Genomic DNA, 55,611 nt, shown 5'->3' with positions numbered 1-55,611 from the left:
CTCGACCGCCCGTTCCGGAGATGACTGCCTTCATTGATGAGCATCGTGAGGTTTATGGGGTCGAGCCGATCTGCCGGGTTCTGCCGATCGCCCCATCCACCTACCACGAGCGTGTCGCTCAGCGACGAGACCCTGGAAGGCTATCAGATCGTGCCCGGCGCGATCGTGATCTGAAGCCCGAGGTGGTCCGTGTTTTTGCTGACAACTTCGGCGTTTACGGGGTGCGCAAGGTCTGGCGACAGATGAACCGCGAGGGCTTCGCCGTCGCGCGATGCACCATCGAGCGGCTGATGCGCGACCTGGGCTTGCAGGGTGTAATCCGGGGCAAGCCGGTGCGCACGACGATCAGCGACAAAGCCGCGCCTTGCCCGCTCGATCAGGTGAACCGGCGGTTCCATGCGCCGGCGCCCAATATGCTCTGGGTGTCAGACTTTACCTATGTCGCGACATGGGCCGGCTTCGTTTATGTGGCCTTCGTCATCGACGTTTATGCCCGCTATATCGTGGGTTGGCGGGTCAGCAGGACGGCGCATGCGAGCTTCGTCCTGGATGCCCTTGAGCAGGCCATCCACGATCGCCGACCGGCCCATCGTGGCGGGCTGATCCACCACAGCGATCGCGGCAGCCAATATGTGTCGATCAAATATACCGAGCGCCTCGCCGAGGCCGGGATCGAGCCGTCGGTCGGGAGTGTTGGCGACAGTTATGACAACGCCTTGGCCGAGACGATCAATGGCCTTTACAAGGCCGAGGTGATCCATCGGCGAGGTCCGTGGCGATCCTTTGAAGCTGTCGAATATGCCACGCTCGAATGGGTCGACTGGTTTAACAACAGGCGGCTGCTTGAGCCTATCGGTAACATCCCGCCCGCCGAAGCCGAAGAACGATACTATGCCATGCTGGACGACGTCTCCATGGCTGCGTAACTTAAACCAAATGGCCTCCGGCAGTTCCGGGGCGGTTCAAAATGGAATTCAGGTTGGATATCCCAAAGCTGGGAACCGCCAAGGTTTGCGATAACGGAAACTCTGAGGTCTGGCTCGATCCAAGCGTTTGCCCTTTTCTTAGTTGCTTTGATTAGATCCTGGCCCGGAACATTTGCTTTTTTGGCATTCAACGCAATAAAAAGCCGAAGGTCATGCGGGTGCCCCTCCCGGCTAAATGCCGGTGGATACTGTGACGTGATCCAGACGGCCGATCGCGCCACGAGGATTAGCTTCGCGGCGTCTTTATTCCGAGACCCGGCAAGGGGGCCAAACCAACGTTCATGGCGCTTTGGCCATCCCGTTCGCCCTGATACGATATTTGGTAGTAGCCGCGAAAACGATAGTAGTCGCAGACCCGCAAACGCAATTTGTTCGCCGCCCGTCACGCCTCCGGCTACCGTCGTGGTAAGGAATACCCGCATCTCGCTTCGAAGCTTGGCATTTTTTGGATCATGATCCTTCAATGTGTCAAACGGCGTTCAAACGGGACCCCCGATCGGCGTCGAAGAAGGACCCCCTTGCGGATATGATAGGGGTTTGTCGAGGTGAGCCTTGCGCTGCGTGCGGCGGAGGGCGGGCGTAGCCCGCCCGGAGGCGCACGCAGCGCAAGATAGATTTTTGAAGGCGGCGAAGGTGGCGGTCAGCTGCGGTTTTTGAAGCGCCAGCTATCGTTGCCCGTCTCGACGATATCGCAGTGGTGGGTGACGCGGTCGAGCAGCGCCGTGGTCATCTTGGGATCGCCGAAGACGGTGGGCCACTCGCCGAACGCGAGGTTCGTGGTGATGATGACGCTGGTGCGCTCATAAAGCTTGCTGATGAGGTGGAACAGCAACTGCCCTCCCGAGCGTGCGAACGGCAGATATCCAAGCTCGTCGAGCACGATCAGGTCGAGCCGCGACAGCTGCGCCGCCAGGGTCCCGCCCTTGCCGATCCGGGTCTCCTCTTCAAGGCGTGTCACCATTGAGCGGAGCCATTTTGATCCGGCGGATAAGCGGCGTGTCATGACAAGGGTCATGTGCGGTTGAATTGACAGTCTAGGGTGCTGGAAGGCTGTTCGATCTGGCCGCCAAAGGGGCGAGCCGGATAGCCGATCAGATCAGAAGCGGCATACCGTTCGCCGACACCGATCCGTCGATCGTTAAAATGCCGAGGCATATGGCCTGAGTGATCAGATGCGCCCGATTGCGAGCATTGAGTTTCAGTCGCAGATTCTCGATATGTCGTTCGACGGTTCTGGGAGCGATGCTGATTTCGATCGCGATCTCTTTTGCCGATTGTCCCATCGCGACAAGTTCTAATATTTGATGCTCACGAGTAGTAAGATGCGGCTCCGAAAAAAGTTGGTCCCGTTGCACAGCTATTCTCCCATAGCGCTCTTAGCGCGGACGAACAGCGACCCGTGGCATTTATCGACTTGGAATGTTCATACCATCGTATTTTTGCGATCATGTGACACCGCTGCCGCGACACAGTGGAACGCGGCGACCTTTTTGCACGATCAGAAAAAATATCCCTAGCACATTATGAATCGAAAATGCGGTAAAATTCAACTTATCTGTGCCCTCGGAAAACACCCACGTATTTTCCCTACGCTGATCGTGCACGCCAATTCCTACGCGTTTGACCGGATGGACTAAAGTCGGCCCAGCCAACACTATGCCCTCATAAGGGGTCGCCGCAGAAGTCCAATTTCTGATTGGGGAGAAGTGGCGTGCAAGAGTTACGGGCCGGTTTGCGCCCTGGAGCGCACGGTCAAGAAATCGAGCTTCGGTTCCGCAAAGGCGAAATCATCTTCTTTCAGGGCGATCGCAGCGACGGCTGGTTCGAAGTCGTGTCGGGCATCGTGCGAACTTGCCGTTTCCATATCGACGGGCATCGCCAGTTGACAGGATTCTACTACAAGGGTGATGCATTCGGGGTCGAATGCGGGCGGCGCGAAGCTGCAGCCGAGGCAGTGACCAATGCCATTTTGAGCCGCCATTTCGCAGCGGCGGGGGAACTGGAATCATCGTCGCAGAACCACGCTCTCGAACGGGCGTTGGAGAGCGCCAACCAGTGCATTTTCCTGCTCGGCCGCCGGAATGCGAACGAGCGGGTTGCCGCCTTCCTGCTGATAGCTGCGGAGCGGCTTGAATCACCCGAAAGCATCCCTCTGCCGATGCCGCGAAGCGATATCGCAGACCATCTCGGGCTAACCATCCACACTGTCAGCCGTACGATTTCAGGCTTCGTTCGTCGCGGACTGATCGAGTTGGACGGGCCGCAGATGTGCCGGATCATCGATGTCGAGGGCCTGATGGCTGTCGCGGGCGAGGAGGTCGAGGCTGCTATCGAGCGATTGCATACGGCTGGGCCGTCGAGCGTTGCCGTTCATCCCCGGGGAGAGAGACTATGACAAAGAGCTGGGCCACGCCGTTGTTGTTCCGCAGCTGCACGGTCGTCGTTGGCTTGTCCGCCATGGCTGTCACAGCTCGTGCAGAAGCGAGCACGTTACCAGCGCTGGAATGCCAATGCGCCAATCTGGCCTTTCTCGATGTCAGCGCGTCATGGGGTGGGGCTGCGTCGGTTCTGTCTGACGGCGCGGCGCAGGAAGCGCTTGCCGCAACGGTTTCCGAGACGGGCGAACAAAGGCGGATCATCGACGAGCAACGGCAATTGATCGACAGGCAAAGTGCGATGATTGACGAGCAGCGCGACCAGATTGAGAAGATGCAGCAACATCTTGCCCAGCAGCAGATCCAGGTCGACAGGCTGAGCTTGCTGGCGCTCGCGGACCGGCCGCTTGATTCGATGCGTGGCGCCGGACTGGCCCAGGGCATCGATCCGGCTCTTCCGGGGCCGGGGTCCAGCATGGTTTCCTTGCCCGACAGTCCGGTTGGCGAAGCGCCCCCCCCTGAACCCAGGACAGAGGAGCGCGTGGCGGCGGTGCCCGAAGGGCAGGGCGTCCTCACACCGGCCGGAAAGCTCGTCTTCGAGCCGTCCTTCGAATATACGCGGTCCTCGACCAACCGCTTGGTGTTCCGGGGGATTGAGCTGATCCCGGGAATACAGATTGGCTTGATCGAGGCAACCGACGCCGATCGCGACACCGTCGTCGGAACGGCCGCACTTCGCTACGGCCTCACGGATCGGCTGGAGGTTGAGCTCCGCGCGCCCTATCTTTTCCGTAACGACCGGATCGAGGTCGCCCAGCAGCGCGACGAGGGTATTGTGCGGCAAATTGCGCTGAGCGAACATGGGATTGGCGATGCGGAGTTCGCCGTGCGTTATCAGTTCAACCGGCCGGTGGGGCAAAAGCCGATCTTCATCGGATCGCTCAGGGTCAAGTCCAACACCGGCAAGGGGCCGTTCGATATCGGTTATGATGAATTTGGCGTCGCGACCGGCCTGGCCACCGGTTCGGGATTCTGGGCGGTTCAGCCCGGCGTCAACTTCCTGATGCCATCGGACCCGACGGTGATTTATGGGGGAATGGCCTATTTGTATCACATCCCGCGGGATGTGAATAAACTGGTCGGCGATGTTCTGGTCGGGCGCGTCGATCCGGGAGATGCGATTTCGGCCAATCTGGGCTTCGGCTTCGCGCTCAATCCGCGCTTTTCTTTCTCACTCGGCTATCGCCACAATTATATTTTCCCGACGAAATCCGAAATCGGCGAGACCCATCAAAAATCCAAATATCTTCATGTCGGGTCGCTGAACCTGGGCATGTCCTACCGCTTGTCGCTGCACGACGTGCTGAACTTTGGGTTCGAGTTCGGGGTGACCGAGGACGCACCTGACGTCAGCATCACGATACGGATGCCGTTCAACTGATAATCGGTCAAATCAGTTGCCGAGCGCTCCGAGAGAGCCGGCGCTCACTGCGTTTCCAACGGCGTCGCTGATCCGCGTCATCGCGAGGGCGTCACGAAAGCCGTCATAGCCCGAGATGTCGAGCGTCGCGTCCACTTGCTGGGCCAGGTTCACGCCGCTGGCAGTGTTGATCAGGACGTTCTGGATCGCGTCAGTCGAATGGATGAGTGCTGTCTGTCCGTCATTGGCGAGAAATACCGATTCATTGCCAATTCGCATCTGGATGCCGCCGCTGGTCAGTATCCCGGCCTGGACATGCGCTGCGTCGGCCGCAGTGAGCGAGGGCGATACGAAGCGATCGACCGTGGCACCATTCGCCGTCCAGCTGACGATCGTGCGCAAGGCGAGCTGGTCATTGACAAAGCTACGAATGTCGGCGCCAAACGAGATTTGCATGTCGTTCCATGAAAAGCCGCCGCGCTGGGTCGCCAGAACCTCGTCCGACACCGTCGCGGCATCGATGAGCGGATCTTCGGCGGCAGCCTCGCTCGCCGCCAGCAGGAGCGGGGCAAGGGCGAGGATATGGAGGTTCCTGGGCATGATAGTCCTCATTTCACCGTCCCGACGCGGACATCGAGTAGGATTTGCGGCGTCAGCTGATATTTCGGGGGCAGATTGGTGGTGAGATCGCCGGCCGACACATGCAACGCGCCATCTTCTTCAAGCGGTGCCTTGGACCACGGTCCCCAATCGCCGGCGAGGTTGAAGACGGGGCGTCGGTCGGCTCCGTCCACGATCGCCAGAAGGATGCCATTCCAGTGCTTTTCGAAATCGCCAAGCGCATATTCGCTGAGGCCGAGTACCGAGTCGCCGGTCAGCACGCGATCGCCTTTTAGCCCTTTGATGACGACGAAATGTTTGAAGCCGTTGAGATCGAGAAGGGCGATGGTGGGGCGTTTCACGTCACGCAGCTGCTCGATGTTGATGCGAAAGCCTTCCGCGCGATAGCCGCGCGACTTCAGGTAATGCTTCATGTCGAGCATCGAAAATCCGACCTTGCGGATCTCCTCGCGGTCGCCGACTTCCCACATCGCACGAAAAGGCGCCGTTTCCGATGTCGGCTGGCCATAGTGAAAGGTGAGGAGGGTCGCGATCGCCGCAGACCCGCAACTGAAGTCATAGCGTTGGCGAACGACGGAGCGGAACGGGATATCCCACCAGGTCATCACCTGGACGGCGTAGCTTCCGCCGGCCTCATTGTTGCCCAATCGGACTTCGGCCGCAGCGGGCGGCGCCATCTGGGTGCATAGGGCACCGGCGATCAAGGCGAATAACGGTCGCATGCGCCGATCAGTTGGCGAGGTTGATGGTCAGATTCATACCGCTTTGCACGCTGACCTGTGCGCCTGTATTAATCAGAAGATTGCCGACGCCATTGAAGTTGGACAGGGCGTTGTCGCTTAGCGTGACCGCGCCGGCGGCATAGTCGCCGTTCAGAATATTGCCGCTCGTAATCGCGTTCAGCGTCTGGTTGGTGATCACCAATGTTTCGCCACCGCGCAGCGAGTCCAGTTCGTCGTTGGTCAGCATGGGCGATTTGGGGTCGCTAGGGGCCTGGGTCGTCGATGTCGCCGCCGACATGCTAGCCGCATCGACCATCGCAGTGTCCGACGGGTTGTTGGGCGCGGTGGTTTGTCCAAGCGCCGGTGCGGAAAGGCTCGCCGCAGCCAGGGCGGCGGATAATATCAAATATTTCATGGCGAGACGCTCCTGTAAGGCTCGCAAACAGGATGACCGGCCGCCCGGATCGGGCGAACCGGCCATCTCCGGGGGGCTCAGTCTCCGCCGTCTCCGCCACCGTCAGCGGCTGCACAGCATTCGCCGAAGGACACGGTGCCCTGGGCTGCAATGTTGGTTGCCGCCTGGGTATTGGCATTGATACCGGTGTTCCAGGCTGCGTTCATGATACCCGCATAGGCGGCAAAGGCATTGCCGCGGATCGAGTTGTTGCCGCTGTTGTAGCCGACCGGAGTTTCGGACCCGTCTTCACCATCCAGATCGACGACTTCGTCCAGATATTTGTTGGTGTTGACTGCATTCAGGGACTGGCTGGCAATGACGAAATTGTTTCCGTTGCCGGATCCATTGCCGTCATTGTCCTGGTCATCATCCGAATAGGTGTCGGCGGCATTGTCCTGAACGAACAGGTCGATGAGGTCGTTCACGACGGTCGTGTCGCTACGGTTGCCCGACGCGCCGGTGGTGGTGTTGTCATTATCCTGATTCTGTTGCGCCAATGCCGGTACTCCGGCGACAGCGAGTGTCAGCGTCGACACCGCAAGCATGACTTTCCTGATCATGGTCTTTTCCTTCTTTCGCAAAAGGGGGTGTAGCGCGCCATGCCGGAAGACATGCCTGTTGCGGATCCTCCCCATTGTCCGCACCGATGCGAACAAGGCCATGATGGTCCGATGCAAGTCGCCCGGCTTTGCGAATTGGCAATGCCGATTACGGATAACTAACCAGACGGAATCGGTAGGCGATGCGCGCGCGCAATATTGTGACAGGCGCGCTCCGACGCGCCACGGGCCGAAAGGCCTGACTCTATGACGCGTCAATGGGCGAAGTGGCCGTTAGTGCGCGGTCAGCCGTGCCGCGCGGCGAGAAACTCCCGCTCCATCCATTCTGTAAAGCGCCGGCAAGCATCTTCGACGAGCTCGGTCGTCAAGGCGTAGCTGAAACGGATAAAACGGTGTCCATTTTCGGGATCGAAGTCGACACCCGGTGCGGTAGCCAAGCCTGTTTCGGCGAGCAGCTTTTTGCAAAATGCGATGCTGTCGTCGGTCAAATGGGCAATCGAAGCATAGATATAGAACGCGCCGTCCGAGGGGGCGACATCGGTAATGCCGAGTTTCTCCAAAGTCGCGATCAGCAGGACCCGATTGCGACGATAAACTTCGACGCGCGCGTCGAGTTCGGGTTCGCAGTCGAACGCCGCGAGCGCTGCATGCTGACTGAGGGCGGGGGGAGAGAGGAAAAGATTTCCGACGCGCGCGCGCGCCGCGCTGACATAGGGCTTCGGGCAGACGAGCCAGCCGAGGCGCCAGCCGGGCATGCCATAATATTTCGAGAAGCTGTTGATGACGAATGCGTCAGGATCATAGCTCAGCACCGAATGGGTTTCGATCCCATAGCTCAGGCGATGATAGATTTCGTCGGAGATGATCTGGACGTTGCGTTCCTTGCAAGCCGCAACAATGTCGGCAAGTTCGTGCGGCGGGATGATCGTACCGGTCGGATTGGCCGGGCTGGCGACGATCAGGCCGTCGGGAGCCTCCGCTGCCTCGCGAATGTGGCGGGCGTTGATCTGGAAACGATCCTCTGCGCCGCAGGCGACCTCGACCGGCGCCATTGAGAGCGCGCGCAGCGAATTGCGATAGGCGACATAGCCGGGCCTCGCTGTCATGACGCGACTGCCTGGCTTGAAGACGGTAAGAAGCGCGAGGACAAGCGCGGGCGACGCGCCGCAGGTCAGGATAATCTGTTCGGGGCCGACATCGACGCCATATTGTTCGCGGTAATGGCGGGCGATGCGTTCGCGCAGTGGCGCGCTTTCCCAATATCCCATCATGCTGGCGTCGTTGCCGAGCGCGTTGATCGTCGCGGCGACGGCGCCCTGCGGCGCGCCTTCGGATGGCTGGCCGAACTCCATATGGATGATCGATCCGCCGTCGCGGCGCATCTTCTGCGCCAGCTGACTGATCTCGATGGCGCGAAACGGGGCGATATCGTCGGTGATGCGGTTGTGCGTCATAGCGGCAATCAATTTCCAGATTGGGAAGAGGGGATGCCCCGCTCGTGCCGCTTCAGCCGGTTTAGTCAAGTCCGCGGCAATATTAAGATGCCGTTAGATCGCAGGAATGGCATGGCTGCGTCCGGCGATGATTGGGGAAGCGGCGGCCGGTCGCAGGGGGGGAGCCAAGCTCAGCTACGGGTCGTGACAGTATCTCTACTGCTTTAGTAGAGTGACAGCGGCCGCTTCCTTTGGTTAGACAGGTGGCGTTCAAAACATCGTAGCAAAGCCTCCATTCATCGCCATACGGCCCAGGGCAATCGACACCGCAAGATGACCAAAAAGGGACTCATTATCCGCCACGTGCCGCACGAAGGGATTTCGGGTTATCGCGAACCCGTTGAAGCGGCCGGATATCAACTCGACCGGGTCGATGTGGACGATCCCGCGTTCAGCGCGGTCGATCTTTGCGATCCTGATCTGTTGATCATGATGGGCGGACCGATGGGGGTCTATGAGCAACATCAATATCCCTGGATATCATGCCAGTTGCGTCGCCTTGCCCGGCGGCTCGAGGCCGGCCTGCCGACGCTCGGCGTATGCTTTGGCGCACAGATGATAGCGGCGGCACTTGGCGCGCCGGTTTACGAAGGGCCGGTCAAGGAAGTCGGCTTTCACGCGCTGAGCTTCGTCGATCCGGCGTCTCCACTTCGCCACCTCGACGGAGTTCCGCTTCTCCATTGGCATGGTGATACGTTCGATCTGCCCGACGGAGTGGAGTTGCTCGGTTCGACTCAGGCTTATGCTCATCAGGCTTTTCGGCGCGGGCCGAATATATTGGCGCTACAGTTTCATGCCGAAATGGGTTGCGATCCACGATTTGAAGAATGGGTGCGTCAATGGCCGGGGGCATTGATCGAGGCGGGGCGTAGCGATGCCGAGATGCGGGCCGATCACGCCGCATTTGGTCCCGTGGCCGTTGCTGCGGGCCAGAGGATGATTGGCCAGTGGCTCGCTGAGCTGGATAGCTGATGCTATCGCGTTTCCATCTACACCCTTGCCGACGCAGCGGCTTTTTTCACCGATGATCAAGGGTGAGAAAAAGCGTCGATAGTTGTTGTAATTGCGAATCGTTCTCGATAGTGCCCGCTGGTCCTTCCAGATCAGATTGTCCGCATGCACCAGATAACCTCCCCGCGACCCGCGACCAAGAAGAAGAGCAGCAAGAGCTTTTGGCTCAAGCAACTCCACACCTGGCATTGGATGAGCTCGGCGATCAGCCTGATCGGCCTGCTGCTGTTCGCGATCACCGGTTTCACGCTGAACCATGCCGCCGATATCGAAGGCACACCGATCATCTCCCAAAAGGCGGGGACCCTGCCAGCGCCGCTGCTGAAACAACTCGCCGCCGCCGTCCCGACTGACGCAAAGGCGCCGCTGCCAGCGCCGGTCGTACAGTGGGTCGAGGCGAATTTCCCCGTGCGCGCGGGGGCAGAGGCCGAATGGTCGGCCGAAGAAGTCTATCTGGCCGCACCGCGGCCCGGCGGCGACGCGTGGGTCGCGATCGACCTCGCAACCGGCGAGGCGAGCGCCGAAATTACCAGCCGCGGCTGGATTTCCTACCTCAACGATCTTCACAAGGGCCGCAATTCGGGCGGGGAGTGGAGCCTGTTCATCGACATTTTCGCGGGCGCCTGCCTGGTCTTCGCGATCACCGGCCTTTTCCTGCTGCAACTTCATTCGGCCAAGCGGAAAAGCACATGGCCGCTCGTGGGCGCGGGGGTTGTCATTCCGGCGGTCATCGCCGTCATCTTCATTCATTAGGAGAATTTCGATGCAGCTTTCCTACAGCGCCCTCCTGATCGGCGGCTCCGCCGGCCTCGCGACGGCCCTTGCTACGCCGGCCATCGCCGCCGCGCCCGGCGTCATGGATGTCACGATCAGCATCCCGCGGCTGAAGGTCGCCGAATATCACAAGCCGTACATTGCCTTCTGGGTCGAAAAGCCGGGCGCGAGCGCGAAGACGGTCGCGGTCTGGTACGACCATGACATGAAGGCGAATGAAGGCACGAAGTGGCTCCGCGATGTTCGCCAATGGTGGCGTGCATCGGGGCGGTCGCTGACCTTCCCCGCCAACGGTATCACCGGCGCGACCCGCGCGCCCGGAACGCACAAAATATCCTTCACGCGCGCCCAACTCGGTGCGTTGGCACCCGGTCAATATACGCTGCTGATCGAAGCCTCGCGCGAAGTTGGCGGCCGCGAAGTGTTGCGTATTCCCTTTACCTGGCCGGGTAAGGCCGGGGCCGGGGGACGCGCTGTGGGGACGACCGAGCTGGGGACCGTTTCGGTCTCCTTCCGCTAAGGCAGAAAAAAGGACAGGATGATGAACAGGAAGATTTTGGGTTTCGCCGCGACCGTCGCGCTGGCCGCGATCGCCGTCGTTCCCGCGAGCGCACACCGGCAGTGGATGTTGCCATCATCGACCGTGCTGTCGGGCGATGATGTCTGGGTGACCGTCGACGCCGCAGTATCGAACGACCTCTTCTACTTCGAGCATCAGCCGTTGCGCCTCGACGCGGTCAAGGCGTGGGCGCCCGACGGGACCGAGACCGCGATCGAGAATAAGGCGACAGGCCGCTATCGCAGCACCTTCGACGTTCATCTGACGCAAAAGGGAACCTGGCGGATCGCGTCGGTATCCGACGGCCTCATGGGCAGCTATGACCTGGGCGGCAAGACCGAGCGTCTGCCGCGTGGGACGACCACCGCCAATCTGGCCGAACGCCTTCCGGCCGGCGCAACCAATGTAAAGACCGCTGAATCGAACAATCGCAACGAGATTTTCGTGACCGTGGGCGAACCGACGACGACGCTGTTCAAGCCGACCGGCAAGGGCATCGAGCTCGCACCGGTCACACACCCGAATGATCTGATCGCCGGCGAAACCGCGAGCTTCCAGTTCCTGCTCGACGGCAAGCCCGCAGCGGGCCTGTCGGTCACGGTGATTCCGGGCGGCATTCGCTATCGAAACCAACTGGGCGAAATAAACCTCAAGACCGATAGCCAGGGCAAGGTCGAGGTGAACTGGACCGAAGCCGGCATGTACTGGCTTAACGTCACGACGCCGCAGACCGAGCGCGCCGAAGGCGCGACCGGCGAGCCGCCGCTGCAGCGGCGCGCAAGCTATGCCACGACCCTGGAAGTGCTCGCGCCCTGACCGATCGCATATTGATCCCCCGCGCGTTGACGCCCGCAGCCTTTTCGGGGCGCGACGCCGGGGCGGCGATCGAAAGTTTCGCCGGCGAGACAATGGGGACAAGCTGGTCGCTGCAGGCTGTCTCACCGCCTGTGGGTGCGGCTGCGGCTGTGCAGGCGCGGTTCGACCGCGTCGTCGAACAGATGAGCCAGTGGGAAGCGACGTCCGACCTCTCGCGCTTTAATCGGGCTCCGCCGAATATGTGGCAGACGATCCCGGCCGAATTTGCCGCTGTGATCTGCGCCGCGCTCGATATCGCGCGAATAAGCGATGGCGCCTTTGATCCGTGCCTTGGCCGCCATACTGAGCAATGGGGATTCGGTAGTGCAGGACCTATCGATGCGATACCGACTGCCGCTGCAGGGCCCGCCAATCATTCGATCGATTTTGACCCGCAAGAATGCCGTATTCGCCGGACCGAGGGCGCTGCGCTCGACCTGTCTGGCATCGCCAAGGGCTATGCCGTCGATCTGGCCGCCGAATGGCTGCTGGGGCAGGGCGTCCGCCACTTCCTGATCGAGGTCGGCGGCGAACTGCGCGGTGAGGGGATCAGGCCCGACGGCCAGCCCTGGTGGGTCGATACCGAAATCCCGCCTTCCTCATCACTCGCGCCGTATCGCGTCGCGCTTCACGACCTGTCGGTCGCCACTTCGGGAAATTATCGCCGGGGTTTCGAGGTCGATGGAGTACGTTATTCGCACAGTTTCGATCCACGAACCGGACGCCCGATCGTTCATAATATTTCTTCGGTCACGGTGCTGCACCGCAGCTGCATGATGGCCGATGGCTGGGCGACCGCGCTCACCGTGCTGGGGGCGCAGGGAGCGATTGCACGCGCCGACGCGCAAGGCCTCGCGGCCTGTGTGATCGCAGGAGAACGCGAATATCTGTCGCGCGGCTGGTGCGCGATGCTGGACTAGCTGTCGGCCCAGCGTCGCAGCAGATTGTGATAAACGCCGGTAAGTTCGATTACCGAGCGGTCCTTGCCGCCGAGCTCGCCGGTCAGGCGCTGCACCGAACGATCGAGGTCGAACAGCAGGCGCCGCGCCTCGGCATCTCGAACCATCGACTGGAGCCAGAAGAAGGAGGCGACGCGCCGTCCGCGGGTCACGGGTGTGACCTTGTGCAGGCTCGACGATGGATAGACGACCGCATGGCCGGCGGGCAGCTTGACCCGCTGCGCCCCGTAATGATCTTCGACGATCAGTTCGCCGCCATCATAATCCTCGGGTGCCTCAAGGAACAGCGTGACCGACAGGTCGCTGCGGATGCGGAATTCGCTGCCGCGCTTGATGCGGATGGCATTGTCGACATGAATGTCGAACTCCTGCCCCTCGCCATAGCGGTTGAACAGCGGCGGAAAAATCCTGAGCGGGAGCGACGATGCAAAGAATAGCGGCGACCGCCCCAGAGCGTCGAGGATCATCCGGCCCGCGCGTTGTGCGGCGTCGCTGTCCTCGGGCAATTGTTCGTTGTTCTTGGCCAGTGCGGACTGATGGCCCGAGGTTACATTGCCGTCGATCCAATCTGCGGCGTCGATGGTCTGGCGGATTTCGCCGAGCTCGTCGGCCGAGAGCAGGTCGGGGATGGCGATCAACATGGCGGAATGTCCCTTCGGCGATGCCGCTGTTCGCTGCCATAGGTCGGACGTACGATCAATGGCGGGAACATGAGCGCAACTCCTGCTCCCGCCCAATGATCAATAGGTATAGCTCAGCGAGAAGATAGCGGCGCGCGCGTCACCCGGGGCTGCCCAGCCATTGCTGCGGATCCGCGTGAAGTAGAGCTCGTCGGTGAAATTCTTCACATTGAGCTGGGCCTTCAGGCTGTCGGTCACGCTATAGGCGACATAGGCGCTGTGGATCAGATAATCCTTCGACCGATAGACCGTCGGCGCCGCGAGTGTCGGCAGATTCAGCGCGAAGCTGCCCTGATAGGTCATGCTGTAACCCAGGGTCAGGCCGAACGGAAACTCGTAGGTCGTGAACAGGCTGCCTGAATGTTTCGGCGTCTGCTGAAACGCTGCGCCGCGTGCCGGGTCGGGTACGGTCACGCTGTTCGCACAGCCGGTGGTACCGGGATTGGCAAGGCATAAATCGGACACCGACTGGCGCAAACTCCCGTCGAGATAGGTGTAGTTTGCGGTTATCGACCATTGCGGGGTGATCTTGCCGATGACGCTCAGCGCGATCCCGTCGACCCGCGATTTGCCGTCGAGTACCTGATCGGGGCTGTCGACGTCGTTCGATGCGACCTTATACTGGTTGCGCTCGTTGCGGAACAGCGATGCCGCCAGCAGCAGTTTTCCGCCCGCCACTTCTGCCTTCGCGCCAATCTCATAGTTGCGCGCGGTTTCGGGATCGACATTGCAGGTGACGGTCGTGCAGGCGCCGTTGACCGCACTGATCGACGGTGTCTTCGAATTGCCGAAGGCGGCGTAGAGAGTCACGGCCTCGACAGGCTTGAAGACGAGGCCGAGGCGGTATGAAAAGAGGTCGGCCGAATTGCTCAGGATCGGACCGGGAACGATCGCTCCTTGCGGTGTGGTAAGGGTCGCCGCGGCACCGGCGTCGGTGCGATAATTGCCGCTGTTATGCTCCCAACGAACACCACCGTTGATTTCGAACTTTCCGATCTTCATCGCGTCGAACAGATAGACGGCATAATTGTCGACTTCGCCCCGCTGGCGACCGCTTTCGAAGAAGTTGACCGGTCCTGTATAGACATTGCTGCCATAAACGCGGCCCGGGCCGGCGGGGCCGGGGACGATCTCGTTTGGATTACCGAAATTGATCAGCGGGAAGGCCGCATTGGCGACCGTTCCATTCGGGTTGCGATAGACGTTTCCGGTCGAGAGGGTATATTTTTCCCAGCTCGCCGAGGCGCCCGCGACCAACGTATGCTCGATCGCGCCCGTGTTGAACACCGCGCGCAGGTCGAGCTGATTATACATGATTTCATTCTGCGAATCGCGCAGGTTTCCGCGCGGTCCGCCGACGAGATAATAGCCGTTGGGGACGGTAACGTTGCCTATGCCGGTGACATTGACGGTGCAACTGCCACCCGTCGGTGTGACGCCCGTTGCAAGGCAATAGGTGCCCTGCGGCGGTCCTACGATGGTGAGTTGGCTGACCTGCTGCCAGCGCGACAGATTGCGGATCGACACCGCATCGCTGATCTCATGTTCGAAGGTCAGCGTCGCCTGATCGACAGTGATGTCCTGCGTGTCGATGTTGCGATAGCCGAAATAGTCGCTGCGATCGACGCCGGGGATCATCCCGCCCGCGACGGTATAATAGGGCACGCCATATTGCGGGATATTGTCGTCTTCCTGATGCAGATATTGCAGGGTCAGACTGGTCGGGCCGCCGACACCCAGCGTGACCGAGGGAGCGACACCCCAGCGCTCATATTTCTCGACGTCGCGACCAGGCACGTCATTCTTGTGCACCATCGCGTTCAGGCGAAAAGCGAGCATGTCGCTGGCGCGGACATTGGCGTCTATCGAACCGCGATAATAATTGTCGGTGCCGATGCCAGCCGAGCCGACGACGCGCGTTTCGGCGAGCGGGCGCTTGGTGACGATATTGATCGACCCACCGACCGAACCCGAGCCGCCATAGACTGAATTCGCACCGTTGACGATTTCGAGCTGTTCCATGTTGAAATTATCGGACCGGTTATAGGCGCCGCTGTCGCGCACGCCGTCTTGCGTGATGTCCGAACCAGCCGAATAGCCGCGTAGCGTGATCGAGTCAGCGGGCGGTGAGCCACCTTCAGCGGCGCCGAAGGTGATACCGGGGACAGTCGATAGCATGTCGCGCAGTGTGAGCAGATTTTGCTGCTCGATCGTTTCGCCGGTGATCACGGTGACGGTCTGCGGCGTGTCGCGCACCGAACGCGTCGATTTGGGCGATTCCTGCTGGGTCTGATAATGTTGCCCGTTGACGATGATGCTTTCGCGCTCCTCGCGGCGATCGCGCTCATTCTGTTCGGCACCCGCATCGGCACCGATATCGGCAGCCATAACGGGGGCGCTGATGATGCTCCCGACGCAGGACATGGCGAGGAACGTGGCGGACGTCGATTTTATCACGGCTATACCCCTTATTGCTTCGGGGCGCCGCTATTGCGAATAGATTGCAGAGTCAATCTCTATTGAGAATTATTCGCATCATTGTCACAAACTATCGCGGATGTGACCGAGGGTGAGTGCCGTCGGTGAGCGCTCGGCCGACGATTTGGGTTAGCGGCGCGGTTCGAGCCACCAACTTTGGCGCCAGCCATATTGGCTGGGGATCGGGTCGCCTGCGGCATTGGTGGCGGGTTTGAAGCGGAAGCGTTCTTCGATCAGGCGGCAGGTGGTGGTATCAAGCGAGGCCTCGCCGCTTGATCTGATGATCCGGCAGCCGCTGACACGCCCGCTTGGCTGGATAGTGAAGCGCGTTTCGACGATACCGCCGATCTTTGCCTGGCTCGCATCGCGCGGATAGTCGCGGTCGGTGATCGTGCCGCTGCGCCACGCCGCTTTCGATCCGCCACCGGTGCCGCTGCCCGCACCGCCTGCGCCCGTTCCATCACCGCGCCCGCCCGCGCCTGACCCGGGACCTGGATTGGGAGTTGCCCCCGCCGATGCGTTGTTGCCTGCACCCGGCTGCGGTGCGGCGGCGATCGGGGGCGGGGTGACGGGCTGCAGCTTCGGCTTAGAGGCAACGACCTGAGTCGCCTTGGCGTGCTTGTTCGCTGCGGAAGCCTTGCCGCTGACTTTCTTGGCCGCGACCTTTTGCGGCACCGGTTCTTCATGTGGAGGGACGGGGGCGGGGATGGTGATGGCGCTGATTGCCTCGCTCGCCTTGCGCACGGAATCGAGGTCGAGGCCGCTGGCAAGACCGGCGCCGACCGCGACCACCGCCAGCAGCGCGGCGCCGGCCGACAAGGCGCGCTGTCGCGGTGAAATCTGCCCCGTATAGGTCATGGCGTCGCCCGAACCTTCGCGCGCGAACTGCGTGCGACAAGACGCCTGTTTAGAGGAAATTGTCTAGCGTGGACATGAACCGGTCGAACTGGTCATGGTGAAGCCAGTGGCCGGCATTTTCAAACTCGATCACCTTTGCATTGTTGAAGTGCGCGAGGCGGCCATCTTTCTCGGGATTTGAAGCCCAGCTGTCGGCGCCATAGAGCAACAGCGTGGGGCAGGTGATCGCCGACCAGAGCGACGCCACATCTTCGTGCGGCACATCGAAGGCGGGCCAGACATTCAGATAATTGTCGAACTTCCAGCTCCAGCTGCCATCCTCGTTGCGGCTGATTCCATGGATCGTCAGGTGGCGCGCCTGTTCGGCAGTCAAATAGGCGTTCTCACCCATCATCCGCGCCAGCGCATCGTCGAGCGTCGCATAGCGACGCGGCGCGCGCCCCGCAGCCTGGCGCTTGTCGTCGATCCATTTGCGAAACCGTTCGGCAAAGGGCGTCGCGGCGCGCTCGGCCATCATCTTGGGTGAGGCGCCAAGCCCTTCGATCGCGACCAGCGTACTGACGTTTTCGGGATAAAGACCGGTGTAGCGCAGCGCGATATTGCCGCCCATCGAATGGGCGACGATCGCCACCGGTCCAAGGTCGAGTTGATGAATCAACTGGGCAAGATCATAGACGAAAGCGTCCATCGGATAGTTGCCGTCGGGCGACCAGGCGCTGTCGCCATGACCGCGCAGGTCTGGGGCGATGATATGGTAACGGTCACGCAGCTTTTCGGCGACCCAGTCCCAGTTGCGGCAATGGTCGCGACCACCGTGGACGAGCAGCAAGGGCGGCGCGCCGCGATTGCCCCAGTCGACATAGTGGAGCTTCAGGCGCTGCGAGATGAAGCTGTTGGAGGTGGGACCGGTACTTGCCATCGGATCGTCCTTGCTGTCTGTTCCAGTTTCAAAACGCGACTGGTTCCGATCCGTCAACCCGCATCTTTGCATGCCGGGCGGATTGCCGGTCGAAAGCATGAGGGAGAGAAGCGAGATGACAACATTCCGGGACAATTTGCTGACGGGCAAGACGGCTTTCGTCGCCGGCGGAACGAGCGGGATCAACCTGGGGATCGCCAAGCGATTCGCCGAACTGGGCGCGAAGGTTGCAGTCGCAGGGCGCGATCCCGACAAGGCGGCGCGCGCGGCGGCAGAAATTGGTGCGGGTGCGATCGGACTGTCGGCCGACGTGCGCGACTATGATGCGATTCGCGGGGTGATGGAAACGGTCGCCGACAAACTGGGGCCGATGGACATTGTTATTTCGGGGGCGGCGGGCAATTTCCTCGCGCCCGCGCTCGGCATGTCGGCCAACGCCTTTCGCACCGTTGTCGACATCGACCTCAACGGCACTTTCAACGTGTTTCGCGGCTGTCACGACCTGCTGAACCGTCCTGGAGCATCGTTGATCGCAATCACGGCGGGACAGGCGGTCAACGCGTCGGCGCTGCAGGCGCATGCCTGCGCCGCCAAGGCGGGGATCAACCAGCTGATTCGCGTCCTTGCGCTCGAATGGGGCCCCGAGGTGCGAGTGAACGGCATTTCGCCGGGGCCGATTGCCGATACCGAAGGGATGAAGCGTCTCGCACCCGATGCCGAAACACGGCAGGCACATTACGACCGCATCGCGATGAAGCGCTGGGGCAAGATCGAGGAGGTCGCCGAATCGGCGGTGTTCCTCTGCTCGCCGGCGGCGGGCTACATCACCGGCACGATTCTCGATTGTGATGGCGGATCGCAGATCGGCGATGCGTCGCGTGGTGACGTCGCACGCGGAATGGCCTGATCTGAAAGCAAAAACGCCGCCGAACCATCAGGTCGGCGGCGTTTTTAATGGTGGGCGTGGCAAGGATTGAACTTGCGACCCCTGCGATGTCAACACAGTGCTCTACCACTGAGCTACACGCCCATCCCTTGGGGTGACGCGGCCACTACTCACCTCGATGCAGCTTGGCAACCCCTTCGCGTGCCGAGATGATTTTATTGTTGGTGCGAGCGGTCGGTGCGGCCGAACATATTGTCGACTTCGCGCACCAAATCCTTGAGGTGGAAGGGCTTCGAAAGCAGCTTGGCCTGCGGCACATTTTCTTCGGCGCGCAGCGAAACTGCTGCAAAGCCGGTGATGAACATCACCTGCGTCTGCGGCGCGACCTTTGCGCTATATTGAGCAAGCTCGATTCCATCCATTTCGGGCATGACGATATCCGACAGCAAAAGGTCGAAGGTTCCCGAATCAATATAAGGCACGGCGGTGGTGCCGCGATCGACCGCAGTGACGTGATATCCGGCGCTGGTCAGCGCCCGCGCGAGATACTCGCGCATCACATCATCATCTTCGGCCAGCAAAATGCGAATCATGCTGAAATATGTCCCCTGGTCCCACGGCGAGGCCGCGTCTGGTGCATCCGCACCTTTGCAACGAAGCCGCTGTCTTAGCGCGAGAGATTTAACAAATAGCCATGAGGCTGGATTTGCGGCCGGTTTTTTGCCACCGGTGATCGATGCCGCGCAGCACCATCCCGCCCGCCGCCATATCTGTCAACCGGCCCTCAGTGAGCATTCCGGTCGTCGTGTCGGTCCCGCACGCGGGTCGCATTTATCCGCCGGAGATCCTCGCCGCAGCGCGCGTGCCGCAGCCGATGCTCGAACGGCTGGAGGATAGCTGGTGCGACCGGATCGCCGCCGATGCGCAGGATGCGGGAGCGGTCGTTGTCCAGGCGCTGTGGGCGCGCGCAGTCGCCGATTGCAATCGCGGCGAAGGGCAGATGGCGCCGGGCGAGGTCGATCCGTCGCTGCGCCAGGAATTTTCCGCACCGGGGCGCAAGGAGCGTGCGGGGCTGGGCGTCGTGCCGACGCGGCTCGCCGATTGCGGACCTTTGTGGAAACGCCCGATCGACGCGGCGGCGCTGAACTGGCGGCTCGAATCGCTACACCGGCCTTATCATGCCGCGCTCACCAGCGAACTCGCGGCGGTTCGTGAACGGCATGGTCATGCGATATTGATCGACCTGCACAGCATGCCGCAGATTCCCGCCGGACAGCCTGGACATGGCGCGCGTATCGTCGTCGGTGACCGGTTTGGTACCAGCTCGGCCGACTGGCTTGTTGATCTGGTGATGAACGCAGCGCAGCGGTTGAATGTCCCGGTGACGCGGAACCAGCCCTATGCTGGCGGGCATATTGTTCGCACCCATGGGCAGCCAGATCAGGCGGTGCACGCGGTGCAGATTGAAATCGACCGCAGTCTGTATCTAGCACCCGGCCGCACAGTCGATGCTGCGCGGATGGCCGGTTTAACACGATGGTTTGGTGAGTTGGTGGCTGACGCTGGACGGGCCGAACGGGGCCGCGACGCACTGCCGCAAGCCGCAGAATAGCTCGCCTGTAAAAAAACCACCTCGCGCACGGGGCACGAGGTGGCCAGGGTCCAGGGAGGACGCACCCGCGTCCGGAGACGGGGCACTCACCGCGATGGAAAGGGGGAAACCATGGCGGCGTAGCACCAATCTAGGATGGGATGCGTTACGATACAAGAGGCAGCGCAAATTCTCGCCTCTCCCAGTATTTATCCGTCGAGGCGCATCAGGATATTTTCGAACGGAAGATCATCATCATCCCTCGGACGCCGCGATATTTCGCAGAAGCCAAGCTGGCGATAGAAGGTGCAGGCTCGCACATTGTTGGCGTAGACTTCCAGCATAAGCAGGTCTTTCAACGCCAGGGCGTGGGCGATCAGCCCCTGACCGATCCCGTGGCCCTGTGCCGAAGGGTCGACAAACAGCCCGCCCACAAAGGTGTCGAGCAAACCGATGAAGCCGACGGGCCGGCCATCGAGGCAGGCAACCCAGGTTTCGGCTTTTTCCAGATAGATGTCTTCGATGAGTTTGCGCTGTTCTTGCAGACGCGCCTGGCCAAGGAAGTGATGCGCTTCCAGCGAAGCCCGATACCAGATTGACGACAATATTTCTTTGTCCGCAGCCGAATAGGCCCGGATCGTCACATTATTTTTGTCCATGAGTGTTCCACGAATATTATATGCACAGAAAGAACCCCGGCGTGTGAGCCGGACCGTTGCCCGCTTGAGCGGTGGCGATTCAGTTGCTGCGCATCAAACTCCGTGATCAGTCGCCATGCCTCGCGATGCGGGGCCCTGTTCGGGTGCGACGTGGAACAGGAAAGAAATTGGTCGGGGAGAGAGGATTCGAACCTCCGGCCCCTGCCTCCCGAAGACAGTGCTCTACCAGGCTGAGCTACTCCCCGACCGTTCTTTGCACCGGCGGGCCGGTGCGAAGGCAGGGCGGTCCTCTAGACGCGCCTTTCAGGAACTTCAAGCGCCAATCATCACCAACGCGACAATTGCCGTTTCTACATGAGTTGTGCCTGCCGAAAGCTGAAATGGCCGGTATCGACGAAGATCAGATGATCAGTCAGTTCGATGTCGAGAAGTCTCAGAAATTGTGCGGTTTCGTGCGTGCAGCGAATATCGGCGACGCTGGGCCATGCAGCGCCCGACGGATGATTATGCGCCATCAGGACGGTTGCCACACCACGCCCCAACAAGCCCTGCCAGCAGCGCGGCGGGATGCTGCAGCGGCCGATGCAGTCACCATCGGCACATTCCAGCGCCACGAGCCGGTCATAGATGTCGAATCCGGCAAGAAGCAGCGCCTCGCCCTCGGCGGGGAAGCAGGGGCGCAGCAGGTAGAGCGCGACGTCCCCCTCGACCTTGCGCGGAACGAATCCGGCGGCGGCATAGGGGGCGGGCATTTCGCCAGCGGATATGAACAGGATCATCGTGGCGCGTGCATGCGCGCCGGGGCCGGTGGCGGCAATTGCCGACTGCCCCGTATCGGATAGGAGTCGATATCCCCCCTTTGGCGCACTTGTCGTGCCGCTGCGCGGGGCCTAGCAAAGAGCGGCCAAACCGGGAGCGAATCTTGTCCGAATCCATCCACTATGAACTGCAATATCTCGACCTGATGCGCCGCATATGGGTGGAGGGCGACGAACGCGTCGACCGCACCGGGGTCGGCACACGGTCGCTGTTCGGCGAAACGATGCGATTCTCGTTGAAGGATGACGCGATCCCGCTGCTGACGACAAAGCGCGTCTATTGGAAGACGGGGCTGCGCGAAATGCTGTGGTTCCTGACCGGGAATACCAATATCCGTCCGCTCGTTGCGCAGGGGGTGCGAATCTGGACCGACTGGCCGCTCGATCGTTATCGGCGCGAGACGGGCGCGGAAATTGATGCCGCTGAATTCGAAGCGCGAATCCTGGCCGATGACGCTTTCGCTGCGACATGGGGCGACCTGGGCCCTGTTTATGGCCATCAATGGGTCAATTGGCCGCGTTACGAAGCGGCGGGCGAGGGGCTGTTTCGCCGCGCGCCCGAGGGACACAACCAGATTTCCGCCCTGATCACATCGCTGCGCAACAATCCGGGGTCGCGGCGCCACATCTTCACCGGCTGGAATGTCGCCGATCTCGATCGCATGGCGTTGCCGCCATGCCACATGACCTATCAATTCCACGTCCGCAGCGACGGCGGGCTGTCGTGCATGCTGTTCCAGCGCTCGTGCGATTTGGGGCTCGGTTTTGCATTCAATGTTTTCGAGGCAGCGTTGCTGACGCGTATGATCGCGCAGCAGTGCGATTTGCACGCGCACGAACTGGTGTGGACCGGCGGCGACGTGCACCTATATTTGAACCATGCCGAACTGGTCGAACAGCAATTGTCGCGGGTGCCTGAAGGCGCGCCAAAGCTGCGCATCCTCAATCGGCCGGCAAGCATTTTCGACTATAAATTTGATGATTTCAGCGTCGAATCCTATTCGCCGCAGGCGCATATCGCGGCGCCGGTCGCGGTCTGACGCGGGCATTGCAATGATCTAGCGGCGGTAATAATATGTCGCCGCATTGAAATATAACTAGACGGTGCGATGATTCGCACCGGGAGGGATTTAGGCATGCCCGATACCCATCGACGCCCGGCGAGCAACCTGCCGCCGCTGTCGCTTCACATTCCCGAACCGCGCTATCGGCCCGGTGATACGCCCGATTTCGGTGATATCGTCGTCCCTGCGGTCGAGGCGACGCCGCGCCCCGGCGAAGACACCAAGCCCGATGCGATGCGTGACCTGTGCTATGGTCTTGTCCGCGTGCTCGATTTTGACGGGCAGGCGAAGGGGCAATGGGATCCGAAGCTGTCACCCGAGCGGCTGCGCCTCATGCTGCGCTACATGATGCTGGTGCGCGCGTTCGACGACCGCATGTTCCGCGCCCAGCGGCAGGGCAAGACCAGCTTTTACATGAAGTGCACCGGCGAAGAGGCCACCTCGGTCGCATCGACGCTGGCGCTCGACCGCGGCGACATGTGCTTCCCCAGCTATCGCCAGCAGGGCATTTTGATCGCGCGCGACTATCCGCTGATCCAGATGATGAACCAGATTTATTCGAATCGCGGCGATCACCTGATGGGGCGGCAGTTGCCAATCATGTATTCGGCGCCCGAACATGGCTTCTTCAGCGTGTCGGGCAATCTCGCGACCCAATATCCGCAGGCGGTGGGCTGGGCGATGGCGTCGGCGTCAAAGGGCGACAGCCGCATCGCGACCGTTTGGTGCGGCGAGGGATCGTCGGCCGAGGGCGATTTCCACTCGGCGCTGACCTTTGCGACGGTTTATAACGCGCCGGTCATCTTCAACGTCGTCAACAATCAGTGGGCGATCTCGAGCTTTTCGGGCTTTGCCGGCGGCGAACGGACAACCTTTGCGGCGCGCGCGGTGGGTTATGGCATCGCCGGGCTGCGTATCGACGGAAATGATCCGCTCGCGGTCTATGCCGCGACGCAATGGGCGGCGGACCGCGCACGAACCAACAATGGCCCGACCTTGATCGAGCATTTCACCTATCGCAGCGAAGGGCATAGCACGTCGGACGATCCGACAGCCTATCGCCCCGCCGAAGAGCCGACGATCTGGCCGTTCGGCGACCCGATCGCGCGGTTGCGCCAGCATCTCGAAACGCTCGGCGAATGGGATGGCGAGCGGCACGAGGCGCTGCGCGGCGAGCTTGAGGATCTGGTCAAGACGACCCAGAAGCAGTCGGAAAAGCTCGGCATTTTGGGTCATGGCATGCACCAGCCCTTTGAAACCATGTTCCAGGACGTGTTCGAGGAGATGCCCTGGCATCTTGTGGAACAGAGCAAGCAGATGCTGGCGGAGCAAGAGGCCAAGTTCGGCCCCGGTTGGAAGCCCGAATGATGAGCAGCGAAACCAAGACGATGAACATGATCGAGGCAATCAACAGCGCGATGGACGTCATGCTGGCGCGCGACGACAAGGTCGTGGTGATGGGCGAGGACGTCGGCTTTTTCGGCGGCGTCTTCCGCGCCACGGCTGGCTTGCAGAAAAAGCACGGCAAGACGCGGGTGTTCGACACCCCGATCAACGAATGTGGCATCATCGGCGTTGCGGTCGGCATGGGGGCTTATGGCCTGCGCCCGGTCCCCGAAATCCAGTTTGCCGACTATATCTATCCGGGGCTCGACCAGCTGGTCAGCGAGGCGGCGCGTTTGCGCTATCGTTCGGCGAATGACTTCATCTGCCCGATGACGGTGCGCACGCCATTTGGCGGCGGCATTTTCGGCGGCCAGACGCACAGCCAGTCGCCGGAAAGCATCATGACGCATATCTGTGGCGTGAAGACGGTGATCCCGTCGAACCCCTATGATGCCAAGGGCCTGTTGATTGCGGCGATCGAGGATAATGACCCGGTCGTTTTCCTTGAACCCAAGCGCATCTATAACGGCCCGTTCAGCGGCTATTACGACCGCCCGGTCGAGCCTTGGTCGAAGCATGCTGCGAGCGTGGTGCCGGAAGATTATTACCGCATCGAGCTCGGCAAGGCGGCGACGATCCGCGAAGGCGAGGCGGTCACCGTGCTGGTCTATGGCACGATGGTCCATGTAGCGAAGACGATCATCGATGAACTGGCGATCGACGCCGAGATCATCGACCTGCGGACGCTGGTGCCGCTCGATATCGAGGCAATCGAAACGTCGGTGAAGAAAACCGGTCGCTGCCTGATCATCCACGAAGCGACGCGCACGTCGGGCTTTGGCGCCGAACTCGCGGCGCTGGTACAGGAACGCTGCTTCTATCATCTCGAGGCGCCGGTCGAACGCGTGACCGGGTTTGATACGCCTTATCCGCACAGCCTTGAATGGGCCTATTTCCCCGGGCCGGTCCGCATCGCGACCGCGCTGAACAAGATTTTGAAGGACTGACGTCATGGCCCGCTATTCATTCCGTCTGCCCGACATTGGCGAAGGCATCGCCGAGGCCGAAATCGTCGCCTGGCACGTCAAGATCGGCGAGCGCGTCGAGGAAGACGCGCAACTCGCCGATATGATGACCGACAAGGCGACCGTCGAAATGGAATCTCCTGTATCGGGGATCGTCGTCGAACTGGCGGGTGAGGTCGGCGATTTGATCCCGATCGGTTCGACACTCGCCGTGATCGAGACCGATGACGAGGGTGCGGTCGATGCGCCGCCGACCGATACGCCGGTTGAGCAGGAAATTGTCGCCGAGACGCCGGGCGCCGAAGAAATTTCTGACGTTGAGGTCGCTACGCCAACCCCTCAACCCGCTCGGGCTGGGCTTGTCGAAGCCCCGTCCTTGCCTTCCGAAAACAAGAGCGGCCCTTCGACAAGCTCAGGGCAAACGGACCATGGGGCGAAGGTTCTGGCTTCCCCTGCCGTTCGCGCCCGCGCGGCCGATCTGGGTGTCGACCTTGGTCAGGTCCATGCTGAGGGCGACCGCATCCGCCACGCGGACCTCGACGCCTTCCTTCGCTACAGCGGCGGGCAAGGCTATCATGCGCCGGGAGCATCGCGCGCCCGCGCCGACGAGCCGATCAAGGTTATCGGCATGCGCCGCAAGATTGCCGAGAATATGGCGGCGTCGAAGCGCGCGATCCCGCACTTCACCTATGTCGATGAAATGGATGTCACCGCGCTTGAAGAGATGCGCGCTGACCTCAACGCCAATCGCGGGGGCCGCCCGAAACTGACGATGCTGCCCTTCCTGATCGTCGCGATCTGCCGCACCATTCCGCAATTTCCGATGATCAACGCGCGCTATGATGATGAGGCGGGCATCGTGACCCGTTACGGCGCGGTGCATCTGGGTATGGCGACGCAGACCGATGCGGGGCTGATGGTCCCGGTGATCCGCGACGCGCAGGACATGAATGTCTGGCAGCTCGCGAGCGAGATCACTCGCCTCGCCGAAGCCGCGCGCACTGGCAAAGCGAAGGTCGACGAGCTGTCGGGTTCGACGCTGACGATCACCTCGCTCGGTCCGCTTGGCGGGATTGCGACAACGCCGGTGATCAATCGTCCTGAAGTGGCGATCATCGGTCCGAACAAGATCGTCGAACGCCCGGTGTTTGCTAAAAATCCTCAAGGGGGCGACGAGATTCGCCGCGCCAAGTTGATGAACCTGTCGATCAGCTGTGACCACCGCGTCGTCGATGGCTGGGATGCCGCGAGCTATGTCCAGGCGCTCAAGAAGCTCGTCGAGACGCCCGTGTTGCTGTTCGCGGACTGACGCTCTTCTTCCATCCTTTCGTCATGCCGGACTTGATCCGGTATCCCGCTTTTCGGCGTTGCTGAGCGGGACCCCGGATCAAGTCCGGGGTGACGAGTTAGGGCAACGGCTTACAGCCCCAGCCCCGCAAAGCTTGTCTGGTCGAACTTCAGTTTGAAGGTCACATAGGCACCCGAACGCGAATAGCGCGCTTCCTCGAAATCGCGGTCGTGGAAGCCTGCGAAATTATAGCCGAAGCTGATGTTCGCATTTTTCATCGGCGCCAGCGTCAGTGTCGGGCCGCCCGCCCAGCTGACGGTATCGGTGTCGGTGCCAACGCGCACAGTGCCCGACGCGCCGATATCGACATGCGCGCCAAGGTTGAAACGGACATCGGCGCCGATCAGGTTCGACCAACCCTTCACATCGTCCGTACCGAAACGGTCGAAATTATAGCGGATGCCCCAGAAGACGCCGATTTCGGCGCGCTCGTACCACAGGCCGTCCTCATCGCGATCGCCCAGCGGGGTCCAATTCACCGACAGGCTGTTGAGCAGGCGGCGGCTCGCCGCGTCACCGTCGATCGTCAGCGCGCCGCCGCCGATGGGCCCGGCCTGGCCCGCAACAGCGTCGCGAACCTTGTCCGAACGAAACTCGCTCTTGTTGAGCCATGAAACGCGCGACGAGGCGGGGCGGTGCGCCCAGCTCATTTCGAACTGAATAACTTCGGTCGTCGGCGTGGTGCCGCTGCCGCTTGCCTTGGCGTAGGTGAAGAGCGCGCCGAGCGCGCGGCCTTCGCCGAGTTGACGCAGCCCGCCGAGGGTCAGGCCGGTGCGGTTGGCGAGTTCGCCATCGCGATATTCGGCGCGGCCCGTGAGGGTCCAGCGATCGGCGCGATAAGTGGCGCCAGTACTGATCGCGAGGAAGTCCTCGGTCAGCGTGCCGCCCGCGCCGAGAAAGCCGCCCGAGGCGACCGGATGATCGGGGTTGAGCATATCCTTTGCGCGGACCCCGCCGAGGGTGCGATTGCCATCGATCGAAATATCGACCGACCAACGTGTCCCAAGCCGCAGCGATTGCGACAGGCCATAGGCGGCGAAGCTGCGTGGGCCATATTCGCCAATATCCTGCTGGTTCGCGGTCGCGAGCAGCCGCGCACCCGCCCATGGGGACAGGTCGAAGCCGAGACGCGCGGTGCGCGCCTTGATCGTGTCGCCGTCGGCAATCTCGTAGCTGCCGACCAGATTGACGTCGCGGGTGATCGCGTAGCGCGCGCCAAGGCGGTGGCGGGTCGGGAAGTCGACGCTCGCATCCTTGCCACCCAAGGCGAATTCGGTCTGTGCCTCGAGTTCGAGGCGCTTGTTCATCAGCCGCTGGGTCGCGCCGAGCTGGACGATGTTCGATGTGTTGCGCGTGCCGTCGGTCAGGCGATCATGGGCATGGGTCAGCCCCGCGCGCGCGACACTGGTGCCATTGTCATATTCGACGAGAGCACGCGCGGCGCGGCGGCGGGCGTTGGTATCGAGATAATCCTCCTGCCAGGCGCTGCGGGTCAGCGACAACTTGCGCGTCGCGCGCAGCCGCGCATCGAAACCGAATTTGCGCGTGCCATCTTCACCACGATTTAGCTGTCCGGCGCCGAACCCCGCCTCGCGCTCGCGGACATAGGCGAGGAAGTCGGCGTTGCTGCTGTGATGCTCAGCCTCGATCAGCCAGGCTTTCGCGGTGCCAGCGGGAGCCGTGCTCCCATTGACCGCCTTCGCGTCGCTAACCGCCAGTTCGGCGCGAACCTCGGTGTCGATACTCGGGCGGTAGCGCGCGTCAACGCCGCCAAGGTTGGTCTTGGCATTGCCATCCTCGTCGTGGATGAAGGTCGCGCCGACGCGCAGCGTTTCGTCGGTCGATTGATAGCTGACGCGCCCGCCCGCGTTGAGCACGCGCTGGCCGATCCCATCGACCTCATATTCGGCGACGATGAACTGCGGATCGAGGTCCGACGAGCGGCTCAGGACAGGCTCACGGAAACGCAGCGTCCCCGAAAGATAGTCGATGTCATAATCGACGTGGCGTGACAGGCTGACGCTTTCGACGATGCGCTCGCTGTGCAGCCGGTCGCGCGTTTCGATGACGATCCGCTCGCTGTTTGGCAGGATGTCCTTGGCGCCGAGCTGGTATGGGCCGGTCAGGCCGTTGCCCTGGATTTCGTCGCGGCGGAAACGATAGGGGGTGTCGGCGACGAACGCGGTCGCGGCGAGATTGGGCCCGCGATATTCAGCCTTGCCGCCGTTCAGCGCGCGCTGATAGCGGGCGAGCTGCGGTTCCGAAATCCCGGTCTCGATATCGCCGAACATCGCGTAAAATTGCGGGCGTTCGAGGCGCAGATAGAGTTTGCGCACCGATGCGGCATCGTAGCGCGTCTCGTTGCGGTCGGCGTAGATGGTGTAATAGGCGCGTGGGTCGATCACGCCGCCGAACCGCGTGTCATCCTTATCCTTGTCGCTGTCATAGGCCAGCGTCATCAGCCATTTTCCCTGCACGCGGCCCTTGGCATAGAGCGCAAGGCGGGCGTCGGCATTGAGACCGTCCAGCGTCTCTGCCACTGGCTCCATCCGGTCGTCGAGAGTGTTGTAGCCGAGCGTACCCGCAGCGAAGCCAACGACAGTCCATGGGCGATCGCCCGGATCGAGCCAGGTTTCGATCGTCTGCTTGCGCTCGATCTTGTCGTCGCGGAAGGTGAAGTCCATCGCCAGCGTCCCCGACGCGGTGGTCGGCTCCAGTTCGATCAAGGCGATGCCGTCGTCGCCGTCGATCTTCCAGATCGGGCGCGCGCGTTCGAGCCCGGCAAGCTGGCGTGCCTGTTGCGCATCGACCTCGACGGCGGGGGCGTAAGGTGCGGGGACGCTGAAATCGCCGGTGAGGCCATGGCGCACCGGCTTGCCGTCGCGGTCGGTCAGGCGCACCGCGATCACCGGGCGTGTCACGCCATCGGCGATCAGCACCGATTTTTCACGGATCAGCGTCGCACGCATCGGGGTGATCGAATAATGAATCGGCCGTTCGAGCGTTTCGACCGTCATGCCGTTCGCATCCCTGACGGTAGCGACAAGGCGGTTCTCGCCTTCGCGGATTTCGATGCCGCGCCACAGGCTGGCCGCAGCGGCGCCGTCGGCCGATTTGCGCGTGCCTTCGAAGCTCAGATCGTCGACCGGCTTGCCGTTGATCGTCAGCGTCACCGACTGACCGGGCAGATGCCTGATCGCGGCGCGCACCGATTTGGCGCGCGGATTATGGTCTGGGGTGGGAAAGAGCCAGCCGATCCCGGGCGCTTCGCCCGCCAGCCAGTCGCGGCCAGCACCCGCAGCGTCTGGATCGCTCAGCACCGGCGCTGCGGCGATCGCGGTGGTTTTGGGTGCGGCGCGCGGGACGCTGGCGGTGGCGCGGAAGTCTGCGCGCTTGAGGGCGCCGCCGCGGCCTTCCACGAAGCGCGAGATTGCGCTGCCAGCGCTTTGTGTGGCGTTCGCGCAGTCGATGGCTTCGCGGTCGAGGGGGAGCGTCGAGGGATCGATCTGCACGACGTGCAGGCCGGGGCGGACGCCCTCGAAATGATAGCGACCATCAACGTCAGTTACGGCGTAGCTGCCGTCCTGCAGCATCACGCGCACCCCGCCGATGCCGTCGGCTTTTCCCGGGTCGACCCTGCATCCGCCGTCGGTAATGCGGCCGATGATCGTCATCCTGTCGCCCAGCTGGTCGCGTTTGATCGCGATGCTCGCCTCGGCGACATTGCTCGTCGATCCGCGATTGTCGGTCGCGGTGGCACGGTTAAGCGCGTTGCCGGGCCGCGCGGACACGATGACTTCGGCGAGATAGGTGAGCAGGATCGATCGCGCCGGGGCGACGGCAGGCAGGGTGATTGCGAATTCACGGCCGTTGGCGGCGATGTCGGCGCTGACCCGCACGCCGTTGGCGCGTACCGTATCGGCGCGCAGCCGCATTCCCGCAGGCAATATGTCGCGTATGATGACCGCGCCAGTGGTGCGGCGGGCGTCGCGATTGGCGACTTCGATGCGATACTGAATCACATCGCCGGGCACCGCGACCTGGGTTGAAGTCGTTTTGCTGAGGACCAGCGGCAGACCGGGCCGATCGACGGGAATATCGACGCGGACGGGAGCGGGGCTGTCGAGTGTGAAGATATGGCCATAGCTTGCGCCGGTGATCGTGAAGGGCAGGCCATCGTCGGGACGGCGCAGGTACGAAAGATCAGCCGGGCTCGATTTCGACGGCGCGGTGAAGGGCGGCGGCGGCTCGACGACGAGGCGGTAAGTGCCGGGCGCGACGAAGGGGAAGCGATAATCACCTGCCGGGAAGTCATAGACGGTGCCGCCCGAATCGGTGACGCTTTGCCCGGTGATCATGCTCGCGGGATAGGATGAGGTGCCGTCGTCGCCGAAGACCTGCGCGGGCTGGCCCGTCGCGGCGTCGACGATCGTGACGCGGCTTCCCGCGACCGGAGCGCCGTCGCCGCTGTCGAAGACGATGCCGAACGGATCGACGAGGAAGTCGATTGTCGCGAGCGCGACAAGGCTGGCGTTGGTCTGGTCGGAAACACGGAGCGTCAGCGGCACGACGGGATTGACCGATAGTCGGCAGTCGCCCGCGACGACGGGAGGCGGAACGCCGATTGTATTGATGATGCCGACGAATTCGCCGCTGTTCGGCGCGGTTTCGGAGAGGGTGATATGTTCGCGGTCGCCGTTTGCAAGCTCGAGGACCACCGGGAGCAGGTCGCGCTGATCTGCGTTGCTGTTGGCCGAGGCGAGGGTGACGCCAACGACCAGCACTTCGCCGGCACGGAAATTCTTGCTGTTTTGTAGCGACGCGGGATTGGTGGGCAGGCTAGCATAGGCGCCGCCAAGCTGGATCAGCTCGCCACCACGCCCCGTACTGTCGGCAATGCCGCATGGCGTAGGCACGAGCGGGACCCTTTTGTCGCCGCCCCGGTCGATGATCCGGTATGTCGTGATCGTCGGCGCTTCGGACGGCCGATCGTTCACCGTCACGTCGACGCGATTTGACAGCGTCTCTCCGCCGCCGTCGCCCTGAATCCAGCGCGCCGACGCGGTGTTGGAGATCAGCTGCGCGTGCGCCGGGGCTGCCGCAGGCAGCATCGCTGCCGCAACCAGCGTGGTCGCAAGGGCCAGGAGTTTTCGGGTGCTGCGCATGGCAAGCCCCGAAGGGAGTAGCGGTGGTGGCCTGTTCAGCCCGCGCCCGCTGCCCCCTTCGGAAACCCGATCAGTTGACGAGGGCCTGGAAGATCAGCGTGCGCGCAGCGCCCGCAGCGATCGTCGCAATCGTCCCCGACACGACTGGCGCGGCATAGCTGCCCCCCGTCGTACCGTCGGCGTTGCAGGTGCCGCCGGTGACGGTCCCGTTCAGCCGGATCGATCCCGCGACGAAGGCGAGTTGCCCCGGCACGCTATCGTTGATTGCGACCGATGTCGCGTCGGCGCCCCCGGCGGCGTTCGCCACCGCGATGCAATATTCGACCGTCGCACCCGGGATGAGTTTCGGGTTGGTCGTGCCGTTGAACGGGTCAGAAACGACGCGGCTCGATTTGGTGACGGTCAGCGTCGCCGTCTTGACCGTATAATCGTCGGCATCGCTGTGTGAGGCGTCGCGGTTGGCATCATTGACGCCGACGCCGTCGGCGAAGACGGTGTCCTTGGCGGCGGTGTTGGCGCCTGCGGTCTGGGTGACGGCGGCGCCCTGCGTGCCGGCCGTGCCACCTTCGAGCGCAGTGGCGCGAAGCTGGATGCCCGCGACCGCTCCAGTGGGAAGGCCCGCCGGAATGTCGGCGACGACGAACAGCCGGATCGGCGTGTCCGTGGCGAGTTCGTCGATATAGGTGACGAGTACGTCAGCGACATCATAACTGCCGGGCGTGCCGGTCGCCGCGTCGCGATAGATGCGGATATTGGACGCATTGAACGTATCGGTGCCACCGTGCGTGGCGACGCCGCCGGTAATCTGCGAGGCGGTGAGCAGGAAATCGAGGATTTCGTTCGAGCTGTTGGTCAACTGGAAGGTCGTGACCGCGCTCGTTTGACCCGGTGCGACCTCGGTGGTTGCATTGCCTACTTCTTCGACGAGCAGATTGACCCTGCGATCGACGACGAAGCTGTTGGAGGCGCTTTGCTGGCCTTGGGCGACGCCGCCGACCTGATAATCGACGGTTGCGGTATTGGTGATCGATGTGCCTGCGGTCGTCCCATTGGCATATGCCGGGGTTGCGGCGATGCTTGCGCATGCCACCATACCGAGGCCCATATAGTTCAGCATACTGGTCATAGCTGAGCTCCTGGACTGGAATTGGCTGCCTGATCCCCACCGCCGGCAGCCGTTAAGCGGCTTGGTTTAAAGAGCTATTTGACGACCCCCCGGAACATGAGCTTGCCGGTACCTCCGACGGGAATCGGCTTTTGAAATGCCCAACGGACGTGCGTGACGTCGGCGGGCTGCGCCGCGCGGCGGGTGCCGTCGGCCATCGCGACGGTCAGCTCGGAAAGCAGTCCCCACTGCTTGCCGCCGTCGACCGAGACGAGTGATTGCGTGTCGCCCGCGTCGGCGAAGCGAACCGCCGAGGGCATCGGATTGGTGATCACGAATTTGTCGGCGGGCTGGGCGCCGGCGTTGCGATAGTTGAGCACGAAGACGAGGCGGTCGCCCGGAACGACGACTTTCGGTTCTTCGAGCAGGACGCGCTGCTTGCCGCTCGCGTCGGTCGAAACGCGTTCGACGAACACGCTGTTGTTCAGCGCGACCTGGTTGGCAGCAAGGGCTTGGCCGGGCAGCAGCGCGGCCAAAGATAAGACAAGGGCGGTACGCATGGACATCTCCATCATTGAATTATGGTTCGGAAGGTGACGGTCCGGGTCTGTCCGCCGGCGACGGTGCCGAGCGCGACGTTGATCCGGGTGCCGTTATAGTCGCCCGCGTCGGCATCGGCGGCGTCGGACAGTGCCGTGCCGCCAAGGGTGATCGAGGCGGGGGTGTAGATCGTGTTTGCGGGAATATTGTCGGTGATCGCGAGCCCGCTGACCGATCCGCTGCCCACGACGGTCGCGACGATCGTATAGGTGATCGTCGCGCCGGGAATGGGATCGGTCGTGCCGAGGGCATTGGTCACCGCCGCCGATTTGACGAGGGTCACCGCCGCTGCCGATACGATGAAGGCACCGTCGTCGTCGGCATCGGCGCCGGTCGATCCGACGACCGCGTCGCCGCCGCCTTCGCCCTGACCGGCAAAGCTGCTACCCGGCGTGCCGATACCGGTCTTTGCTGCAGCAACAAGGCTGACAATGCCGCGATTGCCGTCGACGACCGCCCCGGGCGTCGTCGCGACGACGAAAACCGTGATAGCGGTCTCGGGCTGGAGCAGCGGATCGCCGGTGCCGGGCGTATAGAGCGTATCGACATTCGGATCGAACGCGTTGTCGCCGTTGGCGTCGATGTAGATTTGCGTGACGGCGGGATCATAATTGTCGCCGCCGGCATTGGCGATCGTGCTCAGCACGAAATTCTCGGGTCCGTTGCCGCTGTTGGTCACCCGAAAGCTCAGGACCTGGCCGGTCGCGCCTGGCGTCGTCGGAACATCGGTCGGATTGTTGGACGCAACCGTGACATCGAGCAATTCGTCGACGAGCAGCTCGACGCGGTTCGAATCGACCGTTTGCGGGCCGCCTCCGGCGTCGAAGGTCGCGGTTGCGGTGTTACTGATCGTCGTGCCCGCACGGGTGGCGGGCGGCGGCGACACTTGAGCCTGTGCTGGCAGCGCGAGCGAGGCGAGCAGGCCGATAAACGAACAAGAGGGTAGAAGCCGATGATGCTTCGCGCCCCCCACAGGCGCTTTCATCATGATGTGATACTCCGATAGCTGGTCCTTGCAGTCCGCAATCGGAGAAAAAGGGTAATTTCAGGTTAAGGATGTGAACGAAATTGCCGATACTGCCCCAAAGAGGGACAGTCGACGGTAGCCGATCGGTCGAAATCGACCTGCTGGTGCGGCAGGTAAAGCTCGCGTAGGATGCATAAAATAGCGCAGGAGAAGCACGGGGTGGCCGAGGACAGGGCGGGGAAGGAAGCACGCACGCCGCGCATCAATCCCCTGCAGCAGATCGAGATTGATGATTTTCGCCGCGACCGCCTTCTCGCGGCGCTTGCCCTGATCATGGGTGCGGCGCTTTGCCTCGGCCTACCCTTTGCCTTGCAGGCGGGAGCCGAGTTTTTCCTGCCGCTGACCGCGGCCATCGTCATTGCTATCGCGCTGGTGCCCCTCCTTGAGTGGCTCGAGCGGCGCGGCGTGCCTTCGGGGCTCGCGTCCTTCCTCTCGCTGACCACCTTCCTGATGCTGGTCAATGCCGCGCTGGCGATCATCGTCGTCCCGGCGACTGGCTGGTTCGCGCGGCTTCCCGAATCGATTCCGCGTATTCAAAGCAATCTTGCACCGCTGATCGATTTTTATTCGACGTTGCAGCGATTCGTCGATCGATCGCTGACGTCGGTGGCGAGCGGGACCGAAGCGACGGCGCAGGCGGTGGCCGCGACGGCGCCGACATCGGTCTTCGACTATTTCATCTCGGCCGCGCCGGCAGCGGCGATCCAGCTGTTCTTTGCGGTGCTGGTGATCTTTTTCTTCCTCGCCGGCTGGACCCGGCTGCGCAAAGGCACGATTCGCCGTCGGGGCAGCTTTGATGGCGCGATGCAGACGGCGCGCGTAATCCAGAATGTCGTCGATGCGACCGCCGACTATCTGGCGACGATCACGATGATCAACGCGATCCTGGGGCTGGCCGTCGCGCTGATGCTGTGGGCGCTGGGCATGCCGTCGCCCTTCATGTGGGGCGGCATCGTGTCCCTGTGCAATTTCGTGCCCTATCTGGGGCCGATCGTCGCCGCTGTGCTGCTGGGGCTGGGCGGGCTGATGACATTCGACGCCGTCGGCATCGCGCTATTGCCTGCGATCATCTTCATTGGCGTCCACACGGTCGAGGCAAATCTGATCACCCCTTTGGTGCTCGGAAAGCGTCTGACGATCAATCCGTTGCTGATTCTCGTGTCGCTCAGCTTCTGGGGTTGGGTGTGGGGTGCGCCGGGGGCTTTGCTGGCGGTCCCGCTGCTCTTGATTTTGCAGACCGTTTTGCAGTCGACCGGGACGCCGGATTTGGGAGGCTTCCTGTTCGAACGAGGTACGCTGACCGCGGTTGACGAGATGCGCGATCGTTTAAATCGCGCGAAGTCTGAAAGCGACGGTTGACAGGTCGGGGCAGGGGCCATATTGGCGCGGCTCCCAAGCGCAAGCGGGTGTAGCTCAGTTGGTTAGAGCGCCGGCCTGTCACGCCGGAGGTCGCGGGTTCGAGTCCCGTCACTCGCGCCATTCCCTGCCGATTTAGGCCGGAATGGCGCAGCCTCTCATCTAAATATTCGATATCGCAAGCACTTGGGTGCGCTCTTCGGCGCGCGCGCATATTAGCAAATGTGCGATCCGCATCATGGCTTCGGTTGACAGGTCGGGGCAGGGGTCATATTGGCGCGGCTCCCAAGCGCAAGCGGGTGTAGCTCAGTTGGTTAGAGCGCCGGCCTGTCACGCCGGAGGTCGCGGGTTCGAGTCCCGTCACTCGCGCCATTCCCCGCCGATTTAGGCCGGAATGACGCAGCCTCTCTTCTTATATATTTGATATCGCACGCACTTGGGTGCGCCATTCGGCGCGCTGGGCGATTCCGATCCCTAGTCGCGCCAGGTCCCCAATTCCATCCAGCGGAGCAGGGGCTTCAGCGGCATGATCCAGATCACCCCCGTCACCAGATAAAAGATGCCCTGCAACAGCACGTGCCAGGTGCCGACCCACGGTGACAGGCTGGCGATGATGACCGCCCACACCGCGATCAGCAGCAGGATCAGCAGCATGCCCGCGGGCTTGCGCCAGGTCGGCTGGGGATTGGCGGGTTCGTTGCTCACAGACGGTCTCCAGTGATGATGAGTTCTTGTTCGGTCAGCACCGCGTCGAGCGCGATGTCGGTTGATTCGGATGGTACGGTGTCCACTTCCTGGACCGACCAAGCGATGCCGATCCGCAGGGCAGCGGGGTGCGCGGCGAAATAGCGATCATAATGGCCGCCGCCTTGACCGATCCGTCCACCATGGCGGTCGAATCCGACCAGCGGGCAGAGAATCAGGCCCGGGCTGGTTGATTCGTTGGTATCGGTGGGCTGGGACGTGCTCCATGGCCCTTTCACCAGCGCGTCACCGCTTTGCCAGTGACGGAAGGTCATTGTGTCGATGCGGTCGGCATGATGGGGCAGGGCGATTCGGCCTTCGTCGGTCCATAATGCAAGCATCGGCAGTATATCGGGTTCGCCACCGCATGCGGCATAAGCGCCGATGCTGTTATGTGCGTTCAATATGCCGGCGAGCGGTGCCGGTGGCGCGCGGAATGCGATCCGCCGCGTCATTTCATCAAGATTCGCGGCGAAATGACGGCGACGAAAGCGCAATTTCTCGCGCAATTTCTGCTTTTGCTGGGCGAGGTCGGCGGACAGGTCGGGCATCGCCTTTTCCGGGCCTCCTCAGGACTGCTTAGAATCGGTTGGCGGGACCGCCGAGGTCGTTTGCTGGAAGATCCTCTGACGCCAGTAACGTCAGGTGGGAACCATGTGCATCGGACCAGGGTCCGGGCAGGGACAGCTCCCTAGGAAGATGTATCGCCTCAGGGATTTTCGCAAAAGCTCGTGCCGGGCAGAACCCGCCGTCCCCTATGTAGGGCCGCGGGGGCTCGCGCTCAAGGGGTTTGCTGGAGCGCGCCGCGCGCGCTCAGGGCAATTGTTCGAATTTCGTGGCCAACGCTTCGATCCGGTCGGCGATTTGCAGCAATGCGCGTTCATGTGCAGGGCGGACCTGCGCGGGTGCGGCCGACGCCGATTGCCTTACGGCTTCGAGTTCCCTCAGCGCGGCCTGTTCGCGCTCGATCGCCGCGTGCAGTTCGTCGCGTGCTGTGGCTTCTCGGCTTTCGGCGAGCGCGACCGCCGCGCGGAGCGAGTCGGACTGCGGCTCGGCCTTTGCGATCTTGCCCTTTGTTTCCTGCGCTTCGTCGGCGAGCATCAGCGCCGCGAACAGCAGCTGCCGTACTTCGGTTCCGCCCTGGATGCCGCGCGCCTTTTCATCGACGACCGACGCGAGCTGGACCAGTTGGGCTTCCTGTCCGTCGGCGCAATGGACGTCATAAGGGCGTCCGGCGATGGTCAGTTTGACATCAGCCACGGTCGGCCTCCGCAATCAATCGATCGAGTTCGCCGATGACGGCGACGACTTCGGCTTTCAGCGCCGACTGGTCGTCCGCTGGAGCGACAACGGAGGGGGCGGGGCGGGTCGCCCGCTCGGTCAAAGCCCTTTCGATGCGGCTGAGCGCACGTTCGATGCGGCCGATGGCCAGGCTGGATTCGTCGAGATCGAGTTCCATGTGCATGGGGTAGCAGCGCAGCCGAAGGGGTGCAATTGCCCTCTCGGTCCAAAATACGACGATTTTCTGCCGCCAGCGGTTGACTCCTGACCCCCACGCCGCAAAGGGCTGTGCGCATCCGATCCGGACGCCCAGAGTCTATTTGGGCCCGGGCGCTTACCCAGCCATTCCGGGGGAATAATGACACAGCCCGAACGTCAGCTCGCCAATGCTATCCGCGCACTTGCGATGGACGCCGTCCAGGCCGCAAACAGCGGTCATCCGGGGATGCCCATGGGCATGGCCGATGTCGCGACGGTCCTTTATTCGGACTATCTGAAATTTGATCCGACCGACCCGCGTTGGGCCGACCGCGACCGATTCGTCCTGTCGGCGGGCCATGGTTCGATGCTCGCCTATGCGACGCTTCACCTCGCGGGCTATGCGCGGCCGACGATCGACGACATTCGCAATTTCCGCCAGCTCCACAGCCCCTGCGCCGGACATCCCGAGAATTTCGAGCTCGCAGGCGTCGAAACGACGACCGGCCCGTTGGGCCAGGGCCTGGCGACCTCGGTCGGCATGGCGATTGCCGAGCGTCACCTCAATGCGCTGTATGGCGACGATCTGGTCGATCACCGCACCTGGGTGATCGCTGGCGACGGCTGCCTGATGGAAGGCATCAACCACGAAGCCATCGGCCTCGCCGGGCACCTCGGCCTCGGCCGCCTGACCGTGCTGTGGGACGACAACAAGATCACAATCGACGGATCGATCGACCTGTCGAGCAGCGAAGATATAGCGGCGCGCTATGTCGCGACCGGCTGGCACGTCGAAAGCTGCGACGGCCATGATCCCGCCGACATTCGCCGCGCGATCGACGCCGCACTCGCCGATCCGCGCCCGTCGCTGATCGCGTGCCGCACGATCATCGGTTTCGGCGCGCCGAACAAGCAGGGCACGTCGGCCACCCACGGTTCGCCGCTGGGCGCCGACGAGATCGCCGCTGCGCGCACGGAACTCGGCTGGACGTCCGAACCCTTCGTCATCCCGGCCGATATCGCCGCGACCTGGGCCGGTTTCGGCGCACGCGGTAAGGCGCTTCATTCCGAATGGAGCGACCGACTCGCAAGTAACGAAAAGAGAACGGAATTTTCTGACCGGATCGCCGGCAAGGTCGTTCCGGGTGATGCCTTCAAAGCCTATCTCGACGGTCTCGTCGCCGAGCCGCCGAAGGTCGCGACTCGCAAGGCGTCGGAGAATACGCTGGGCGCGCTGACGACCGATATCGCGGCGATGATCGGCGGTAGCGCCGATTTGACCGGTTCAAACAACACCAAAACTTCGTCGACCAAGCCGCTGACCAAAGACGATTATTCGGGTCGCTATATCTATTATGGCATCCGCGAATTCGGCATGGCCGCGGCGATGAACGGCATGGCGCTGCACGGCGGCGTCGTTCCTTATGGCGGCACTTTCCTTGTCTTTGCCGACTATTGCCGCGGCGCGATCCGCCTGTCGGCGCTGCAGCAGCAGCGTGTTGTCTATGTGATGACCCACGACAGCATCGGTCTTGGCGAAGACGGCCCGACGCACCAGCCGATCGAACATCTGCAGTCGCTCCGCGCGATGCCGAACCTGCTCGTGATGCGCCCCGCCGATGCGGTCGAGACCGCCGAATGTTGGGCGCTCGCGCTGGCACAGGCCGACCGGCCCTCGCTGCTCGCGCTGACGCGTCAGAATCTTCCGGCGCTGCGTCATGACGTCAGCGAAAATCTTTGCGCGAAAGGCGGTTACCGCCTGCGCGGCGCATCGTCGGCCCGCAAGGTTGTGCTCGTCGCGACGGGTTCGGAAGTGTCGCTGGCGATGGACATCGCCGACAAGCTCGAGGCCGCAGGCCATGGCGCCGACGTCGTCTCGATGGTGTCGACCGAATTGTTCGACGAACAGACCTCCACCTATCAGGCCGATATTCTGCCGGCGGGCGTGCTGACCGTTTCGATCGAGGCGGGCACGACCTTTGGCTGGGAACGCTACACCGGCCGCGATGGTCTGCGTTTCGGCATCGACAGCTTCGGCGCCTCGGCACCGATCGACGATCTTTACGATCATTTCGGCCTGACGGTCGAGAAGATCACCCCCCAGATCCTGGCACGGCTCGGCGCATAATCCGACCGATACTCTCTTCAAAAAGGATTTTTCGATATGGCAGTGAAAGTCGCAATCAACGGTTTCGGGCGCATCGGCCGCAACGTGGCGCGCGCCATTCTGGAGCGTACCGACCACGATCTCGAACTGGTGTCGATCAACGATCTGGGCGATGCCAAGGCGAATGCCCGTCTGCTTCGCAATGACTCGGTGCATGGCGCTTTCAACGGGACCGTCGAAGTCGACGGCAACGACATGATCATCAATGGCAAGCGCATCCAGGTGACCGCTGAGCGCGATCCCGCCGCTCTGCCGCATGCCGCGAACGGCATCGACATTGTGATGGAATGCACCGGCTTCTTCACCAACAAGGCTGGCGGCCAGAAGCATCTCGATGCCGGCGCGAAGCGGGTGCTGATTTCGGCTCCCGCCAAGGAAGTCGACCTGACCGTTGTCTATGGCGTCAACGACGACAAGATCTCCGCCGATCATCTGATCATCTCGAACGCGTCGTGCACCACCAACTGCCTCGCGCCCTTTGCCAAGGTGCTGCATGAGGCGATCGGTATCGAGCGTGGCCTGATGACCACGATCCACGCCTATACCAACGACCAGAAGATCCTCGACCAGATCCACGACGACCCGCGTCGTGCCCGCGCCGCCGCGATGTCGATGATCCCGACCTCGACCGGTGCGGCGGTTGCCGTCGGTCTGGTACTGCCTGAACTCAAGGGCAAGCTCGACGGTTCGTCGATCCGCGTTCCGACCCCGAATGTGTCGGTGGTCGACCTTACCTTCACGCCGTCGCGCGACACCACGAAGGAAGAAGTCAACGCGGTGCTCAAGGCCGCAGCCGAAGGTCCGCTGAAGGGCGTGCTGGCCTTTACCGATGAGCCGCTGGTTTCGATCGACTTCAACCATGATGCGGCCAGCTCGACGATCGATAGCCTCGAAACCGCCGTGATCGACGGCAAGCTGGTGCGCGTGCTCAGCTGGTATGACAATGAGTGGGGCTTCTCGAACCGCATGATCGACACCGCGGGTGTGATCTCGAAGTTCCTCTGAGCCACGGAGTATAAGTCGATGACCGCGTTCAAGACCCTCGATGATATCGGCGACGTCACCGGCAAGCGCGTGCTTGTCCGTGTCGACCTGAATGTTCCGATGTTCGAAGGCGCGGTCAGCGATGCGACGCGGATCCAGGCCGCCGTGCCGACGATCCGCGAGCTGTCCGAGAAGGGCGCGATCGTCCTGCTGCTCGCCCATTTCGGGCGGCCGAAGGGCGCGAAGAGCCCGACACAATCCCTGAGCCTCGTCATGGGGGGGCTCGAGGATGTGCTCGGCCATTCGGTGATGTTCATCCCCGATTGCATCGGCGAAGGCGCCAAGGCGGGCCTCACCGTGCTCGCCGCCGGCGACGTTGCGGTGCTCGAAAACACGCGCTTCCATGCGGGTGAAGAGACGAACGATCCGGCATTTGCCGATGCGCTCGCCGAAATCGGCGATCTCTACGTCAACGACGCCTTCTCCGCCGCGCACCGCGCGCATGGCTCGACCGAGGGCATCGCCCGCCGTCTGCCCGCCTATGCCGGCCGCGCAATGGAGGCCGAACTCAAGGCGCTCGACGCCGCGCTCGGCAATCCGGCGCATCCGGTTGCCGCCGTGGTCGGCGGCGCGAAAGTGTCGTCGAAGATTGACGTGCTGCGCAACCTCGTCGGCAAGGTCGATCATCTGATCATCGGTGGCGGCATGGCGAACACCTTCCTCGCCGCGCGCGGGGTCAATGTCGGCAAGTCGCTTTGCGAACATGATCTGGTCGACACCGCCAACGCGATCTTCGACGCGGCGGACAAGGCTGGATGCACGATCCATCTGCCCTATGACGTCGTGGTGGCAAAGGAGTTCGCGCCGAACCCGCCGACGCGCACCGTCAATGTGCATGAAGTCGCCGCCGACGAAATGATCCTCGATGTCGGCCCCGCCGCCGTCGAGGCGCTCGCCGATGTCCTCAAAAACTGCCGCACCCTCGTGTGGAACGGCCCGCTCGGTGCATTCGAGACCCCGCCGTTCGACACCGCCACCGTCGCGCTCGCCAAGACCGCTGCGGCGCTGACCCGTGAGGGCAGCCTGGTGTCGGTCGCGGGTGGCGGTGATACCGTCGCGGCGCTCAACCACGCTGGGGCTGGGCAAGATTTTACCTTTGTTTCAACGGCTGGAGGTGCTTTCCTAGAATGGATGGAAGGCAAGCCGCTGCCCGGGGTCGACGCCCTCAAAGCCTGAATTTTGCGCGCATTTGCATCCCGCTGACGGGATGGCTATGCGAACCGCCACATACGTATGCAAACCATCGGAGATGTTATGACCACCGCCAACGCCGCCATGCTCGAACAGATTAAATCGGGGCAGGGCTTTATTGCCGCACTCGACCAGAGCGGGGGATCCACACCCAAGGCGTTGAAGGGCTATGGCATCGAAGAGGATGCTTTCTCGAACGACGAGGAAATGTTCGGCCTGATCCACGCGATGCGCAGCCGCATCGTCACCGCGCCGTGCTTCAACGGCGACAAGGTGATCGGCGCGATCCTGTTCGAACGCACGATGGACGGCGAAGCGGGCGGCAAGCCTGTTCCGGCGCTGCTCTGGGAACGCGGCGTCGTTCCGTTCCTGAAGGTCGACAAGGGCCTTGAAGACGAAGCTAACGGCGTTCAGTTGATGAAGGCGAACCCCGAACTCGACGCATTGTGCGAACGTGCGGTCGCCAAGGGCGTGTTCGGCACCAAGATGCGCAGCGTCGTCAATCTTGCCAATGCAGCGGGCATCAAGGCGATTGTCGAACAGCAGTTCGCCGAAGCGAAGCGCATCGCGGCGCACGGCCTGATGCCGATGATCGAGCCCGAAGTGAACATCAAGAGCGCTGAACGCGACGGCGCCGACCGCCTGCTGCTGACGGAAATTCTGACCGCCCTCGAAAGCTGGGACGGCGCGCCCGTGATGCTGAAGCTTTCGCTGCCGACCGAAGCTGGCCTGTTCCAGCCGCTGGTCGATCATCCCAAGGTTTTGCGCGTTGTTGCGCTGTCGGGCGGCTTCGCTCGCCCCGAAGCCTGCGTCGAACTGGCCAAGAACCCCGGCATCATCGCCAGCTTCAGCCGCGCGCTGCTCGCAGACCTGCGGCACCAGATGAGCGACGACGAGTTTGACGCGTCGCTCGGTGGTGCGATCGACGAGATTCACGCCGCATCGGTCGCCTGATGGCAGACGGCTGGCGCGCCGTTGACGATTATATCGCCGGAAAATTGCTCGGCGACGACGACGCGCTGGCCGCCGCACTGGCCCATAATGCGGAGCAAGGCCTGCCGCCGATCGACGTATCGGCGGCGCAGGGCAAGATGCTCTTCCTGCTCGCGCAAATTGGCGGGGCGCGACACATTCTCGAGATCGGGACGCTCGGCGGCTATTCGACGATCTGGCTGGCGCGGGCGCTGCCCGAGGGCGGCCAAGTCGTGACGCTGGAACTCGAACCGCACCACGCAAAGGTTGCGCGCGAAAATCTGGAAAGGGCCGGGGAGTCGGCCAAGGTCGACATCCGCGTCGGCCCCGCAAGCGACAGCCTTGCCGCGATGACGGGCGAGGCTGCCTTCGACTTCATCTTCATCGATGCCGACAAGCAGAGCAACGCTCATTATGTCGCCGAAGCGATCCGGTTGGGCCGACCCGGCACGACGATCATCGTCGACAATGTCGTGCGCGAAGGCGGAGTGCTGGAGACCGACAGCGATGACGAGCGTATCGTCGGGACACGGGCTTTGTTCGATATGTTGGCTGCCGACCCGCGACTCGATGCGACCGCCGTGCAGACGGTCGGGGCGAAGAAATGGGACGGTTTCGTTCTGGCGCGGGTGCGTTAAGGCCAAGCTCTCTTTCAACGTCATTGCGAGAAGCGAAGCGACGAAGCCATGACGAGGAGGGGGCGAGCTAGCTCAATATCCGCCGTCGAAGCGGAAATCGAAGCGATAGTCGGCGGGCTTGATGACCTTGGCGGCGCTCCTCCGCTCCGGGGTGACGCGTTCGAGCAGGATCGACCCGTCGGCGAGCTGGGTGCGCTGGCCCAGTGTCACTTCAAATTCCTGCTGGCGACCGCCCGAGCGAATCCACAGCATTTTGACCCGAACCCGTCCGGCCCATGCGCACATGACGTCTGCTGGGCAGCGGCTGTCCTCCAGCACTTCGACTGGCTGGACGATCGGGCCGTCGGCATAGGCCTGCTGGCCGAGGGCCAGATTTTTGGCCTCAGGAAGCGGCGTTTGCGACGTCGTGGTGGCGCAGGCCGAAAGGGCCAGTGCGGCGGTGGCCACAGAAAGGGCAAGGCGGGGAGCGTTCTGCATTTGCTCGTATCTGACGGCGTCGCTATGAACCCGCCATGACCATACCCGATTGCCAGCTTTACCTGATCTCGCCGCTCGATGTCGGCGGCGATTTTTCAGCCCGACTGGAAGAGGCGCTTAGCGCCGCACCGGTCGCCGCCTTTCAATTTCGCGTCAAGGACATGGACCAGCACGACGCCGCGCGGCTTGCCGAGCCGTTGCAGGCGATTTGCGCGGCGCATGATGTCGCGTTCATCGTCAACGACGATATGGCGCTGGCCAAGCGACTCGGCGCCGATGGCCTGCATCTGGGCCAAGGGGATGGCGACCTGAAGGAAGCGCGCCAACTGCTTGGACCCGAAGCGCAAATCGGCGTCACCTGTCACAACAGCCGCCATTTCGCGATGGAAGCGGGCGAAGCCGGTGCAGACTATGTCGCGTTCGGCGCCTTTTTCCCGACGACGACCAAGACGGTCGAGCATCAGGCCGACCCAGAAATCCTCGAATGGTGGCAGGGCATGTTTGAACTGCCGTGCGTTGCGATCGGCGGAATCACGCCCGAGAATGCACCGGTTTTGATCGAAGCGGGCGCCGATTTCCTCGCCGTGTCGGCGGCCGTCTGGACGCATCCGGAAGGTCCGGGAGCCGCCGTGCGCGCATTTGACGCGCTGCTATCGCCTCAATCGGCCAGATAATTGGGCTTTGCAGCTTTCCCGGTCGCTTCATCGCTGTTGGCGCCGGGCGGGATAGCGTCCTTGCGCCAGCCGAACAGGCCGGCGCAGGGGATCGGACGGCGGGGCGCGGCATTCGCCTTGTGGCGGGGCAGGGGCGTCAATTCAGGAAGATCGATGCTCATCATGGGGCCTCTGATGCCAGTGATGCAGGCCACCATATTGGATCGATGCGTCAAATCGGCTTCGCTTCGTCGCCTTTTGATTTGTGAAAAAAGCGGCGTGTTGCAGCATCGCCGACGGGGAAATATTTATGACTGACACCAGCACAACGGGCGCCAAGGTGCGCGAACTGACGCTGCGCGCGATCCTGCTCGGCGGTGTTTTGACGCTGATGTTCACCGCGGCGAACGTCTATCTGGGGCTGAAGGTCGGGCTGACCTTTGCGACCTCGATCCCTGCGGCGGTGATCTCGATGGCGCTGCTGCGCTTGATGTCGGGCGGCACGATCCTCGAAAATAATATCGTCCAGACGATCGCCAGCGCGGCGGGAACGCTCGCGGCGATCATCTTCGTGCTGCCCGGGCTCGTGATGGTCGGCTATTGGCAGGGCTTCCCGATGGTTACGACCACCGCGATCACCATGCTCGGCGGCATATTGGGCGTTCTCTTCTCGGTCCCGCTCCGCCGCGCGCTCGTCGTCGATTCGGATTTGCCCTATCCCGAGGGCCGCGCCGCCGCTGAAGTGCTACAGGTCGGCGCAGGGAGCGCCGAGGGGGCCGGCGAGAATCGCGCTGGACTGTCGGCGCTGCTCTGGAATTCAATTGTCGCTGCGGGCTTTACCCTCCTCACCCAGATGAAGCTCGCGGGCGCCGAAGTCGCGCGCTGGTTCGCGGTTGGCAGCGGTGCGACCGGGGTCGCGGGCGGGCTTGCCTTTGCCCTGTTCGGTGTTGGTCATCTGGTCGGCCTGTCGGTCGGCATGGCGCAGCTCGTCGGTCTCATCACCGGCTGGTGGGTGTTGCTGCCGATCCTGACGCAGGGCGGTGTGGGTGACCCCGAGACGTTGGCGAACACCGTGTTCCGCGCCGACGTGCGCTTCTTTGGCGCGGGTGTCATTGCGATCGCGGCGATCTGGACCTTGATGAAGATCGCGGGGCCAGTGCTCGGCGGTATCCGTTCGGCAATGGCCGCATCGCGCGCACGGCAGGGCGGTCACGCGTTGGCGATCGAGGAACAGGATATGCCGATCGCCTGGGTGTTCGGCGGATCTCTGGCGCTGATGCTGCCGATTGGCTGGTTGCTGTGGTCGGTGCTGGCGGGCGGACCGCTTGCCGGTTCGTCGATGACGCTGATCGCGGGTGCGATCCTGTTCATCATCGTCGTGGGTCTGATGATTGCCTCGGTTACCGGCTATATGGCCGGCCTGATCGGCGCGTCCAATTCGCCGGTATCTGGCATCGGTATCCTCGCGATCATCGCTTCGTCACTCCTGCTTCTCGGGCTGCTCGGGCGTGCTGGGGGCGAGGAAGAGATTAACGCGATGGTCGCCTATGCGCTGATCGTCACCGGGCTGGTGTTCGGGATTGCGACGATTTCCAACGACAATCTCCAGGATTTGAAGACCGGTCAGCTCGTCGGTGCGACGCCGTGGAAGCAGCAGGTCGCGCTGATCGTCGGCGTGATCTTCGGTTCGCTCGTCGTTCCGCCGGTACTCAACGTGCTCAACGATACGCTGGGTTTCGTCGGCACGCCGGGAGCGGGGCCGAATGCGCTCGCCGCGCCGCAGGCGGGGCTGATTTCATCGCTCGCGCAGGGCGTGCTCGGCGGCGATCTCAACTGGACGATGCTGGGCTATGGTGCGCTCGCTGGCGTGGGTTTCATCATCGTCGACGAATTGCTCGGCCGCGCGGGCAAGCTGCGGCTTCCGCCGCTGGCCATCGGTATCGGTATCTATCTGCCGATGTCAGTGATCCTGCCGGTGATCATCGGCGCGGTCGGCGGCTGGTTTTATGATCGCTGGGCGTCGAAGCGGCCGAACGCGGGCTTTGCGCACCGCATGGGCGTGCTGACCGCGACGGGGATGATCGTCGGCGAAAGCCTGTTCGGGGTTCTCTATGCCGGGATCGTCGCCGGGAGCGGTAGCGATGCCCCGCTCGCGGTGGTCGGGGACGGCTATGCGCCCTATGCACCGTGGGTCGGATTGCTGCTGTTCGTCGGTCTCGTCGGGCATAGTTATCACCGCACGCGGCATATGGTCGTCGAGACGCCTTGATGCTGCATCTTGCCCTTCGACGTCTGCGCGGCTAAAGGCGCGCACCTGATAGCTGTGCCCGAAGGGGCGCTGCTTTGCTCTTTCCATCCTTGAACTGTGAGTGTGCGCGATGAAAATCACCGGCGTTGAAATCCGTCCCGGCAATATTATCGAATATGAAAAGGGGATCTGGAAGGTCACCAAGATCCAGCACACCCAGCCGGGCAAGGGCGGCGCCTATATGCAGGTGGAAGCCAAAAACCTCATCGACGGGCGCAAGCTCAACAACCGTTTCCGCAGTGCCGACACGGTCGAAAAGGTCCGCCTCGACACCAAGGATTTCCAGTTTCTTTACGCCGAAGGCGACGACCTGGTGTTCATGGACAAGGACACGTTCGAGCAGATCAACATCTCGAAGGATGTCGTCGGCGAAGCGCATGAATTCCTTCAGGACGGCATGGATGTCGTGCTCGAGCTTTGGGAAGAGCGTCCGATCTCGGTCGAACTGCCCGAAACGATCGAAGCGACGATCGTCGAGGCCGACGCCGTGGTGAAGGGGCAGACCGCCTCGTCGTCGTACAAGCCCGCGATTCTCGACAATGGCGTGCGCGTGATGGTGCCGCCGCACATCACCGCCGGCACCCGCATCGTGGTGCATGTCTATGACCGCGAATATGTCCGTCGCGCCGAGTAAGCCGTGACCGATATACCGGACATACGAAAGGCGGCGCTGAGCGACCTTGAAAGCGTCGCGCCGCTTTTCGACCTGTACCGGCAATTTTACGGACGTGCTGCCGATCCGATCGGGAGCGCGGGCTTCATCAAGGCCCGGCTGACCCAGGGCGATTCGGTCATCTTGCTCGCTGAGCGCGAAGGCCGGGCGGCGGGGTTCACCCAGTTGTTCCCGAGCTTCACCTCGGTCGCTATGGCCCCGATCTATGTCCTGAATGACCTCTATGTTGCCGCCGAAGCGCGCGGCAGCAAGGTCGGGAAGGCATTGATCGACGCTGCGGCCGGTTTTGCACGGGAGAAGGGCGCCGTCAGGCTGAGCCTGTCGACCCAAAAGACCAACGAACGCGCGCAGCATGTCTATGAAGCTGGCGGCTGGCAGCGCGAAGCCGATTTCTATACCTATAACCTCAAACTAGTGGATTGATCATGGCCATATCCGGCATCATCACCGTCATGGAACGCGCCGCACGCAAGGCCGGCACCAAGCTGCGCCGCGATTTCGGCGAGATCGAGCATCTGCAGGTCTCGCAAAAGGGGCCCGCCGATTTCGTGTCGAAGGCCGACCAGGCCGCCGAGCGCACCCTCTATGAAGAACTCAGCTATGCGCGTCCCGGCTGGGGCTTCCTGATGGAAGAGGCCGGCGAGATCGAAGGCGATCCGGGAAAGCCGCGTTTCATCGTCGATCCGCTCGACGGCACCTCGAACTTCCTCCACGCCATCCCGCATTTCGCGATTTCGATCGCGGTGCAGGAACCGAAAATCGGCGGCGGCTGGGGCGATGTCACCGCGGCGCTGGTGTATCAGCCCGTCACCGACGAAAGCTATTGGGCCGAGCGTGGCCGCGGCGCATGGCTTCACGACCGCCGCCTGCGCGTCGCGTCGCGTCGTTACCTCAACGAATGTCTGATCTCGACCGGCATCCCGTACATGGGCCACGGCAATATGGGCCAGTGGAGCCGCATTTTCGGCGCGGTCGCGCCCGAAGTCGCGGGCATCCGCCGCTTTGGCGCCGCCAGCCTCGACCTCTCATGGGTCGCGGCGGGGCGTTATGACGGTTTCTGGGAAAGCGATCTTCAGATCTGGGATGTCGCCGCGGGCATGTTGCTCGTGCGCGAAGCCGGCGGCTTTGTCAGCGATTTCCGTGGCGGTGATCGTGCGATCGAGCGCAGCGAATATATCGCCGGCAGCGCCGCGGTGCATTCGAAGTTGCAAAAGCTGGTCGCGGGCGCGCTGCGCAACGTGTGAGGCGGTTGCCCCTCCCCGACGGGAGGGGCGCCGCTACCTATTCGTCCTTTTCGAAGACATACTCGCGATAGCTGTCCATCAGCGAGGCCCAGGTGTTGAAGGTTTCGCCGACATTCTCACGCGGGATGCCCGCAAAGTCGAGATCGACGTCCATTTCGAGTACCGGATCACCCGCATCGTCGCGATAGGCCCGGGCGAAACGCTTGTCCTTGTTCCACTGGTTGAGCCGTTCGATCGTGACCTCTTTCGCGTCGCTGAAGCCCATATAATATTGCAGCGTCTTGCAGTTCTTGTTTTCCTCGCAGTTCATGAACAGGACGAGGAATTTCAGGCCGTTGCGATTGCTTTCGATATAGGGATCTTCGCCCGCCTTCGTGATTAATTTTGCCGGCCAGCCCTGCGACTCGACGATCGTCTTGATCGCCGCCGGGTTCTTGGCGTTCACCAGTTCGGCGTGCGCGGGGGCCGCGGCGAAAAGGACGGACGCGCCCAGTGTCAGGGCGGTGCGAGCAATAATAGATTTCATGGAAACTCCTCAATTCGAAGCTGCGCCTGAAATGCGCAGCGAACCGACCCACTTCGGCCCGCGTATCACAGGCTTGGGGCCTGTCGCCAGCATGGTTTATGCTTTTGGTCACAGTGGGCGGAAATTTCCTGCCCGCAATGCTTGCGAGGCGCGGCGCGCTGGCCTAAAGCGCCCGCAACAAGGGTGCCGAGACACCTCGTTTATGAACAACTGAACTGCGAGCCCCCCATGGTCGATCTGACGCAATATCTGCCGATCCTGATCTTTCTTGCGATCGCGCTCCTTCTGTCCGCCGCCTTCGTCTTTTTGCCGATGGGCGTCGCGCGACTGACGGGCGCGCATCAGCCCGATCCGGCGAAGCTGACCGAATATGAATGTGGCTTTCCGGCTTTCGAGGACGCGCGCAGCCAGTTCGACGTCCGCTTCTATCTTGTCGCCATCCTCTTCATCATCTTCGATCTTGAAGCGGCCTATCTGTTCCCGTGGGCGGTCAGCCTCGAGAATATCGGCTGGGCCGGTTGGGCCACGATGATGATTTTTCTCGCCGAGCTTTCGATCGGCCTTGTCTATGCCTGGAAGAAAGGGGCTTTGGATTGGGAATGAGCAATTCGAGCATCCTGATGCCCGGCCAGATGCCGGTGCCCGCTGGGGCCAACCCCGGATTGATACCAGTGGCGCCGGGGACCAACCCCGACATGGGCTTTTTCGACGACCTCAACAGCGAAGTCGGCGACAAGGGCTTTCTTGTCACCTCGACCGAGGATCTGTTCAACTGGGCGCGCACCGGCTCGCTCTGGTGGATGACCTTTGGTCTCGCCTGCTGCGCGGTCGAGATGATCCACGTCAACATGCCGCGCTATGACATGGAGCGTTTCGGCGCTGCGCCGCGTGCTTCCCCGCGCCAGTCCGACGTGATGATCGTCGCAGGCACGCTCTGCAACAAGATGGCGCCCGCGTTGCGCCGCGTGTACGACCAGATGTCGAACCCGAAATATGTCATTTCGATGGGCAGCTGCGCCAATGGCGGCGGTTACTATCATTATAGCTATTCGGTGGTGCGTGGTTGCGATCGTATCGTGCCCGTGGACATTTATGTCCCCGGCTGCCCGCCGACCGCCGAAGCTTTGCTTTATGGCGTGATGCAGTTGCAGCGGAAGATTCGCCGCACCGGGACGATCGAACGCTGATGGCTCATCAAGCTCCCCTCGTCGCACCCCGTTCGGGGCTTGGCGACGCGCTCAAGGCTGCGCTTGGCGCCGACCTGCTCGTCCATGTCTTTGCCGCCGATGAAGACAGCATCACTGTCGACCGCGAAGCGATCGCCGGGGTGATGATCGTGCTGCGCGACAAGCTCGAATATCAGCAGCTGATGGAAATCGCGGGCGTGGATTATCCCGACCGTGCCGACCGCTTCGAGGTCGTCTATCACCTGCTCAGCGTTACGAAGAACCATCGCCTGCGCGTCCGCGTGTGCACCGACGAAGCGACCCCGGTGCCGAGCATCGTGCCGGTGTGGCCGGTCGCGGGCTGGCTCGAGCGCGAAGTGTTCGACATGTATGGCGTCCTGTTCGCGGGCAATCCCGATCTGCGCCGCATCCTGACCGACTATGGTTTTCAGGGGCATCCGCAGCGCAAGGACTTCCCGCTGACCGGCTATACCGAGCTGCGTTACAGCGAAGAAGACAAGCGCGTCGTCTATGAACCCGTGCGACTGGCACAGGATTTCCGCAACTTCGACTTCATGTCGCCGTGGGAAGGCGCCGATTATGTGCTGCCCGGCGACGAAAAGGCCGGCGGAACCGGCGAAGCGCCGGGGAAGGGGGCTCCGACCCCGATGACTGCGGCGCAGGTGAAGGCCTCCGACGACAAGGCGAAGGCTCCGCCGCCGCCGACGCCCAAGACCACCGACACAGCTGCGCAGACCGGCGCGGGCGCGAAGGTCAACAAGGCCGCGTCCAAGACGAGCCGCGACGGCGCGAGCGCCAAGTCGGCGACGAAACCGGCAGCGACGCCCGCCAAGACCAAAGCGCCGGCCAAGCCGCGCAAACCCAAAGCGGACCAAGGAGGTGACGCATGACCGACACTCCTCACGTCAAACATTATGGCGGCGACATGTTCGAAGGCTATCCGGTCGATACGGCCGAGACCGCGGGCGATCAGGCCGTCACCAATTACACGATCAACTTCGGCCCGCAGCATCCGGCGGCGCACGGCGTGCTGCGTCTGGTGCTGGAACTCGATGGCGAGATCATCGAGCGCGTCGATCCGCACGTCGGGCTGCTCCACCGCGGCACCGAAAAGCTGATTGAGTATAAGACCTATTTGCAGGCTTTGCCCTATTTCGACCGGCTCGACTATTGCTCGCCGCTCGCGATGGAGCATAGCTATGTCCTCGCGATCGAGAAGCTGCTCGACCTCGAAGTTCCGGCGCGCGGCCAATATCTGCGCGTGCTGTTCGCCGAGTTGACGCGCATCTGCAATCACATGCTCAATATCGGGTCGCACGTCATGGACGTCGGCGCGATGACCCCGAACCTGTGGGTGTTCGAACTGCGCGAGGATTGCCTCAACTTCTTCGAACGCGCTTCGGGCGCGCGGATGCACTCGGCGTACTTCCGTCCCGGCGGCGTCCATCAGGATGTCCCCGAGCGGCTGCTCTACGACATCGGCGAATGGGTCGAAAAGCGCCTGCCGAAGCTGTTCGGCGACGCGATGAGCCTGGTCATAGACAACCGCATCTTTAAACAGCGCAACGTCGATATCGCGACGGTGAGCAAGGAAGATGCGCTGGCATGGGGCTTCTCGGGCCCGCTGATCCGCGGCAGCGGCATCGCATGGGATTTGCGCAAGTCGCAGCCCTATGACGCCTATGCCAAGATGGAATTCGACATTCCCGTCGGCACCCGCGGCGATTGCTATGATCGCTTCATGGTCCGCGTCGAGGAAGTCTATCAGTCGGCGAAGATCATCAAGCAGTGCCTGCGTGACATGCCCACCGGCCCCGTCGCCAGCCTCGACCGCAAGGTCGTCCCGCCGAAGCGCGGCGAGATGAAGCAGTCGATGGAATCGCTGATCCATCACTTCAAACTCTATACCGAGGGTTTCCACGTCCCCGCGGGCGAAGTCTATGTGGCGACGGAAAGCCCGAAGGGCGAATTCGGCGTCTATCTGGTCAGCGACGGCAGCAACAAGCCGTATCGCTGCAAGATCCGCCCGACGGCGTTCTCGCATCTGCAAGCGATGGAAATGATGTCGAAGGGCCATATGCTCGCCGACACCACCGCGATCATCGGCGCGATCGACGTCGTGTTCGGGGAGTGTGACCGGTGATCGCCTTTCTCGACACCATCCATAAAATGGCCATCGGAGCCGCGCTCGTTCTCATTCTCCTGAAGTGGGCGCGCGGGTTTGAGGTAAATGACGAGATCATACTGATGAATCTCATTTGGCCGATTGCTCTTTTGGCCAAGATCACACTCGAAAAACGCTCGAAAGTTGTTGCGCATGGCTGACGCACCCCAAATCCCCGACGAAACCGAAGTCCGCGCGCGCTGGGGCGCCTTTGCCTGGACGGCGGAAAATGCCGAAAAGGCGAAGTCGATTATCGCGCGCTATCCCGCAGGGCGTCAGCGTTCGGCGGTGATGCCGTTGCTCGATCTCGCGCAGCGTCAGGTCGGTGCAGAAACGCAGACGCAGGGCTGGTTGCCCGTGCCGGTGATCGAATATGTCGCGGCGCAACTCGATATGCCGTATATGCGCGCCTATGAGGTCGTGACCTTTTACACCATGTACAATCTCGTGCCCGTTGGCCGTTATCATGTGCAGGTGTGCGGCACAACGCCGTGCCTGCTGCGCGGGTCGGACGATGTCATGGCGGCGTGCAAGAACCGCGGTATGACCAAGGGCAAGACGACGCCCGACGGCTTGTTCACGCTGACCGAGGTCGAGTGCATGGGCACCTGCACCAACGCGCCGATGGTCCAGATCAACGACGATAATTTCGAAGATCTCGATTATGACAGCATGACCCGCATCCTCGAAGCGCTGGCGGCGGGCGAACAGCCCAAGACCGGCACGCAGAATCCGAAGCGCCTGACGAGCGATCCCGAAGGCGGCCCGACGTCGCTGAAGGATATGGTGTCGGCCAACCACGACTATCGGAAGGAGTGGTGACCATGACCCACTTCGTATTCCTTCGTCATGCCGGACTTGATCCGGCATCCATCGCAGCACCCAAGTCATGGACCCCGGATCAAGTCCGGGGTGACGATGCAGGAGAGGCCAAATGAGCCTCCAGGATAAAGACCGCATCTTCACCAACCTCTATGGCTATCAGCCGTGGAACCTGAAATCCGCGCAGGCGCGTGGTGACTGGGACAATACCAAGGCGCTGATCCAGCGCGGCCAGGACGCGATCATCGAAGAGATCAAGGCGTCGGGTCTGCGCGGTCGCGGCGGTGCGGGCTTCCCGACGGGCCTGAAATGGTCGTTCATGCCGAAGGAGCCGCGCGCCGATCGCCCGAGCTTTCTCGTCATCAACGCCGATGAATCCGAACCCGGTTCGTGCAAGGACCGCGAAATCATCCGCCACGATCCGCACAAGCTGATCGAAGGCGCGCTGATCGCGGGCTTCGCGATGCGCGCGCGCGCCGCTTATATCTATATCCGCGGCGAGTTTATCCGCGAGGCCGAGACACTCTTTGCCGCGGTGCAGGAAGCGTATGACGCGGGCCTGCTCGGCAAGAATGCCGCCAAGTCGGGCTATGACTTCGATGTCTTCGTCCACCGCGGGGCTGGCGCGTATATTTGCGGCGAAGAAACCGCGATGATCGAAAGCCTCGAGGGGAAAAAGGGCCAGCCGCGCCTGAAGCCGCCATTCCCGGCGGGTGCGGGCCTTTATGGCTGCCCGACGACGGTGAACAATGTCGAAAGCATCGCGGTCGTTCCGACGATCCTGCGGCGCGGCGCGACCTGGTTCTCCGGTTTCGGGCGTGAGAATAACAAAGGCACCAAGCTTTTCCAGATCAGCGGCCACGTCAACACGCCGTGCGTCGTCGAGGAAGAGATGAGCATCCCCTTCCGCGAGCTGATCGACAAGCATTGTGGCGGCATTCGTGGCGGCTGGGACAATCTGCTTGCCGTGATCCCCGGCGGTTCGTCGGTTCCGCTGGTTCCCGCGGCCGAAATCATGGACTGCCCGATGGATTTCGACGGGCTGAAGGCCGTTGGATCGGGGCTCGGCACCGCCGCCGCGATCGTCATGGACAAGTCGACCGACGTCGTTCAGGCGATCAGCCGGATCAGCTATTTCTACAAGCATGAAAGCTGCGGCCAGTGCACCCCGTGCCGCGAAGGCACCGGCTGGATGTGGCGCGTGATGGAACGGCTGCGCACCGGCGACGCCGACATCAGCGAAATCGACACCCTGTTCGACGTCACCAAGCAGGTCGAAGGCCACACCATCTGCGCGCTCGGCGACGCGGCGGCTTGGCCGATCCAAGGCCTGATCAAGCATTTCCGTCCCGAGATCGAACGCCGCATTCGCGAGAATGGCGGCGCGCTGGAGGCCGCGGAGTGAGCGAAGCTGACATCAAAGGCTTGCTGATGATCGCCGTTGTGATCTTGCTGGTGATCGGCGTGCGCGCCCTGTGGGGCAAGCGAACACCGAGGCCCTCAGCGAAGAACAACTGGCGCAAGATTGACGATACGAAGTCCGGTCGTTTTTTCGATGACGTTGG

At 62.3% G+C, this 55,611-nt stretch carries 56 protein-coding genes, 4 tRNA genes, 1 pseudogene and 1 other annotated feature (3 of these 62 cut by a window edge); of the genes and pseudogenes, 34 read left to right on the top strand and 27 right to left on the bottom strand.

The features are described 5' to 3' along the window. Nucleotides 1-926, top strand: a protein-coding gene (locus tag CDQ91_RS00595) for an IS3 family transposase (protein WP_088470769.1); it begins 303 nt to the left of the window's first position. Within the gene, nt 1-926 belong to an annotated coding region that runs on past the window's edge; the region does not span the whole gene. Further along, nucleotides 1-95, top strand: a sequence feature (AL1L pseudoknot) (it extends 22 nt beyond the left edge of the window). It overlaps the preceding gene by 117 nt. Before the next feature lie 700 nt (nt 927-1,626). On the opposite strand, the pseudogene CDQ91_RS00590 reads toward CDQ91_RS00595, so the two are convergent. Together CDQ91_RS00590 and CDQ91_RS00585 are read right to left on the bottom strand one after the other, a co-directional pair. Continuing rightward, a pseudogene (locus tag CDQ91_RS00590) lies at nt 1,627-1,947 on the bottom strand (ATP-binding protein); the annotation flags it as partial. 130 nt (nt 1,948-2,077) lie between these two features. Further along, nucleotides 2,078-2,341 (bottom strand): helix-turn-helix domain-containing protein, encoded by a 264-nt coding sequence (locus CDQ91_RS00585; RefSeq protein WP_237245760.1) that lies wholly within the window; start codon nt 2,339-2,341, stop codon nt 2,078-2,080. 356 nt (nt 2,342-2,697) lie between these two features. Here CDQ91_RS00585 and CDQ91_RS00580 point away from each other — a divergent pair, with 356 nt between their 5' ends. Next, nucleotides 2,698-3,381 (top strand): helix-turn-helix domain-containing protein, encoded by a 684-nt coding sequence (locus tag CDQ91_RS00580; RefSeq protein WP_158213583.1) that lies wholly within the window; start codon nt 2,698-2,700, stop codon nt 3,379-3,381. A gap of 1,433 nt (nt 3,382-4,814) precedes the next feature. Here the strand turns inward: CDQ91_RS00580 and CDQ91_RS00570 are convergent. The 5 genes from CDQ91_RS00570 to CDQ91_RS00550 all read right to left on the bottom strand — a co-directional run bounded on the left by CDQ91_RS00570 (nt 4,815) and on the right by CDQ91_RS00550 (nt 8,580). After that, nucleotides 4,815-5,381 (bottom strand): hypothetical protein, encoded by a 567-nt coding sequence (locus CDQ91_RS00570; RefSeq protein ID WP_088470766.1) that lies wholly within the window; start codon nt 5,379-5,381, stop codon nt 4,815-4,817. Nucleotides 5,382-5,389: 8 nt separating this feature from the next. Next, a complete protein-coding gene (locus CDQ91_RS00565) occupies nt 5,390-6,124 on the bottom strand; it encodes a C39 family peptidase (RefSeq protein ID WP_088470765.1) in 735 nt (244 codons plus the stop codon). A gap of 7 nt (nt 6,125-6,131) precedes the next feature. Then, nucleotides 6,132-6,605, bottom strand: coding sequence for a hypothetical protein (locus CDQ91_RS00560; RefSeq protein ID WP_158213582.1), 474 nt, complete (start codon nt 6,603-6,605; stop codon nt 6,132-6,134). A gap of 11 nt (nt 6,606-6,616) precedes the next feature. After that, nucleotides 6,617-7,258 carry a hypothetical protein gene (locus CDQ91_RS00555; protein ID WP_144036645.1) on the bottom strand — a complete coding sequence of 214 codons (642 nt, stop codon included), beginning with the start codon at nt 7,256-7,258 and terminating at the stop codon, nt 6,617-6,619. Nucleotides 7,259-7,425: 167 nt separating this feature from the next. Then, nucleotides 7,426-8,580: a pyridoxal phosphate-dependent aminotransferase gene (locus CDQ91_RS00550; protein ID WP_088471378.1), complete on the bottom strand. Its 1,155-nt coding sequence runs from the start codon at nt 8,578-8,580 to the stop codon at nt 7,426-7,428. A 327-nt stretch (nt 8,581-8,907) separates the two neighbouring features. On the opposite strand from CDQ91_RS00550, the gene CDQ91_RS00545 reads away from it, so the two are divergent. From CDQ91_RS00545 to CDQ91_RS00525, 5 genes are all read left to right on the top strand, one after another. Beyond that, nucleotides 8,908-9,606, top strand: a complete 699-nt coding sequence (locus CDQ91_RS00545) for a glutamine amidotransferase (protein ID WP_088470762.1) — start codon at nt 8,908-8,910, stop codon at nt 9,604-9,606. Between the two features lie 144 nt (nt 9,607-9,750). Further along, nucleotides 9,751-10,398, top strand: a complete 648-nt coding sequence (locus CDQ91_RS00540; protein WP_088470761.1) for a PepSY-associated TM helix domain-containing protein — start codon at nt 9,751-9,753, stop codon at nt 10,396-10,398. Nucleotides 10,399-10,408: 10 nt separating this feature from the next. Next, nucleotides 10,409-10,939: a DUF2271 domain-containing protein gene (locus CDQ91_RS00535; RefSeq protein WP_088470760.1), complete on the top strand. Its 531-nt coding sequence runs from the start codon at nt 10,409-10,411 to the stop codon at nt 10,937-10,939. Nucleotides 10,940-10,957: 18 nt separating this feature from the next. Further along, entirely contained in the window at nt 10,958-11,794 is an 837-nt protein-coding gene (locus CDQ91_RS00530) for a DUF4198 domain-containing protein (RefSeq protein WP_419722531.1), read from the top strand. Nucleotides 11,795-11,820: 26 nt separating this feature from the next. Next, complete coding sequence (locus tag CDQ91_RS00525; protein WP_237245759.1) at nt 11,821-12,753, top strand: FAD:protein FMN transferase; 933 nt, start codon at nt 11,821-11,823, stop codon at nt 12,751-12,753. On the opposite strand, the gene CDQ91_RS00520 is transcribed toward CDQ91_RS00525, so the two are convergent. The 4 genes from CDQ91_RS00520 to CDQ91_RS00505 form a co-directional block, all read right to left on the bottom strand. Further along, nucleotides 12,750-13,433, bottom strand: a complete 684-nt coding sequence (locus tag CDQ91_RS00520; protein WP_088470759.1) for a Fe2+-dependent dioxygenase — start codon at nt 13,431-13,433, stop codon at nt 12,750-12,752. The two genes, CDQ91_RS00525 and CDQ91_RS00520, sit on opposite strands and share 4 nt — an antisense overlap. A 99-nt stretch (nt 13,434-13,532) precedes the next feature. Beyond that, complete coding sequence (locus CDQ91_RS00515; protein WP_336579267.1) at nt 13,533-15,929, bottom strand: TonB-dependent receptor; 2,397 nt, start codon at nt 15,927-15,929, stop codon at nt 13,533-13,535. Nucleotides 15,930-16,079: 150 nt separating this feature from the next. Beyond that, entirely contained in the window at nt 16,080-16,808 is a 729-nt protein-coding gene (locus CDQ91_RS00510; protein WP_088470758.1) for an energy transducer TonB, read from the bottom strand. A 49-nt stretch (nt 16,809-16,857) separates the two neighbouring features. Further along, nucleotides 16,858-17,727 (bottom strand): alpha/beta fold hydrolase, encoded by an 870-nt coding sequence (locus tag CDQ91_RS00505; RefSeq protein ID WP_088471374.1) that lies wholly within the window; start codon nt 17,725-17,727, stop codon nt 16,858-16,860. A 115-nt stretch (nt 17,728-17,842) separates the two neighbouring features. Here CDQ91_RS00505 and CDQ91_RS00500 point away from each other — a divergent pair, with 115 nt between their 5' ends. After that, nucleotides 17,843-18,634, top strand: coding sequence for an SDR family oxidoreductase (locus CDQ91_RS00500; RefSeq protein ID WP_088470757.1), 792 nt, complete (start codon nt 17,843-17,845; stop codon nt 18,632-18,634). A gap of 48 nt (nt 18,635-18,682) precedes the next feature. On the opposite strand, the gene CDQ91_RS00495 is transcribed toward CDQ91_RS00500, so the two are convergent. Together CDQ91_RS00495 and cpdR are read right to left on the bottom strand one after the other, a co-directional pair. Next, a tRNA-Val gene (locus CDQ91_RS00495) sits at nt 18,683-18,757 on the bottom strand. Nucleotides 18,758-18,828: 71 nt separating this feature from the next. Then, nucleotides 18,829-19,206, bottom strand: a complete 378-nt coding sequence (gene cpdR, locus CDQ91_RS00490) for a cell cycle two-component system response regulator CpdR (RefSeq protein ID WP_088470756.1) — start codon at nt 19,204-19,206, stop codon at nt 18,829-18,831. Between the two features lie 194 nt (nt 19,207-19,400). Between cpdR and CDQ91_RS00485 the strand changes: the two genes are divergently transcribed. After that, nucleotides 19,401-20,225, top strand: a complete 825-nt coding sequence (locus CDQ91_RS00485) for an N-formylglutamate amidohydrolase (RefSeq protein ID WP_237245758.1) — start codon at nt 19,401-19,403, stop codon at nt 20,223-20,225. A 188-nt stretch (nt 20,226-20,413) separates the two neighbouring features. Here CDQ91_RS00485 and CDQ91_RS00480 read toward each other — a convergent pair whose 3' ends face one another. From CDQ91_RS00480 to CDQ91_RS00470, 3 genes are all read right to left on the bottom strand, one after another. Beyond that, on the bottom strand, nt 20,414-20,863 hold the full coding sequence (locus CDQ91_RS00480) for a GNAT family N-acetyltransferase (protein ID WP_088470755.1): 450 nt from the start codon (nt 20,861-20,863) through the stop codon (nt 20,414-20,416). 168 nt (nt 20,864-21,031) lie between these two features. Beyond that, nucleotides 21,032-21,108 (bottom strand) — tRNA-Pro (locus CDQ91_RS00475). A 105-nt stretch (nt 21,109-21,213) separates the two neighbouring features. Continuing rightward, entirely contained in the window at nt 21,214-21,642 is a 429-nt protein-coding gene (locus CDQ91_RS00470) for a JAB domain-containing protein (protein ID WP_088470754.1), read from the bottom strand. 143 nt (nt 21,643-21,785) lie between these two features. On the opposite strand from CDQ91_RS00470, the gene thyA reads away from it, so the two are divergent. From thyA to CDQ91_RS00450, 4 genes are all read left to right on the top strand, one after another. Beyond that, a complete protein-coding gene (thyA, locus tag CDQ91_RS00465) occupies nt 21,786-22,721 on the top strand; it encodes a thymidylate synthase (RefSeq protein WP_272897597.1) in 936 nt (311 codons plus the stop codon). A 96-nt stretch (nt 22,722-22,817) separates the two neighbouring features. Then, nucleotides 22,818-24,113 carry a 3-methyl-2-oxobutanoate dehydrogenase (2-methylpropanoyl-transferring) subunit alpha gene (locus tag CDQ91_RS00460; protein WP_088470753.1) on the top strand — a complete coding sequence of 432 codons (1,296 nt, stop codon included), beginning with the start codon at nt 22,818-22,820 and terminating at the stop codon, nt 24,111-24,113. A 20-nt stretch (nt 24,114-24,133) separates the two neighbouring features. Beyond that, nucleotides 24,134-25,138 carry an alpha-ketoacid dehydrogenase subunit beta gene (locus tag CDQ91_RS00455; RefSeq protein ID WP_088471371.1) on the top strand — a complete coding sequence of 335 codons (1,005 nt, stop codon included), beginning with the start codon at nt 24,134-24,136 and terminating at the stop codon, nt 25,136-25,138. Nucleotides 25,139-25,142: 4 nt separating this feature from the next. Beyond that, nucleotides 25,143-26,465, top strand: coding sequence for a dihydrolipoamide acetyltransferase family protein (locus CDQ91_RS00450; RefSeq protein WP_088470752.1), 1,323 nt, complete (start codon nt 25,143-25,145; stop codon nt 26,463-26,465). Between the two features lie 110 nt (nt 26,466-26,575). Here the strand turns inward: CDQ91_RS00450 and CDQ91_RS00445 are convergent, their stop codons facing one another. The 4 genes from CDQ91_RS00445 to CDQ91_RS00430 all read right to left on the bottom strand — a co-directional run bounded on the left by CDQ91_RS00445 (nt 26,576) and on the right by CDQ91_RS00430 (nt 34,362). Further along, nucleotides 26,576-31,669 (bottom strand): DUF11 domain-containing protein, encoded by a 5,094-nt coding sequence (locus CDQ91_RS00445; RefSeq protein ID WP_088470751.1) that lies wholly within the window; start codon nt 31,667-31,669, stop codon nt 26,576-26,578. A gap of 70 nt (nt 31,670-31,739) precedes the next feature. Next, nucleotides 31,740-32,795, bottom strand: coding sequence for a hypothetical protein (locus tag CDQ91_RS00440; protein ID WP_088470750.1), 1,056 nt, complete (start codon nt 32,793-32,795; stop codon nt 31,740-31,742). A gap of 74 nt (nt 32,796-32,869) precedes the next feature. Then, the gene (locus CDQ91_RS00435; RefSeq protein ID WP_237245757.1) at nt 32,870-33,334 is read right to left on the bottom strand and encodes a hypothetical protein; all 465 of its coding nucleotides are present in this window, start codon (nt 33,332-33,334) and stop codon (nt 32,870-32,872) included. A gap of 11 nt (nt 33,335-33,345) precedes the next feature. Further along, nucleotides 33,346-34,362 (bottom strand): DUF11 domain-containing protein, encoded by a 1,017-nt coding sequence (locus tag CDQ91_RS00430; protein ID WP_088470749.1) that lies wholly within the window; start codon nt 34,360-34,362, stop codon nt 33,346-33,348. A gap of 240 nt (nt 34,363-34,602) precedes the next feature. Here CDQ91_RS00430 and CDQ91_RS00425 point away from each other — a divergent pair, with 240 nt between their 5' ends. The 3 genes from CDQ91_RS00425 (at nt 34,603) to CDQ91_RS00415 (ending at nt 36,129) form a co-directional block, all read left to right on the top strand. Beyond that, nucleotides 34,603-35,760, top strand: a complete 1,158-nt coding sequence (locus CDQ91_RS00425) for an AI-2E family transporter (RefSeq protein ID WP_088471369.1) — start codon at nt 34,603-34,605, stop codon at nt 35,758-35,760. A gap of 43 nt (nt 35,761-35,803) precedes the next feature. After that, a tRNA-Asp gene (locus CDQ91_RS00420) sits at nt 35,804-35,880 on the top strand. A gap of 172 nt (nt 35,881-36,052) precedes the next feature. After that, nucleotides 36,053-36,129, top strand: a tRNA-Asp gene (locus tag CDQ91_RS00415). Between the two features lie 102 nt (nt 36,130-36,231). On the opposite strand, the gene CDQ91_RS00410 is transcribed toward CDQ91_RS00415, so the two are convergent. From CDQ91_RS00410 to CDQ91_RS00395, 4 genes are all read right to left on the bottom strand, one after another. Continuing rightward, entirely contained in the window at nt 36,232-36,462 is a 231-nt protein-coding gene (locus tag CDQ91_RS00410) for a DUF2842 domain-containing protein (protein WP_237245756.1), read from the bottom strand. Further along, a complete protein-coding gene (locus CDQ91_RS00405; RefSeq protein WP_088470748.1) occupies nt 36,459-37,052 on the bottom strand; it encodes a 5-formyltetrahydrofolate cyclo-ligase in 594 nt (197 codons plus the stop codon). The genes CDQ91_RS00410 and CDQ91_RS00405 overlap by 4 nt, the downstream gene beginning before the upstream one ends. Nucleotides 37,053-37,314: 262 nt before the next feature. Then, nucleotides 37,315-37,761 carry a cell division protein ZapA gene (locus CDQ91_RS00400; RefSeq protein WP_088470747.1) on the bottom strand — a complete coding sequence of 149 codons (447 nt, stop codon included), beginning with the start codon at nt 37,759-37,761 and terminating at the stop codon, nt 37,315-37,317. Further along, nucleotides 37,754-37,966, bottom strand: coding sequence for a hypothetical protein (locus CDQ91_RS00395; protein WP_144036644.1), 213 nt, complete (start codon nt 37,964-37,966; stop codon nt 37,754-37,756). Before CDQ91_RS00395 ends, CDQ91_RS00400 begins: the two co-directional genes overlap by 8 nt. Nucleotides 37,967-38,140: 174 nt before the next feature. Between CDQ91_RS00395 and tkt the strand changes: the two genes are divergently transcribed. The 5 genes from tkt (at nt 38,141) to CDQ91_RS00370 (ending at nt 43,992) form a co-directional block, all read left to right on the top strand. Next, nucleotides 38,141-40,108: a transketolase gene (gene tkt / locus CDQ91_RS00390; protein WP_088470745.1), complete on the top strand. Its 1,968-nt coding sequence runs from the start codon at nt 38,141-38,143 to the stop codon at nt 40,106-40,108. 36 nt (nt 40,109-40,144) lie between these two features. Further along, nucleotides 40,145-41,152 (top strand): type I glyceraldehyde-3-phosphate dehydrogenase, encoded by a 1,008-nt coding sequence (gene gap / locus CDQ91_RS00385; protein ID WP_088470744.1) that lies wholly within the window; start codon nt 40,145-40,147, stop codon nt 41,150-41,152. Nucleotides 41,153-41,170: 18 nt separating this feature from the next. Next, nucleotides 41,171-42,367 (top strand): phosphoglycerate kinase, encoded by a 1,197-nt coding sequence (locus tag CDQ91_RS00380; RefSeq protein ID WP_088470743.1) that lies wholly within the window; start codon nt 41,171-41,173, stop codon nt 42,365-42,367. A 78-nt stretch (nt 42,368-42,445) separates the two neighbouring features. Beyond that, entirely contained in the window at nt 42,446-43,336 is an 891-nt protein-coding gene (locus CDQ91_RS00375; protein ID WP_088470742.1) for a fructose bisphosphate aldolase, read from the top strand. Continuing rightward, entirely contained in the window at nt 43,336-43,992 is a 657-nt protein-coding gene (locus CDQ91_RS00370; protein WP_088470741.1) for an O-methyltransferase, read from the top strand. Before CDQ91_RS00375 ends, CDQ91_RS00370 begins: the two co-directional genes overlap by 1 nt. Before the next feature lie 72 nt (nt 43,993-44,064). Here the strand turns inward: CDQ91_RS00370 and CDQ91_RS00365 are convergent, their stop codons facing one another. Beyond that, nucleotides 44,065-44,469, bottom strand: a complete 405-nt coding sequence (locus tag CDQ91_RS00365) for a hypothetical protein (protein WP_237245755.1) — start codon at nt 44,467-44,469, stop codon at nt 44,065-44,067. A 35-nt stretch (nt 44,470-44,504) separates the two neighbouring features. On the opposite strand from CDQ91_RS00365, the gene thiE reads away from it, so the two are divergent. Continuing rightward, a complete protein-coding gene (gene thiE / locus CDQ91_RS00360; RefSeq protein WP_088470740.1) occupies nt 44,505-45,143 on the top strand; it encodes a thiamine phosphate synthase in 639 nt (212 codons plus the stop codon). On the opposite strand, the gene CDQ91_RS00355 is transcribed toward thiE, so the two are convergent. Next, the gene (locus CDQ91_RS00355) at nt 45,128-45,307 is read right to left on the bottom strand and encodes a hypothetical protein (RefSeq protein WP_088470739.1); all 180 of its coding nucleotides are present in this window, start codon (nt 45,305-45,307) and stop codon (nt 45,128-45,130) included. The genes thiE and CDQ91_RS00355 overlap by 16 nt on opposite strands. A 125-nt stretch (nt 45,308-45,432) precedes the next feature. Between CDQ91_RS00355 and CDQ91_RS00350 the strand changes: the two genes are divergently transcribed. From CDQ91_RS00350 to CDQ91_RS00335, 4 genes are all read left to right on the top strand, one after another. Continuing rightward, complete coding sequence (locus CDQ91_RS00350) at nt 45,433-47,391, top strand: OPT family oligopeptide transporter (protein WP_088470738.1); 1,959 nt, start codon at nt 45,433-45,435, stop codon at nt 47,389-47,391. A gap of 109 nt (nt 47,392-47,500) precedes the next feature. Beyond that, complete coding sequence (gene efp / locus CDQ91_RS00345; protein ID WP_088470737.1) at nt 47,501-48,064, top strand: elongation factor P; 564 nt, start codon at nt 47,501-47,503, stop codon at nt 48,062-48,064. A gap of 3 nt (nt 48,065-48,067) precedes the next feature. Continuing rightward, complete coding sequence (locus CDQ91_RS00340; protein WP_088470736.1) at nt 48,068-48,526, top strand: GNAT family N-acetyltransferase; 459 nt, start codon at nt 48,068-48,070, stop codon at nt 48,524-48,526. A gap of 2 nt (nt 48,527-48,528) precedes the next feature. Next, the gene (locus tag CDQ91_RS00335) at nt 48,529-49,347 is read left to right on the top strand and encodes an inositol monophosphatase family protein (RefSeq protein ID WP_088470735.1); all 819 of its coding nucleotides are present in this window, start codon (nt 48,529-48,531) and stop codon (nt 49,345-49,347) included. A gap of 37 nt (nt 49,348-49,384) precedes the next feature. On the opposite strand, the gene CDQ91_RS00330 is transcribed toward CDQ91_RS00335, so the two are convergent. Further along, the gene (locus tag CDQ91_RS00330) at nt 49,385-49,873 is read right to left on the bottom strand and encodes a YbjN domain-containing protein (RefSeq protein ID WP_088470734.1); all 489 of its coding nucleotides are present in this window, start codon (nt 49,871-49,873) and stop codon (nt 49,385-49,387) included. Between the two features lie 228 nt (nt 49,874-50,101). Between CDQ91_RS00330 and ndhC the strand changes: the two genes are divergently transcribed. The 8 genes from ndhC to CDQ91_RS00290 form a co-directional block, all read left to right on the top strand. Further along, nucleotides 50,102-50,476 (top strand): NADH-quinone oxidoreductase subunit A, encoded by a 375-nt coding sequence (gene ndhC / locus CDQ91_RS00325; protein ID WP_088470733.1) that lies wholly within the window; start codon nt 50,102-50,104, stop codon nt 50,474-50,476. 29 nt (nt 50,477-50,505) lie between these two features. Next, nucleotides 50,506-51,060, top strand: a complete 555-nt coding sequence (locus CDQ91_RS00320; protein WP_419722536.1) for a NuoB/complex I 20 kDa subunit family protein — start codon at nt 50,506-50,508, stop codon at nt 51,058-51,060. Beyond that, nucleotides 51,060-51,950, top strand: coding sequence for an NADH-quinone oxidoreductase subunit C (locus CDQ91_RS00315; protein ID WP_088470732.1), 891 nt, complete (start codon nt 51,060-51,062; stop codon nt 51,948-51,950). Before CDQ91_RS00320 ends, CDQ91_RS00315 begins: the two co-directional genes overlap by 1 nt. Nucleotides 51,951-51,985: 35 nt before the next feature. After that, nucleotides 51,986-53,203, top strand: coding sequence for an NADH-quinone oxidoreductase subunit D (locus CDQ91_RS00310; protein WP_174688460.1), 1,218 nt, complete (start codon nt 51,986-51,988; stop codon nt 53,201-53,203). Further along, entirely contained in the window at nt 53,200-53,385 is a 186-nt protein-coding gene (locus CDQ91_RS00305) for a hypothetical protein (protein WP_088470730.1), read from the top strand. Before CDQ91_RS00310 ends, CDQ91_RS00305 begins: the two co-directional genes overlap by 4 nt. Further along, entirely contained in the window at nt 53,378-54,046 is a 669-nt protein-coding gene (locus tag CDQ91_RS00300) for a complex I 24 kDa subunit family protein (protein ID WP_088470729.1), read from the top strand. The genes CDQ91_RS00305 and CDQ91_RS00300 overlap by 8 nt, the downstream gene beginning before the upstream one ends. 112 nt (nt 54,047-54,158) lie before the next feature. Beyond that, on the top strand, nt 54,159-55,451 hold the full coding sequence (gene nuoF, locus CDQ91_RS00295; RefSeq protein WP_088470728.1) for an NADH-quinone oxidoreductase subunit NuoF: 1,293 nt from the start codon (nt 54,159-54,161) through the stop codon (nt 55,449-55,451). Continuing rightward, on the top strand, nt 55,448-55,611 hold the 5' portion of the coding sequence (locus CDQ91_RS00290; RefSeq protein ID WP_088470727.1) for a hypothetical protein. 40 nt of this gene lie beyond the right edge of the window; the window shows 164 of its 204 coding nt (coding positions 1-164); the start codon lies at nt 55,448-55,450; its stop codon lies beyond the right edge, outside the window. The genes nuoF and CDQ91_RS00290 overlap by 4 nt, the downstream gene beginning before the upstream one ends.

Source organism: Sphingopyxis witflariensis (assembly GCF_002205635.1).
In the GTDB taxonomy this organism is placed as follows: Bacteria; Pseudomonadota; Alphaproteobacteria; order Sphingomonadales; family Sphingomonadaceae; genus Sphingopyxis; species Sphingopyxis witflariensis.
The sequence above is the reverse complement of the archived record's forward strand: the minus strand, read 5'-3'. Positions and strand labels throughout refer to the sequence as shown.

Excerpts from the sequence above, each read along its gene's own strand:
- gap (WP_088470744.1), top strand. The coding sequence starts at position 40,145 with ATGGCAGTGAAAGTCGCAATCAACGGTTTCGGGCGCATCGGCCGCAAC.
- CDQ91_RS00450 (WP_088470752.1), top strand. The coding sequence starts at position 25,143 with ATGGCCCGCTATTCATTCCGTCTGCCCGACATTGGCGAAGGCATCGCC.
- nuoF (WP_088470728.1), top strand. The coding sequence starts at position 54,159 with ATGAGCCTCCAGGATAAAGACCGCATCTTCACCAACCTCTATGGCTAT.
- CDQ91_RS00445 (WP_088470751.1), bottom strand. The coding sequence starts at position 31,669 with ATGCGCAGCACCCGAAAACTCCTGGCCCTTGCGACCACGCTGGTTGCG.
- CDQ91_RS00545 (WP_088470762.1), top strand. The coding sequence starts at position 8,908 with ATGACCAAAAAGGGACTCATTATCCGCCACGTGCCGCACGAAGGGATT.
- CDQ91_RS00530 (WP_419722531.1), top strand. The coding sequence starts at position 10,958 with ATGATGAACAGGAAGATTTTGGGTTTCGCCGCGACCGTCGCGCTGGCC.
- CDQ91_RS00330 (WP_088470734.1), bottom strand. The coding sequence starts at position 49,873 with ATGAAATCTATTATTGCTCGCACCGCCCTGACACTGGGCGCGTCCGTC.
- tkt (WP_088470745.1), top strand. The coding sequence starts at position 38,141 with ATGACACAGCCCGAACGTCAGCTCGCCAATGCTATCCGCGCACTTGCG.
- CDQ91_RS00395 (WP_144036644.1), bottom strand. The coding sequence starts at position 37,966 with ATGCACATGGAACTCGATCTCGACGAATCCAGCCTGGCCATCGGCCGC.
- cpdR (WP_088470756.1), bottom strand. The coding sequence starts at position 19,206 with ATGATTCGCATTTTGCTGGCCGAAGATGATGATGTGATGCGCGAGTAT.
- CDQ91_RS00455 (WP_088471371.1), top strand. The coding sequence starts at position 24,134 with ATGAACATGATCGAGGCAATCAACAGCGCGATGGACGTCATGCTGGCG.
- CDQ91_RS00505 (WP_088471374.1), bottom strand. The coding sequence starts at position 17,727 with ATGGCAAGTACCGGTCCCACCTCCAACAGCTTCATCTCGCAGCGCCTG.
- CDQ91_RS00350 (WP_088470738.1), top strand. The coding sequence starts at position 45,433 with ATGACTGACACCAGCACAACGGGCGCCAAGGTGCGCGAACTGACGCTG.
- CDQ91_RS00520 (WP_088470759.1), bottom strand. The coding sequence starts at position 13,433 with ATGTTGATCGCCATCCCCGACCTGCTCTCGGCCGACGAGCTCGGCGAA.
- CDQ91_RS00440 (WP_088470750.1), bottom strand. The coding sequence starts at position 32,795 with ATGACCAGTATGCTGAACTATATGGGCCTCGGTATGGTGGCATGCGCA.
- CDQ91_RS00320 (WP_419722536.1), top strand. The coding sequence starts at position 50,506 with ATGCCGGTGCCCGCTGGGGCCAACCCCGGATTGATACCAGTGGCGCCG.
- CDQ91_RS00435 (WP_237245757.1), bottom strand. The coding sequence starts at position 33,334 with ATGCGTACCGCCCTTGTCTTATCTTTGGCCGCGCTGCTGCCCGGCCAA.
- CDQ91_RS00310 (WP_174688460.1), top strand. The coding sequence starts at position 51,986 with ATGTTCGAAGGCTATCCGGTCGATACGGCCGAGACCGCGGGCGATCAG.
- CDQ91_RS00540 (WP_088470761.1), top strand. The coding sequence starts at position 9,751 with ATGCACCAGATAACCTCCCCGCGACCCGCGACCAAGAAGAAGAGCAGC.
- CDQ91_RS00460 (WP_088470753.1), top strand. The coding sequence starts at position 22,818 with ATGCCCGATACCCATCGACGCCCGGCGAGCAACCTGCCGCCGCTGTCG.
- CDQ91_RS00470 (WP_088470754.1), bottom strand. The coding sequence starts at position 21,642 with ATGATCCTGTTCATATCCGCTGGCGAAATGCCCGCCCCCTATGCCGCC.
- CDQ91_RS00570 (WP_088470766.1), bottom strand. The coding sequence starts at position 5,381 with ATGCCCAGGAACCTCCATATCCTCGCCCTTGCCCCGCTCCTGCTGGCG.
- CDQ91_RS00560 (WP_158213582.1), bottom strand. The coding sequence starts at position 6,605 with ATGGCCGGTTCGCCCGATCCGGGCGGCCGGTCATCCTGTTTGCGAGCC.
- thiE (WP_088470740.1), top strand. The coding sequence starts at position 44,505 with ATGACCATACCCGATTGCCAGCTTTACCTGATCTCGCCGCTCGATGTC.
- CDQ91_RS00480 (WP_088470755.1), bottom strand. The coding sequence starts at position 20,863 with ATGGACAAAAATAATGTGACGATCCGGGCCTATTCGGCTGCGGACAAA.
- efp (WP_088470737.1), top strand. The coding sequence starts at position 47,501 with ATGAAAATCACCGGCGTTGAAATCCGTCCCGGCAATATTATCGAATAT.
- CDQ91_RS00300 (WP_088470729.1), top strand. The coding sequence starts at position 53,378 with ATGGCTGACGCACCCCAAATCCCCGACGAAACCGAAGTCCGCGCGCGC.
- CDQ91_RS00430 (WP_088470749.1), bottom strand. The coding sequence starts at position 34,362 with ATGATGAAAGCGCCTGTGGGGGGCGCGAAGCATCATCGGCTTCTACCC.
- CDQ91_RS00500 (WP_088470757.1), top strand. The coding sequence starts at position 17,843 with ATGACAACATTCCGGGACAATTTGCTGACGGGCAAGACGGCTTTCGTC.
- CDQ91_RS00535 (WP_088470760.1), top strand. The coding sequence starts at position 10,409 with ATGCAGCTTTCCTACAGCGCCCTCCTGATCGGCGGCTCCGCCGGCCTC.
- ndhC (WP_088470733.1), top strand. The coding sequence starts at position 50,102 with ATGGTCGATCTGACGCAATATCTGCCGATCCTGATCTTTCTTGCGATC.
- CDQ91_RS00375 (WP_088470742.1), top strand. The coding sequence starts at position 42,446 with ATGACCACCGCCAACGCCGCCATGCTCGAACAGATTAAATCGGGGCAG.
- CDQ91_RS00380 (WP_088470743.1), top strand. The coding sequence starts at position 41,171 with ATGACCGCGTTCAAGACCCTCGATGATATCGGCGACGTCACCGGCAAG.
- CDQ91_RS00510 (WP_088470758.1), bottom strand. The coding sequence starts at position 16,808 with ATGACCTATACGGGGCAGATTTCACCGCGACAGCGCGCCTTGTCGGCC.
- CDQ91_RS00370 (WP_088470741.1), top strand. The coding sequence starts at position 43,336 with ATGGCAGACGGCTGGCGCGCCGTTGACGATTATATCGCCGGAAAATTG.
- CDQ91_RS00365 (WP_237245755.1), bottom strand. The coding sequence starts at position 44,469 with ATGCAGAACGCTCCCCGCCTTGCCCTTTCTGTGGCCACCGCCGCACTG.
- CDQ91_RS00335 (WP_088470735.1), top strand. The coding sequence starts at position 48,529 with ATGGCCATATCCGGCATCATCACCGTCATGGAACGCGCCGCACGCAAG.
- CDQ91_RS00315 (WP_088470732.1), top strand. The coding sequence starts at position 51,060 with ATGGCTCATCAAGCTCCCCTCGTCGCACCCCGTTCGGGGCTTGGCGAC.
- CDQ91_RS00405 (WP_088470748.1), bottom strand. The coding sequence starts at position 37,052 with ATGCCCGACCTGTCCGCCGACCTCGCCCAGCAAAAGCAGAAATTGCGC.
- CDQ91_RS00565 (WP_088470765.1), bottom strand. The coding sequence starts at position 6,124 with ATGCGACCGTTATTCGCCTTGATCGCCGGTGCCCTATGCACCCAGATG.
- CDQ91_RS00355 (WP_088470739.1), bottom strand. The coding sequence starts at position 45,307 with ATGATGAGCATCGATCTTCCTGAATTGACGCCCCTGCCCCGCCACAAG.